45 protein-coding genes (2 of these 45 running past the window's edge) are annotated in these 57671 nt (G+C 69.6%); 21 read left to right on the top strand and 24 right to left on the bottom strand.

The window, feature by feature from the left end:
- The 3 genes from ACGFIK_RS10755 to ACGFIK_RS10745 all read right to left on the bottom strand — a co-directional run.
- Positions 1-212, bottom strand: the beginning of a protein-coding gene (locus ACGFIK_RS10755) for a MogA/MoaB family molybdenum cofactor biosynthesis protein (protein ID WP_327023546.1). The gene continues 271 nt to the left of window position 1, outside the view; 212 of the gene's 483 nt are visible here — the first part of the coding sequence; it begins with the start codon at positions 210-212; its stop codon lies off the left edge, out of view.
- Complete coding sequence (gene moaC, locus ACGFIK_RS10750) at positions 209-700, bottom strand: cyclic pyranopterin monophosphate synthase MoaC (RefSeq protein ID WP_327023545.1); 492 nt, start codon at positions 698-700, stop codon at positions 209-211. The genes ACGFIK_RS10755 and moaC overlap by 4 nt, the downstream gene beginning before the upstream one ends.
- A 143-nt stretch (positions 701-843) precedes the next feature.
- Positions 844-3708, bottom strand: a complete 2865-nt coding sequence (locus tag ACGFIK_RS10745) for a BTAD domain-containing putative transcriptional regulator (protein ID WP_393338894.1) — start codon at positions 3706-3708, stop codon at positions 844-846.
- Between the two features lie 1193 nt (positions 3709-4901).
- Between ACGFIK_RS10745 and ACGFIK_RS10740 the strand changes: the two genes are divergently transcribed.
- Genes ACGFIK_RS10740 through ACGFIK_RS10725 form a run of 4 tightly spaced genes read left to right on the top strand, consistent with a single transcriptional unit; the run spans position 4902 to position 9700 of the window.
- A complete protein-coding gene (locus ACGFIK_RS10740; protein WP_327023543.1) occupies positions 4902-7355 on the top strand; it encodes a bifunctional diguanylate cyclase/phosphodiesterase in 2454 nt (817 codons plus the stop codon).
- Between the two features lie 2 nt (positions 7356-7357).
- Positions 7358-8674 carry a glycosyltransferase 87 family protein gene (locus tag ACGFIK_RS10735; RefSeq protein ID WP_393339014.1) on the top strand — a complete coding sequence of 439 codons (1317 nt, stop codon included), beginning with the start codon at positions 7358-7360 and terminating at the stop codon, positions 8672-8674.
- Positions 8671-9303 carry a phosphoribosyltransferase gene (locus tag ACGFIK_RS10730; RefSeq protein WP_327023542.1) on the top strand — a complete coding sequence of 211 codons (633 nt, stop codon included), beginning with the start codon at positions 8671-8673 and terminating at the stop codon, positions 9301-9303. Before ACGFIK_RS10735 ends, ACGFIK_RS10730 begins: the two co-directional genes overlap by 4 nt.
- Positions 9304-9325: 22 nt before the next feature.
- Positions 9326-9700 carry a zf-TFIIB domain-containing protein gene (locus ACGFIK_RS10725; protein WP_327023541.1) on the top strand — a complete coding sequence of 125 codons (375 nt, stop codon included), beginning with the start codon at positions 9326-9328 and terminating at the stop codon, positions 9698-9700.
- A 94-nt stretch (positions 9701-9794) separates the two neighbouring features.
- Here the strand turns inward: ACGFIK_RS10725 and ACGFIK_RS10720 are convergent, their stop codons facing one another.
- A complete protein-coding gene (locus ACGFIK_RS10720; protein WP_393339012.1) occupies positions 9795-13634 on the bottom strand; it encodes a replicative DNA helicase in 3840 nt (1279 codons plus the stop codon).
- Positions 13635-14184: 550 nt separating this feature from the next.
- On the opposite strand from ACGFIK_RS10720, the gene ACGFIK_RS10715 reads away from it, so the two are divergent.
- Positions 14185-15846, top strand: a complete 1662-nt coding sequence (locus ACGFIK_RS10715; RefSeq protein ID WP_327023540.1) for a hypothetical protein — start codon at positions 14185-14187, stop codon at positions 15844-15846.
- Positions 15847-15958: 112 nt separating this feature from the next.
- Here the strand turns inward: ACGFIK_RS10715 and rplI are convergent, their stop codons facing one another.
- The 4 genes from rplI to rpsF all read right to left on the bottom strand — a co-directional run bounded on the left by rplI (position 15959) and on the right by rpsF (position 17602).
- Complete coding sequence (gene rplI, locus ACGFIK_RS10710) at positions 15959-16405, bottom strand: 50S ribosomal protein L9 (protein WP_013736574.1); 447 nt, start codon at positions 16403-16405, stop codon at positions 15959-15961.
- Between the two features lie 14 nt (positions 16406-16419).
- Complete coding sequence (rpsR, locus tag ACGFIK_RS10705) at positions 16420-16659, bottom strand: 30S ribosomal protein S18 (protein WP_007073789.1); 240 nt, start codon at positions 16657-16659, stop codon at positions 16420-16422.
- 41 nt (positions 16660-16700) lie between these two features.
- Positions 16701-17231 carry a single-stranded DNA-binding protein gene (locus tag ACGFIK_RS10700; RefSeq protein WP_327023539.1) on the bottom strand — a complete coding sequence of 177 codons (531 nt, stop codon included), beginning with the start codon at positions 17229-17231 and terminating at the stop codon, positions 16701-16703.
- 80 nt (positions 17232-17311) lie between these two features.
- Complete coding sequence (gene rpsF, locus ACGFIK_RS10695; protein ID WP_013736576.1) at positions 17312-17602, bottom strand: 30S ribosomal protein S6; 291 nt, start codon at positions 17600-17602, stop codon at positions 17312-17314.
- Positions 17603-18126: 524 nt separating this feature from the next.
- Here rpsF and ACGFIK_RS10690 point away from each other — a divergent pair.
- Together ACGFIK_RS10690 and ACGFIK_RS10685 are read left to right on the top strand one after the other, a co-directional pair.
- Complete coding sequence (locus ACGFIK_RS10690) at positions 18127-18918, top strand: deoxyribonuclease IV (RefSeq protein WP_327023538.1); 792 nt, start codon at positions 18127-18129, stop codon at positions 18916-18918.
- Positions 18915-21293, top strand: coding sequence for a hypothetical protein (locus ACGFIK_RS10685; RefSeq protein WP_393338889.1), 2379 nt, complete (start codon positions 18915-18917; stop codon positions 21291-21293). The genes ACGFIK_RS10690 and ACGFIK_RS10685 overlap by 4 nt, the downstream gene beginning before the upstream one ends.
- A 35-nt stretch (positions 21294-21328) precedes the next feature.
- Here ACGFIK_RS10685 and ACGFIK_RS10680 read toward each other — a convergent pair whose 3' ends face one another.
- The 3 genes from ACGFIK_RS10680 to ACGFIK_RS10670 form a co-directional block, all read right to left on the bottom strand.
- Positions 21329-22855 carry a glycosyltransferase 87 family protein gene (locus tag ACGFIK_RS10680; protein WP_327023536.1) on the bottom strand — a complete coding sequence of 509 codons (1527 nt, stop codon included), beginning with the start codon at positions 22853-22855 and terminating at the stop codon, positions 21329-21331.
- 147 nt (positions 22856-23002) lie between these two features.
- Complete coding sequence (locus ACGFIK_RS10675; RefSeq protein ID WP_327023535.1) at positions 23003-25870, bottom strand: transglycosylase domain-containing protein; 2868 nt, start codon at positions 25868-25870, stop codon at positions 23003-23005.
- Between the two features lie 196 nt (positions 25871-26066).
- Positions 26067-26525, bottom strand: coding sequence for a DUF5318 family protein (locus ACGFIK_RS10670; protein ID WP_327023534.1), 459 nt, complete (start codon positions 26523-26525; stop codon positions 26067-26069).
- 190 nt (positions 26526-26715) lie between these two features.
- Between ACGFIK_RS10670 and ACGFIK_RS10665 the strand changes: the two genes are divergently transcribed.
- The 3 genes from ACGFIK_RS10665 to ACGFIK_RS10655 all read left to right on the top strand — a co-directional run bounded on the left by ACGFIK_RS10665 (position 26716) and on the right by ACGFIK_RS10655 (position 29215).
- Entirely contained in the window at positions 26716-27354 is a 639-nt protein-coding gene (locus ACGFIK_RS10665) for a PadR family transcriptional regulator (protein WP_327023533.1), read from the top strand.
- Between the two features lie 23 nt (positions 27355-27377).
- A complete protein-coding gene (locus tag ACGFIK_RS10660; RefSeq protein WP_327027343.1) occupies positions 27378-28457 on the top strand; it encodes an inositol-3-phosphate synthase in 1080 nt (359 codons plus the stop codon).
- 110 nt (positions 28458-28567) lie between these two features.
- A complete protein-coding gene (locus ACGFIK_RS10655) occupies positions 28568-29215 on the top strand; it encodes a hypothetical protein (RefSeq protein ID WP_327023532.1) in 648 nt (215 codons plus the stop codon).
- Between the two features lie 217 nt (positions 29216-29432).
- On the opposite strand, the gene ACGFIK_RS10650 is transcribed toward ACGFIK_RS10655, so the two are convergent.
- From ACGFIK_RS10650 to ACGFIK_RS10640, 3 genes are all read right to left on the bottom strand, one after another.
- A complete protein-coding gene (locus ACGFIK_RS10650; RefSeq protein WP_327023531.1) occupies positions 29433-29912 on the bottom strand; it encodes a methylated-DNA--[protein]-cysteine S-methyltransferase in 480 nt (159 codons plus the stop codon).
- A gap of 355 nt (positions 29913-30267) precedes the next feature.
- A complete protein-coding gene (locus ACGFIK_RS10645; RefSeq protein WP_327023530.1) occupies positions 30268-32367 on the bottom strand; it encodes a S8 family serine peptidase in 2100 nt (699 codons plus the stop codon).
- 196 nt (positions 32368-32563) lie between these two features.
- Entirely contained in the window at positions 32564-34024 is a 1461-nt protein-coding gene (locus ACGFIK_RS10640; protein ID WP_393338883.1) for a CCA tRNA nucleotidyltransferase, read from the bottom strand.
- Between the two features lie 126 nt (positions 34025-34150).
- On the opposite strand from ACGFIK_RS10640, the gene murJ reads away from it, so the two are divergent.
- The 7 genes from murJ to ACGFIK_RS10605 all read left to right on the top strand — a co-directional run bounded on the left by murJ (position 34151) and on the right by ACGFIK_RS10605 (position 42561).
- Complete coding sequence (murJ, locus tag ACGFIK_RS10635) at positions 34151-35896, top strand: murein biosynthesis integral membrane protein MurJ (protein WP_327023528.1); 1746 nt, start codon at positions 34151-34153, stop codon at positions 35894-35896.
- 428 nt (positions 35897-36324) lie between these two features.
- Positions 36325-37926 (top strand): protein kinase family protein, encoded by a 1602-nt coding sequence (locus tag ACGFIK_RS10630; protein ID WP_393338879.1) that lies wholly within the window; start codon positions 36325-36327, stop codon positions 37924-37926.
- A 40-nt stretch (positions 37927-37966) separates the two neighbouring features.
- Positions 37967-38704, top strand: coding sequence for an RNA polymerase sigma factor SigM (gene sigM, locus ACGFIK_RS10625; RefSeq protein ID WP_327023526.1), 738 nt, complete (start codon positions 37967-37969; stop codon positions 38702-38704).
- Positions 38701-39714 carry a hypothetical protein gene (locus ACGFIK_RS10620; protein ID WP_357531268.1) on the top strand — a complete coding sequence of 338 codons (1014 nt, stop codon included), beginning with the start codon at positions 38701-38703 and terminating at the stop codon, positions 39712-39714. The genes sigM and ACGFIK_RS10620 overlap by 4 nt, the downstream gene beginning before the upstream one ends.
- A gap of 177 nt (positions 39715-39891) precedes the next feature.
- Positions 39892-40842: a thioredoxin-disulfide reductase gene (trxB, locus tag ACGFIK_RS10615; RefSeq protein ID WP_327023524.1), complete on the top strand. Its 951-nt coding sequence runs from the start codon at positions 39892-39894 to the stop codon at positions 40840-40842.
- A 31-nt stretch (positions 40843-40873) separates the two neighbouring features.
- The gene (gene trxA, locus ACGFIK_RS10610) at positions 40874-41197 is read left to right on the top strand and encodes a thioredoxin (RefSeq protein ID WP_327023523.1); all 324 of its coding nucleotides are present in this window, start codon (positions 40874-40876) and stop codon (positions 41195-41197) included.
- A gap of 197 nt (positions 41198-41394) precedes the next feature.
- Entirely contained in the window at positions 41395-42561 is a 1167-nt protein-coding gene (locus ACGFIK_RS10605) for an N-acetylmuramoyl-L-alanine amidase (protein ID WP_327023522.1), read from the top strand.
- 19 nt (positions 42562-42580) lie between these two features.
- Here ACGFIK_RS10605 and ACGFIK_RS10600 read toward each other — a convergent pair whose 3' ends face one another.
- A complete protein-coding gene (locus ACGFIK_RS10600; RefSeq protein WP_393338875.1) occupies positions 42581-43246 on the bottom strand; it encodes a GNAT family N-acetyltransferase in 666 nt (221 codons plus the stop codon).
- A 292-nt stretch (positions 43247-43538) separates the two neighbouring features.
- Here ACGFIK_RS10600 and ACGFIK_RS10595 point away from each other — a divergent pair, with 292 nt between their 5' ends.
- Positions 43539-44852: a PLP-dependent aminotransferase family protein gene (locus ACGFIK_RS10595; protein ID WP_393338873.1), complete on the top strand. Its 1314-nt coding sequence runs from the start codon at positions 43539-43541 to the stop codon at positions 44850-44852.
- 8 nt (positions 44853-44860) lie between these two features.
- The gene (locus ACGFIK_RS10590; protein ID WP_327023519.1) at positions 44861-45853 is read left to right on the top strand and encodes a D-alanine--D-alanine ligase; all 993 of its coding nucleotides are present in this window, start codon (positions 44861-44863) and stop codon (positions 45851-45853) included.
- Positions 45854-46135: 282 nt separating this feature from the next.
- Here ACGFIK_RS10590 and ACGFIK_RS10585 read toward each other — a convergent pair whose 3' ends face one another.
- The 9 genes from ACGFIK_RS10585 to rpmH all read right to left on the bottom strand — a co-directional run bounded on the left by ACGFIK_RS10585 (position 46136) and on the right by rpmH (position 54205).
- Positions 46136-47065 (bottom strand): hypothetical protein, encoded by a 930-nt coding sequence (locus ACGFIK_RS10585; RefSeq protein WP_393338870.1) that lies wholly within the window; start codon positions 47063-47065, stop codon positions 46136-46138.
- 1134 nt (positions 47066-48199) lie between these two features.
- Positions 48200-49210 (bottom strand): ParB/RepB/Spo0J family partition protein, encoded by a 1011-nt coding sequence (locus tag ACGFIK_RS10580; RefSeq protein ID WP_327023517.1) that lies wholly within the window; start codon positions 49208-49210, stop codon positions 48200-48202.
- Between the two features lie 27 nt (positions 49211-49237).
- Positions 49238-50215: a ParA family protein gene (locus tag ACGFIK_RS10575; RefSeq protein WP_393339009.1), complete on the bottom strand. Its 978-nt coding sequence runs from the start codon at positions 50213-50215 to the stop codon at positions 49238-49240.
- A 539-nt stretch (positions 50216-50754) separates the two neighbouring features.
- The gene (rsmG, locus tag ACGFIK_RS10570; RefSeq protein ID WP_393339007.1) at positions 50755-51462 is read right to left on the bottom strand and encodes a 16S rRNA (guanine(527)-N(7))-methyltransferase RsmG; all 708 of its coding nucleotides are present in this window, start codon (positions 51460-51462) and stop codon (positions 50755-50757) included.
- 106 nt (positions 51463-51568) lie between these two features.
- Positions 51569-52141 (bottom strand): R3H domain-containing nucleic acid-binding protein, encoded by a 573-nt coding sequence (locus ACGFIK_RS10565; RefSeq protein WP_327023515.1) that lies wholly within the window; start codon positions 52139-52141, stop codon positions 51569-51571.
- 212 nt (positions 52142-52353) lie between these two features.
- On the bottom strand, positions 52354-53334 hold the full coding sequence (yidC, locus tag ACGFIK_RS10560; protein ID WP_327023514.1) for a membrane protein insertase YidC: 981 nt from the start codon (positions 53332-53334) through the stop codon (positions 52354-52356).
- Positions 53335-53574 carry a membrane protein insertion efficiency factor YidD gene (gene yidD, locus ACGFIK_RS10555; RefSeq protein ID WP_327023512.1) on the bottom strand — a complete coding sequence of 80 codons (240 nt, stop codon included), beginning with the start codon at positions 53572-53574 and terminating at the stop codon, positions 53335-53337. It abuts the gene before it with no gap.
- A 44-nt stretch (positions 53575-53618) separates the two neighbouring features.
- Positions 53619-54032: a ribonuclease P protein component gene (gene rnpA / locus ACGFIK_RS10550; protein ID WP_327023511.1), complete on the bottom strand. Its 414-nt coding sequence runs from the start codon at positions 54030-54032 to the stop codon at positions 53619-53621.
- Between the two features lie 35 nt (positions 54033-54067).
- On the bottom strand, positions 54068-54205 hold the full coding sequence (rpmH, locus tag ACGFIK_RS10545) for a 50S ribosomal protein L34 (protein WP_007073824.1): 138 nt from the start codon (positions 54203-54205) through the stop codon (positions 54068-54070).
- Positions 54206-54853: 648 nt separating this feature from the next.
- On the opposite strand from rpmH, the gene dnaA reads away from it, so the two are divergent.
- Together dnaA and dnaN are read left to right on the top strand one after the other, a co-directional pair.
- The gene (gene dnaA, locus ACGFIK_RS10540; RefSeq protein ID WP_393338865.1) at positions 54854-56665 is read left to right on the top strand and encodes a chromosomal replication initiator protein DnaA; all 1812 of its coding nucleotides are present in this window, start codon (positions 54854-54856) and stop codon (positions 56663-56665) included.
- 765 nt (positions 56666-57430) lie between these two features.
- Positions 57431-57671, top strand: the 5' end (the start) of a protein-coding gene (gene dnaN / locus ACGFIK_RS10535) for a DNA polymerase III subunit beta (RefSeq protein WP_327023509.1). Its footprint extends 893 nt past the window's final position; 241 of the gene's 1134 nt are visible here — the first part of the coding sequence; it begins with the start codon at positions 57431-57433; its stop codon lies off the right edge, out of view.

Raw genomic sequence — 57671 nt, 5'->3', positions numbered from 1 at the left:
CCGGTGCCGCCGCTGGTCAGCACCACGTCGACGGCCTCCGCCACGGCAGCCCGCACCGCCTGGCCGACCGGCTCCCCGTCCGGGACCACCACGGGCTCGTCCACCGTGCAACCCCACTCCCGCAGGCCCGACACCAGCAGCGGACCGCTGGTGTCGGGGTAGACACCGGCGGCCGCCCGATTGGAGGCCACCACCACCCGGGCCCGGATCACGGCCGGTCCTGCGGACGCTGCCACAGGCCGGTCTTGCCGCCCTCCTTGCGCAGCACCCGTACCGCCTCCACGCTGGCCGCCGGATCCACCGCCTTGACCATGTCGACCAGGGCCAGCCCGGCGACCGCCACCGCGGTCAACGCCTCCATCTCCACACCCGTCCGGTCGGCCGTGCGGGCGGTGGCGGTGATCTCGACCGTGTCCGTCGTCAGATCCAGGTCGACCGTGACGCCGTGCAGGGCGATCGGGTGGCACAGCGGAATCAGATCGGGGGTACGTTTCGCGCCCATGATCCCGGCTAGCCGGCCGACCGCCAGGGCGTCGCCCTTGGGCAGCCCGTCGCGACGCAGCAGCTCGATGACCTCAGGGGTGGTCCGCAACCGGCCGGCGGCGATCGCCAGGCGGCCGGTGACCTCCTTGCCGGAGACATCGACCATGCGGGCGGCGCCGGCCTGGTCGACATGGGTGAGTTCGGCGGGCTGGGTCACGTCGGCGAGCCTATCCGTCACCGCAGGGCAACCACCAGGTGAGCGGAAAGGACGGCACGGAGGTGCCGCCCCTTCCACCCACAGCCCCGCTGGCAGATGGCTGGGGACACCCGACAGCGGTGGTCATCAGATGGTTTCCGTCGTCACGCCAAGTCCAGACCGCGCATGGGTCCTCCTCTCAGCAACTGTCCGCGCCCCGCGGCCGCCTCAATGGCCAGTTCTCGGGCGGTCTCGTGGTGCTGCACCGCCTCGACGGCCCGCCCCAACCCGCGCAGCGCGATGCCGAGGTCGTTGTGCACCTCCGCCTGCGCGAACCGGTGGCCGGTACGCTCCCGCAACGCCAGAGCGGCGCGCAACGCCCGCGCCGCCGCGTCATGGCGGCCCATCCGGCTTTTGATCGCACCGATATGGCCCAGCGCGTTGAGCAGGTGGAACTGGCTACCCAACTGGCGGCCCAGGTAGAGATGCAGGCGGTGCAGGCGCAGTGCCTCGTCGTACCGGCCGAGTTGGGCCAGGACGAGCCCCAGATTCGGCAGGCTGGCGTGCAGTTCCTTGTCGTCATGGCCGGTGCGCCACCGCAATCCTTCGAGTCCGACCCGCAGCGCCTCGTCTAGCTCGCCACGAATCCAGTGCACGGCGGCCAGATTGACCCGGCAACGCTCCCGGTTGACGAAATCGCCACGCTGCTCGGCGAGACTCACCGCCGCGCGGACGTGGCTCAGAGCATCGTCGTAGTTGCCCTTCCGCAGATAGGCGGAGGCGACATAGTTGTGCATGGTGACGACGGCGGCTCCGTTCTTCGCGGACCTGGCCGAATCCAGCCCGACGAGGTGCGTCCGGACGATGTCGTCGTAGTGCCCCCGCATGTAGAGGAATCGCCAGAGCACCCGAGCCAGCCGCCACGCATGTTCATGGTGGCCGCCTTCATTCGCTCGCACGACCAGCGCCACCAGGGTCGACCGCTCCTCCTCCAGCCATTCCGTCGTCCTTGGCGCCGTGGCGGCCAACAGATCCGGCAGGCGCGGCGGATCGAGGGTCACATACTTGCGCACGATTCCGGCTTCGAGGTCTTCGGCTATCGGATAGGACAGGTGCAACAGGACGTCGATCAGATCCACCAACGCCCGATCGCGGGTCTGCGCACAGTCACGCTCCACGGACAGCTCGTGGGAGAACTGCCGAATCAGGTCGTGCATCCGGTAGCGCCCGATTTTCACCTCGTCGATCAGGTGACAATCGACGAGTTCGTCGAGGGCGGCGCTGGCTTCGGCTGTCGACAGACCAGAGACCGCAGCCGAGGCCAGCCCGTCGAAGTAGCCGCCCGGATGCACGCTCAGCAGCCGAAACAACCGGCCCGCCCGACTGCCGAGCGACTCGTAGGATGCCGCGAAGGCTCCCGCCACGCTCCGGTCACCCGAGGCCAGGTGGACCAGCCGGCGGGCATTGCCGGCCAGCAGAGCAGCCAGGTCGGCCACCCGCCAGGTGGGACGATGCGCCAGCCGGGAGCCGGCGAGCCGGATCGCCAGCGGCAGGTACCCGCACTGCTGCACCACGGTCACCGCAGCCTCGGGCTCGGCCGCCACCCGTTGCGCGCCGACGGCCGAGGCGAGCAGCGCGACCCCCTCGTCCAGGCTCATCACGGGCAGCGAAACCGGCGGACCGCCGTCCAGCCAGGTGATCCTCCGCCGGGAGGTCACGATCACCACACTGCCGGGCCCGCTGGGAAGCAGTGGGAGAACCTGCTCGCTGCCGGCCGCGTTGTCCAACACGACGATCGCCCGCCGACCGGCCAGTTCCCGACGCCAGAGCGCGACCCGCTCGTCGAAGTCGGCCGGAATCCGGCTTCCCGGCACCCGGAGCTGGCGCAGCAACGCCGCCAGGGCGGCACCCGGCTCCACCACCTCGGCCAGGTCGTGCCCCTTCAGGTCGATGAACAACTGTGCGTCCGGGAAGCAGTCCATGAGCTTGGCGGCGACATGCATGGCCAGGGAGGTCTTGCCGCTGCCCGCCATGCCGTCGATGAAGTGCACGGCCGAGGCGAGGTCCGAGGCCCGTCGCGTCTCGGCCAGCAGATGCTCCACCGCTTCGGTACGGCCGACGAAGTCCGGCAACGCCCGGGGCAGGAACGACGGCGAGAAGGCCGGACTCGGCTGCCCGGTCGGCGCGGGTACGGCGGCGGGCTGTCCTGCCTGGTTCGGGTGTGCCGCCCGCTGCTGCGGTGCGGCGCGTTGTCGCGACGTGGGCCGCTGCTCGGGGGCGGTTATCCGTCGGTGGAAGTGCTGGAGTTCGTCGCCGGGTTCGATGTTGAGCTGCTCACGCAGGACTCTTCGCGCCGTGGCATAGGCGGCGACCGCCCCCGCATGGTCGCCGCGCAGGTGCAGCGCCCGCATGAGAAGCAGGTGGGCGGGTTCGCGGAGCGGCTGCGTGATCAGCAGGTTCCGTAGCACCGGCAGGGCGGCGTCGTAGTGGCCGAGCCGGATCTGCAACCTGGCGTACAACTCGGCCGCGAGCATCCGGTCCTCGGCCGCCGCCGCGGCCTGGGCGGAGAGCGACGGTCCGAGCGCGACCCCGGCCAGGGCCTCACCTCGCCACCGCGCCAACGCTTTGGACAGCAGCTCAACGGCGGTCGTCTCGTCGGAATGCACCAGGCGACGCGCCTCGGTGACCTGCGCCTGAAAGGCGAACAGGTCGATGGCCGGTCGCTCGACGTGCAGGCGATAACCGTCCTGGACGCGGGCCAGCACCTCACCCTCCGGCACCAGCGCCTCGAGACCTCGGCGCAGATTGGCGGCATAGGTACGGACATTGGGTATGGCTGACTGCGGCGGCCCGTCAGGCCACAGTTCGTCGACAAGTTGATCGACTGATACCAGTCGCCCCGGATTGCAGACGAGCATTGCCAGAACCGTCCGCTGTTTCGGTGTCCCGAGGGGCAGCACCACCGAATCGTGACGCACCGCGAGACCGCCGAGGATTTGAATCTGCACCGGCCCCTCAGCTGCACTCATAGCGTTACCGTGAGCAGTCTAGCCAGCTCAGAGCGGGCTCGTCGCCCTGGTTCTCGGCGATCGAGATCGAAGAAATGCTTTAATGGGTAAGCTTTTTGGGGATTCTTGCTCAATCAGAGTTCCCACCCGTGATCGAAGGCCAGGGAACAAGGAGGGATCACTCAGGGAATCGAACCCTCCAGCAACCAGCACGCGGCAGAACGTAACAGACGATTGCCAATCTGCCGCAATCTGTGTAATACGCCAATCAACCGGAGCAATTCACCGCAAGTCCCTCGGCCGCCCGGCAACGGCAAGAGCCGAATTCGGCTGAGGCAGAGAAATCAACCCAGCCTGGTCGCCGCTGCTCGACGAGGAGCAGCCGCAGCGCGCCTGCGGAGCGCAGCCCTTCGGTGATGAGTCAGCTCTGCCGCGCGCCGACAGATCCGGCCGACTCATTCCTGTTGGAAGGACCGCAGTTCGGCGTGATCCGAGCGGTCGACTTCCTGGAGATCCAATGCCGGTTCCAGGTGTCCCGCCCGGGTACGTATTTTCTCGCCGACTTCCACAAGTCGAACAACATCCCGTAGATAGCGGCGAACTTGATCGCAAACGGGCGCCCGGGCTGCTCCGGCGATGTCGATCTCGCATTCGCCCGCAGTGGATTCGGCCACCGGCCCACTGCCGGCCCGGCGGCGAGGCCTGCCTGGCGGGCGACCGCGATGAGCAGCCCTAGGATCACTGTGCGCGCTCGGCCGCCAGACTGACCGCCTGCCGGTTGCGGCGATCCCGACCGAAGCGATGATGTAGCCAGCAAACCAGCCTGGGGACACTAGGCCGACCAGGAATTCCCGCCAACGGAGAGGCCGGAAGTCGAAACGACCCAATGGGCGGAGTCGACCCTCCGTCAGGGCCCTGGGAACGGAACGTGACAGAGAATTGCCGTATTGGCCCATTCTGCGCAATACGACATCTTTTGGTACCAACCGGGCCCAAGTCGCTCTAGATTCGGCAGCAGCACAAGCCGAATAGAGCTGGGGGTCGAAATGAACTCGCACGAATGGGCGTGAGTCCTGCTTCTCGATGAGAAGCAGGCGCAGTACGCTTGCGGAGCGCAGCCCCTCGGTGACGAATGGGGATGACGGTTGACTTCGCAAGACCGACAGACCGGGACCGATCGGCGGCTACGGCCGCTAGTCGGTCTCGTCGTCGTTATGGCCGCAATCGCCGGCGCCGTCTCGGTCGCCCACCTGCCCAACTACGGCGCCCTGAGGGCCACCCTCCTCTGGCCCGTACTGATCACCCTGGTGGCGCTCGGCTTCATCTTCAAGGTCCGGATCCGGATCCGTTCCACCAACCACCACATCGCCTGGACCGAGACGGCGATCGTGATCGGCCTGGTGGTGGCACCCCCGTCCGTGGTCATCCTCGCCACCGGCTTCGGCGTGGCGATCGCCACCACCCTGATCCGGCTCCCGCCGATCAAACAGTTCTTCGGCATCGGCAAGAACATGCTGGTCGCCACCGCCGCCAGCCTGGTCCTCCAGCTGTTCCAGTGGCCCCCGACGAACTCCGACATCGCCAGCACCATCGTCCCGCTGACGGCCGCCTACCTCGCCGCCGTACTGCTCGACGAGTTCGTCACCCTGCCGGTCATCGCGATGGCCACCGGCACCTCGCTGGGAAAGTTGTTCCGCGAGGACTGGGGCCTGCGGCTGGCCGCCACCGTCACCCGCCTGGTCGTCATCATCGGCACCGTCCTGATGATCAAGACCGACATCCGGATGCTCCTCGCCGTACCCCCGCTGGTCCTCTGCCTGCACCTGCTCTACCTGGCCCGGGTCCGCACCCGCACCGAGCAGCAGGCCTGGCAGCGCCTCGCCCAGACCACGGACGCCCTCAATGTCGTCAAGCTGGACGAGGTCCTCACCACCGCGGTCACCCGGGCCGCCGAACTCTTCTCCGCCGACGAGGTGGAGGTGGAACTCCGCGACGACGCCCGGCTGGTCCGGGGCAACAGCGAGGGGATCAGCTACGACGGCCCCACCACCGAGGCCCCCGCCACACCCGGCACGGTCGTGCCCGCACCCCTGGAGGGACACGACCGATCCATCGACGTGGGTGAGCTGCGGCTGCGCTTCCGGGGCACCGTGCAGCTCAACGAACGGGAACGCTACACCCTGCGTACCTTCGCCTCGGCGCTGTGCACCGCGGTGCGCAACGCCCAGGCGTACGCCGAACTCGCCCGGGTGGCGCAGGCCCACGCCCACGCCGCCGCCCACGACGCGCTGACCGGGCTGGCCAATCGGCGGCAGCTGCTCGACGAAGGCAACAAACAACTGCACCAGCGGCACGCCGACGGGGTCACCGCCCTGGTCCTCATCGACCTCAACCACTTCAAGGAGGTCAACGACACCCTGGGGCACGCCGCCGGTGACCAGATGCTGATCCAGGTGGCCGAACGACTCCGCGCCGCAGCCAGCACAGGCGACCTGGTCGCCCGGCTCGGTGGCGACGAATTCGCCGTACTGCTGCGCACCCTGCCCGCCCCGGCGGTGGCCGCACCCCGGGCCGAGACCCTGCTGGCGGCGCTGCACGAACCCTTCCACATCGAAGGCCTCCAGATCAGTGTCGAGGCCAGCGGCGGTATCGCCGTCGCCCCGGCCGCCGGCGGGATGGTCGAATTGCTGCGCCGCGCCGATGTGGCGATGTACCAGGCCAAACGGGCCGGGCAACGGGTCGCCACCTACGCATCCGCCCGGGACACCGCCGACCTGGGTCGACTGGCCCTGGGCGGAGAACTGCCCCGCGCCGTCGCCGACCAGGAATTCATCGTCAACTTCCAGCCCATCGTCGACCTCGGCACCGGTGAGGTGATCGCCGCCGAGGCATTGGCCCGCTGGCGGCACCCCGCCCACGGCATGATCGACCCACTGCGGTTCCTGGAGACGGTCGAACGATCCGGGCTGCTCCCCGCCTTCGCCGAGGCGATCCTCGACCAGGCACTCATCGCCGCCGGCACCTGGCGCGACGCCGGCTTCGACGTACCGGTGGCGGTGAACGTCTCCCCCCGCAGCCTGCTGGACGCCCGATTCCCCGGAGCCGTGCTGGCCCGGCTGCGCGCCCACGACCTGCCCCCGGACCGGCTGATGCTGGAACTCACCGAAACCCTCACCCTCAGCCAACTCGACGTGGTCGACCAGGTCCTCACCCGGCTACGCGACTCCGGCGTACGCCTGGCGCTGGACGACTTCGGGACCGGCTACTCCTCCCTGTCCCTGCTCTCCCGGATCCCGGTACACGAACTGAAGATCGACCGCAGCTTCGTCACCGCCATGGAATCCTCCACCGAAGCCGCAGCCATCGTCCGCTCCACTCTCGACCTGGGCCGAAGCCTCAATCTCGCCGTGGTCGCCGAAGGGGTGGAACGGGAGCCGCAGCGCCGCGCCCTCTGGGAACTCGGCTGCGTCGCCGGTCAGGGACACCTCTTCGCCCGCCCACTGGCCGCCGGGGCCCTGCTGGCCACCCTGCAACGCGGCACCGCCGGCCGTCCGGGTCACCTGGCGACCGCACTGCACGACGCCGGTGCGGTGGTCCGGCTGGCACCCGGACGCCGTCAGGGTGGTCGAGGGCGGCCACCAGCCGGCCTGACACACTCACCCGGGTGAGTATCGCCACCGCCATCCCCTCCCGCCCGAAATGGTGGCACCGTCTCGACTCCACCGGCGGAGGCCTCGGCCTGGACCTCGGCCTCTACGCCGTCTCCGCCGCCTTCGCGGCAATCACCGCGGCAACCTCCACCCTGGTCACGCACCGACACTGGGGCGGCCTGGCCGCCCTCGGCTACCTGACCGCCGCCCTCCTGGCCACCGGCCAACTCCTGGTCCGTCGCCGGCGCCCCGACTCCGCCCTTGCCGGAGGGTCGGCCCGCTGGCTGGTCACCGGACTGGCCTGGGCCACCACCGCACTGCTGCCGCTGACCTGGCAGAGCGTCCAGCGGGCAGCCGGGCGCACCGACCGGGCGCAGGAGGAGGTGCTGGTCGTCGAGGACTCCGGTCGTCGCCTGCTGGAGACCGGCACCCCGTACCTGGGCCCCGACTCGATCGCCGCCCTGCCGCCGGGCGAACAACTGCTCGGCTACACCCCGTACCAGCCGGGCATGGCCCTGTTCGGGCTGCCCCGCGCGCTGCACGAAGCCTGGTGGACCGACGCCCGGGTCTGGTTCGCCCTCGGCACCGCCCTGGCCCTGATCCTGGCCCTGCGTCTGCTGCTGCGGCCCACCCCCACCGGGCCGACGGGCGATCCGGCCACCCTGCTGCGTGCCGTGCAGGCCGCCACCGTACTCCCGGTCTGTGCCCTGACCCTGGCCACCGGCGGGGACGACCTGCCCGTCCTCGCCCTCTGCCTGCTGGCCCTGGCCTTCGCCGCCACCGCCCGACCCGGCTGGGCCGGCATCGCGGTCGGGGCGGCCGGCGCCCTCAAGCTGTTCGCCTGGCCGGTCGCCGCAGTGCTGGTCATCTGGGGCCTCACCCGACGTGCCGGCCTGCGAGTCGCTGCCGGCGCGTTCGGGCTGCCCGCCCTGGCCCTGCTACCCACCCTGCTGGTCGACCACGGAGCCCTCGTGGAGAACGTGCTGCGTTTCCCCCTCGGACACGGCCTGGTGGCCAGCCCCGCACAGTCACCCTTCCCCGGATACCTGATCGCGGCCAACGTACCGGCCGGTCGCCTCGTCGCCGCCGCGCTGCTGGTCGCGGCCGGCCTGGCCATCGCCGTCCGACTCGCCCGCCGCCCACCCCGCACCGCCCGCACCACCAGCCTGATCTGCGGGTACGGGCTACTCACGGCGATCCTGCTGATGCCCACCACCCGATTCGGCTACCTGCTGTACCCGATCGCATTCCTGGTCTGGGCCCTGGCACTGGACCCTCCCCGGATCCGGCAACCGGCGGACGAAGAGGCCCCACGAGGCGTACACCTGAGAACATGAGCACCTACCGCGACCGCAGCGACGCCGGTCGGGCACTCGCCGAGCGGCTCACCGCACTGACCGGCCGACCGGACGTCACCGTGCTCGGCCTGGTACGCGGCGGAGTGCCGGTCGCCCGGGTCGTCGCCGAACGCCTCGGCGCCCCGCTGGACGTGCTCGTGGTCCGCAAGCTCGGAATGCCCTGGGCACCCGAGGTGGCCTTCGGCGCCCTCGGCCCAGGTGGGGTACGAGTGCTCAACGACCCGGTCGCCCGCCAACTGAACGCCGACGACATCGCCGAGGTCCAACAACGGGAGCAGGCGGAACTCGACCGCCGGGAACAGCTCTACCGCGCCGGCCGCCCACCACTGGACCTGACCGGTCGTACGGCTCTGATCGTCGACGACGGCCTGGCCACCGGGGCGACCGCCCGAGCCGCCGTCCAGGTCGCCCGGCAACTCGGCGCCCGCCGGGTCGTCCTCGCCGTGCCGGTCGGCGCCCAGGAAGCCTGCGAGCTCCTCAACGCCGAGGCCGACGAGGCGATCTGCGCCCGGCGACCAGCCGACTTCGGTGCGGTCGGGGCCTACTACGACGACTTCCACGAGATTTCCGACGAGGAAGTCACCGAGGCGCTGACCGCCACCGCATGAGCCGACCAGGTACCTTCGATTCATGAGCCTGACCTGTCCCAAGTGCCGCGGAGACATGCGCCAGTACGAGCGCAGCGGCGTCGTCATCGACCAGTGCGGCGAGTGTCGGGGCATCTTCCTCGACCGCGGTGAGCTGGAGAAGCTGTTCGAGGCCGAGGCCAACTGGAACGCCCAGCAGACCCCGCCCGCGCCGCAGCCCACCCAGCGGGTCACCCCGCCGGGCGGTTACCCGCCGCCCCCGCCCGCCCCGCACCAGCCGGGCTACGGCGCGGTGCCCCCGCCCCCCGGCTATCCCGCGCCCGCCCCCATGTACGGCCAGGGGCAGCAGCACTACGGCTACCACGGGCACTACCGGCGTAAGAAGCGCAAGAGCTTCCTCGACGACATGTTCGGCTGAGCCAGCCCACGTCCTCCGCTCCGGTGCCGATCAGACGGCGCCGGAGCGGGGGCGCTGTAGGTAGGAAGTCCTGGCCGCCTCGACGGCCCGCAGGTCAGACGATGGCCATGTCCACAAAACGCGACAGGTGCAACTGAGCCGCCACCGTCACCGTGTCGGTCGGGCCATTTCTGTGCTTGGCAACAATGAAATCCGCCTCCCCCGCCCGTGGCGACTCCTTGTCGTAGTAGTCGTCACGATGCAAAAGGATGACAACGTCGGCATCCTGTTCGATCGAGTTGTGAACGGCAATTCCGTTGGCGACGAAATTGTGCGTACCCAGCACGGTCGCGTCAAAGACGTCCTGCTCGCCGATCGGTTCGATGGATACGATCTCGTCCCAGAAAATGTCGTTGGTGGCGTGCAGGTCGAGATCGACTGCGTCGAGCACCTGGGCGATGCTCGCCAGCCGTGAGCGGCTCGGTGATCTCTTCCACATCGCACTACCGCAAAACTGTGTGCCAACCGCCCTGGCAAACTCGCGATGGGTCATGCCCCGGTCAACGAGGATCTCGCGGACTCGTTCCCAGACCTCGCGGGGCACGGTGTCGACGTTCGTGTTGCTGTTCGTCAACTCCAAGGCAGCGAGCAACCGCCCACAGTTGATCGATCGATTTCCGTGCACACCAATCTCACGCAGGAACCGCAGTTGATCGTCCCGCCCAGAGACATCGAGCGTGTACTGAGTGCGGTAACGTGCCACCGGTACGGCCTTCAAACGCGCGGTAATGCCATACCGAAGCAACAGTCGAGAGACATCCTCAAGCAGTCGTCGACTCGTTGACGAGTAGTAGATTCGGCCACCGCGCCCGGACTTATTGACGTGAACGCACCCATCGGTGGCCCACAAATGCCGGACAAACAGCGTCACCTGTTCCTTGGGCAGGCTGAATACCTGCTGCGGCACGAACTTCTCGTGCGACCTGAGCCCGAAGAGACCGAAACCGTCAAGCCATTCAGCAATCGGATTGCGTCGGCCCCGGGCAAGCCGATAGGGAGCAGGTAGCCGCAGGGTGGTGACCCGAGCCGCCGGATAGTCATCCCGGACAGCCGTGACGCCGAAGTGCTTGGCCGCCTCGGCGACCGCCTGCAAGTTGGCTTCGTCAACGCTGGCATATCGCACCGGCTGACGCCGGACGAACGACCCGTCACCGAGCAGGTGAGCAAGCAGGATCACCTCCGGTTCAGCCATAGGTCGAACGCTCAACGGTGGCGGTAGGTGCCGAGGCGTGGCGAGACGCGTACCCGCGGTCAACTCAGCGAGCGGCATCCAGCCGGCGAAGGTGAGAAACGGGTGGTTGGCCGTCGCGTCGATCTCTTTGCCCGACGCCAGCTTCATCCGGAACACCGGTCGGCGTCCACTCGGGAAAACGTGCGTCATCGTGCGTGGGGTGTATCGCAGGCTTTCGTCCAGCGCCCAGACGGGCACATCTCTGGCCCCCTGCGCCAGAAGCTGACCGAGAGTGACTTCGGAGTTGTCGTCGGCGCGGATGAGTCGGGTCTCGGCCGTCAGGCAGCCCGATTCACGCAGGTCGGACAGCTGTGGCCGCTTGTCGGTGCGTTGCTCCGGGCCACGGTTCAGCTGGCTGACCGCGATGACCGGGCACTCGACCTCCTTGGCCAGCAGCTTCAGTCCCCGGGACAGGTCCGCGACCTCCTGCTGCCGGCTCTCGGTGCGCTTCGGTGAGGTCATCAGCTGGAGGTAGTCGACCACGATCAGCTTGAGGTCGTGTCGCTGCTTGAGGCGGCGGGCCTTGGCCCGGATCTCCATGAGGTTCATGCTGGGGGTGTCGTCCACGAACAGCGGAGCCTCGCTGATCTCGCCCATGCAACGGGCCAGCTTGGTCCAGTCGTCGTCGGAGAGCTGCCCGCTGCGCAGCACATGCAGAGGCACCCGGGCCTCGGCCGAGAGCAGTCGCATGACGATCTCGACCTTGCTCATTTCCAGCGAGAAGATGGCCGCTGCCTGATTCGCCCTGATGGCAGCATTCCGGGCGAAGTCCATGCTCGCGGTGCTGTTGTGAGTGGGAATCATCGACCGACCGGCCAGGTACAGATGGTCCTCGTTGTCGACCGTCACGCACCGCACCGGGACGCTCGGCACCGGGCGCACGTCCACGATGTAGCGGGACCGGGTACCCGCGCGACCGACCGCAGATCGGCGCGTCGCGTGCGACTCGCGCTTCCGGGTCAGCCGGAACACCTCGTCCGAGGTCGAGAAGTTCAGCGTGAAAGCCGTCGAGCTCTCGGGAGTGCGACCGCTGACTCGCCTACGGTTGATCGAGCATCGATAGCCCAGGCTGACGACGAGCTCGTACACGTCCGCGGCCATCCGCTCCGAGGTGGTGGTGTATTGGACGTGTCCGGCCGGCGCGACGGTACCGTCGGTGTCGAGCAGTCCGGCCAGCAACTGCCGTCGCTGCTCCTCCGATGCTCGGAGGTAGGGCTGCGGAATGTGCTTGTCGTTCAGGACACCGGCGGCTCGAAGCAGTCCGGTGATCGCGGTTCCGCTTCCCGGGGTGACCAGGAAGCCATCGGCTTCGACGTACTGGGCGATCTCCGGGTCCGCCGACGTGAACCGGGCACCTGCGGAGTGCCCGTCACCCAGCCACACCCCAAGGGTGTACGGGGGGATCGGCAGATCCTCGCGGGCCGGCAGGGACAGCGGCCGAGCATTGTCCACCGCGTGGTTCGCGCGCCCGTCAGCCGGATGCCGCAGGGTCGCGGCGATGTGCTCGGTGGTGACGGCCCGAGGGTGTGCCACCGTCGTCTCGCTGTTCATGAGCCGATTCACCCGGCTCAGGTGCGCGTCGAACAACGCGTGGGCGTTGTAGGCGTCAACCGTCCGACGCCAGGGCCTGCCGTTGCGGGAGTACTGACGTTCGACCGTGCCGGCGACCCCGACCTTGGCAGCCACGACGTGCAGGATGTTCCGGAACTCGGAGCCGGCGATCTCCACGGCCTCCCGGTAGGTGACGAGTCGGTCCGGGGCGGCGACGACGGCCCGGTGTACGGCTACCGCCTTGGCACGTGACGGAGCGTCCCACTGGTGACGCGGCCGGAGCTCGTTCTGTTGGCGGCGCGAGGCCCTGGTGGTCGTCGTCCACAGGTGCTCGGCATCGGCGACGATGACCGAACCGTCGGAGAACTCGACCTCGTAGCAGGGGCGACCGTGGCGGACCTCGAAGGCGTGCGTGACGGTGGTGGGTCGGCCGTCCGCACCGATCAGCTGATCGCCGACCTGCACCTCGCCCATCGTCGTCCAACCGGTCGGAGTCGGCAGGGGTGTGTCGAGGGCGAGTGCCTTTCCGAGACCAGGTCGGCCCGCCACGATGATCAATTGGCCGGCGTGCAGGCCGTTGAGCAGCCGGTCCAGGTCGGTGAAGCCGGTGGGTACCCCGGTCATCACCCCGCCCTGGGCGCCGACGGCCTCGATCTCGTCGAGGGTCGGCTGGAGCATGTCGGCGAGTACGGCGAAGTCCTCGCTCACCCGCCGCTCGGTGACGTCGTAGACGGCCTGCTGGGCCAGGTCGACGACGTCGTCGACATCTCGGCTACCGCCACTGGCGGTGCCGTAGCCGAGCTGGACGATGCGGGTACCCGCCTCCACGAGTCGCCGCAGCACGGCGCGCTCGCTGACGATCCGCGCGTAGTAGGCCGCGTTCGCGGCCGTGGGCACGCTGGCGATCAGGGTGTGCAGGTAGGGCGCACCACCGACGCGGGCCAGGTCACCGGAGTCCGCCAGGGCCGCCGCCACGGTGATCGCGTCGGCGGGCTCACCGCGGCCGTAGATCTCCAGAATGATGTCGAAGATGGTGGCGTGCACCGGCCGGTAGAAGTCGTTGGTCTTGAGAATCTCGACGACGTCGGCGATGGCGTCCTTGGACAGCAACATGCCGCCCAGAACGCATTGTTCAGCGGCGATGTCCTGTGGCGGGGTCTTGTCGAAGTGGCCGTCTGATTGCGGCGGGCCGGATGATGGACCGCCCCTGAACGGCTCTGTCCGCATGTCGTCGGTGACCGACACTGGCCCCCCCTCCACTGCGTCGGTGCGGCTCCGGGCAGGCTCGCCCGGGTACCACCAAGGTTGACGTCCGCGTCGATCGGGGGCCATCGGGCGGGCGGCTGGGGCCACCATACGGAACCCGAGGTCAGGCACTCAACCGCAGCGGTGGACGAGCCTCGGGACAACCTGTGGACACCGGTGGGCAGAGCTGTGCGCAGGTTGTGCACAGGGTGTGGATAACTGCTGAAGATCCCTCCACACTCCGCTTCTGACCTGCACAGACTTCATCCACAGCCTGTGGATACAAATTTCCGGGTAGGGCTTTGTCCCGATACTCCCGTAGGATCGGTGCCTACGGCTACACCTGGACAATCGGTGGCCTACGGCTACACCTGGACAGCGGATTGCACTTTCGGTTGAGAAGGGTCACGCTCCGGCCGTGAGTTACCGGGACTGGGCACGCGGGGAGGATGGCCCGCGTGAGCGACGGCCGACCGCGTCGTGGGCCGATCCCGTCGGTAGCGGTCCGGAGGACCCCTACGACTCCGCCGTCGAGCGTTACCGCACCCCTAGCCGCCGCCGGGCGATCGAGCGTGGACAGGACGAGCCGGCCGAGCCGTACCTGCCGCGATGGGCGCTGGAGTCGGGCGTACGCAGCGTGGACGGCGGCGGCCGGCACGCCGCCCCGGACGACGACGCCGACGACGAGGCCGGTCCCCGCGATGCGGGCAGTCGTCGTACCCCGGAGACCACCGGCCGTGGCCGGCGGGCCGCTCGTTCGGCGGAGCGTGACTTCCCGTTCGCCGCTCCGGAGTCCTCCTCGGATCACATCCGGGAGTGGCGGTTCGACCGACCCCAGGACGACGGGTACGTCGGCAGTCGGCGGGCGGCCGACGATGACCCGGTGTCCGGTGTGGCGCCGCGGAGCCGGCCCCGTCGGGCCCAGTCCCGGCACCGCCAGGTGACCTGGTCGGACCTGCCTGAGGAGAGTGAGCAGCCGGCCGGCTCAGAGCCGACCGCCACGGAGCCGGCGCGGCGTCGTCGTCGCGCCCCGGAGTCCGCTTCCGCCCCGGCGGTGGATCCGTGGGAGCGGGCGGCGGAGCCGTGGGAGCGCCGGGCCAGATCGGAAGGCGTACGGCCTGCGGTCGATCCCTGGGACGCTTCCGGTCTGCATGCCTGGCACCAGTCTGCCGAGGCCGGTATCCGGGGGGAGCCGACTTCCGCCGACCCATGGGACGCCGACAGCACCAATCAGTGGCTGCGGACCTCCGGCTCGGATCAGTGGCTTGAGCCGGACCAGACGGGTCAGTGGCTTCAGCCGGACCAGACAGGTCAGTGGGAGGGTGCGGCGGCCGAGACCGACCAGTGGGATCGGCGGCGTGGCGGGACCCGGTGGGAAGGGTATTCCGGGCCGGATCAGTGGGACCGTACGCAGCCTCCGGGTTCGCGAGCCACCTCGGGTGCCGGGCAGTGGTCCTGGGCTGAGCCAGAGCCGGAGCCGGCGCAGGAGGGTTTCTGGCCGGGCACCCGGTTGGCCGGTGACGATCCGCGTTGGGTGGAGGCTAGTGCTTCGGCACCGAGATCGCCGGTCGTCGGGTACACCGCGCCTCGTCCGCGTACGGCTGCCCGGCGGCGCCCGGTCGCGGCGCCTGCGCCTCGGCAGACAGGTATGGCCTCGGTACGGCGGCGCATCGAGGCGGTCGGTGCCGGCGGGTGGAGCCGGCGGCTGGAAGACGACCTGCTGGACCCGGATCCCGGGGCGCCCTGGTTGCCGCTGCTCTACACCGCGGGCTGCTATCTGCTACCCGCAGTGGTGATCTTCATCTGGCTGCTGACCTTGGATGGTGCGCCGCCCACGGGCTGTGTGACCGACATCAGCGGCGGGGGTTGCGAGTCGCCACGGGCCCGGGCCTTCGGAGCGATGGTGGCGGGAACCCCCCGCTTCGGACTGGCGTTGGTGAGCAGTCTGGTGGTCGCCATGTTGTTGCGGCGGGTCGGTACCACCTGGAAGCCGACGACGGTGGCGCTAGCGGCGGCGGTGGTCGGTGGCGGCCTCTCCACGGTGTTGATCAGCGCGGTGACCGGCCAGCCCATCGGCTGAGGGGCCGCCGCACCGGCGGACCCGGGCTTGCCTCGCGCCGCCGATGGTGCGCTCAACGTGACCGGGCCTGCACCATGCTGGTGCAGGCCCGGTCAGTTGCCGTCTTGCGGGGTCAGCCCTGCACGACGTTGAGGTTGAACGTGGCGGTCACCTCGGGGTGCAGCTTGATCCGCACCGGGTGCGACCCGATCGACTTGATGTGACCGGACACCTCCAGCCGACGACGGTCGAGCGACGGGCCGCCGGCCGCCTTGACGGCGTCGACGATCTCGGCCGGGGTGACCGAGCCGAACAGCCGACCGCCCTCGCCGGCGCGGGCCTTGAGGTTGACCTTGAGTGCCTCGAGCTGGCCCTTGACCTCGTTGGCGTGGCCGAGGTCGCGGATCTCCCGGGCCGAGCGGGCCCGCTTGATCAGGGTGACCTGCTTCTCGGCGCCCTTGGTCCAGGCGATCGCGAAGCCCTGCGGGAGGAGGTAGTTACGGCCGTAGCCGTTCTTGACCTCCACGATGTCGCCCGGGGCGCCGAGCCCGGACACTTCCTGAGTCAGGATGATCTTCATGTCGGCACCTCCTCTCAGCGGGCCGTCGCCGTGTACGGCAGCAACGCCATCTCACGGGCGTTCTTGACCGCGCGGGCGATCTGCCGCTGCTGCTGCGAGGTGACGCCGGTCACCCGCCGAGCGCGGATCTTGCCGCGGTCGGAGATGAACTTGCGCAGCAGCGCGGTGTCCTTGTAATCGATGTAGGTGATCCCGTCCTTGTCGAGCGGGTTCACCTTCTTCTTCGGCTTGCGCAGTGCCGCAGCCTTCGCCATTGCTCTTGCTCCTGGTTTACGATCACGGGCGCTCGGCGCCATTAGAACGGTGGCTCCTCATCGAAGTTGCCGCCACCCGAACGTGAGGGTGCCGGTGCGGCCGAAGCCCAGGGGTCGTCGAAGTTGCCTCCGCCGCCGCCCTGGCCACCACCACCGCCGCCGCCGAAGCCGCCGCCACCGCCACCGGAGCGGGACATCTTCTGCACCTTCGCCGTGGCGTAGCGCAGGGATGGGCCGATCTCGTCGACCTCCAGCTCGATGACGGTGCGCTTCTCGCCCTCGCGGGTCTCGTAGGACCGCTGACGCAGCCGGCCCGACACGATCACGCGGGCGCCGCGCTGAAGCGACTCCGCCACGTGCTCCGCGGCCTGACGCCAGACGGTGCACGAGAGGAACAGCGGCTCGCCGTCCTTCCACTCGCCGGAGGCCTTGTCCATGAACCGGGGCGTCGAAGCGACCCGGAACTTGGCGACCGCGGCCCCGGAGGGGGTGAACCGCAACTCGGGGTCATCGGTCAGGTTGCCGATGACCGTGATGGTGGTGTCTCCTGCCATGACCATCTCCTCGCGCACTCATACGTATGCCGTACAGGTTCTCAGAACCCTCCGACAGCACGGATGAGGCTGATCCGGGTGGGGGCTGGGTGGATTGCTTAGCGCATCTCCGGCCGGATGACCTTGGTGCGCAGCACGGACTCGTTGAGCCGGAGCTGACGGTCCAGCTCCGCCACGGCCTCCGGCGTCGCCTGAAGATCGACGACGGCGTAGATGCCTTCGGCCTTCTTGTTGATCTCGTACGCGAGGCGCCGGCGGCCCCACACGTCGGTCTTCTCCACCGAGCCACCCGCGGTCCGGATCACGTTCAGGTACGTGTCGAGCGACGGGGCGACGGTGCGCTCCTCGAGGCTGGGGTCGAGGATCACCATGATCTCGTAATGACGCAAGACTTACTCACCTCCTGTGGGCTATGCGGCCACGGTCCTTCCGTGGCAGGAGGTCGTGCGTCGTGGCCCGCCCCGACCAGGGGAACCCGATGCGGGAGCGGACAACCTGACCAGAATACCCGGCCCAGACGATCACCAGCCGCGAGGTGACCGTGCACAGCGAGCCGGGGGTCCGGGTCGACGTCGCTGTCGACCCGGACCCCCGGTTCAGATGACCGCGAGGCGCCTCGTCCGCATTCCTTGGGTGGGACCTGGGGAGGAACGACCACACCGATGAGGTTGGACCGGAGACGCCCCGCGGAGCTTTATCATGTTGTTATCTGACGTTATCGCTGAAGTCAGTGCTTCGCGGGCGAAATCCCAGAATTACCGACAAATTCCTCTACCGCCGGTCGTCGATGCTCGCCACCGACCAGATTGCAGTTGTCGACATCCACCGGGATCAACGACTCCGGTCAGCCACGGTGACGCGATCCGGTGGTGGGTCACCATGCCTGTCAGGTACGCGACGTAGGCTCCCCTGCATGCGTATCGGAGCCCACGTCGATCCGACCGACCCGCTGGCGGAGGCGACTGCCCGAGCGGCCGACGCCGTGCAGTTCTTCCTCGCCGACCCCCAGGGTTGGAAGGCGCCACAGCCGCGTGACGATGCGGAGCGGCTGCGCACCGCCGAGGTCGAGGTCTATGTGCACGCGCCGTACGTCATCAACGTCGCCACCGGCAACAACCGCATCCGGATTCCCAGCCGCAAGCTGCTGCTCGCCCACGCCAAGGCGGCGACGGCCATCGGCGCCAAGGGCCTGGTGGTGCACGGTGGGCATGTCAACGCCGGTGACGACCCGCAGACCGGCTTCGACAACTGGCGCAAGGCCCTGGCCTACGCCCAGGAGGCGGGCGGCTTCGGGCTGCCGGTGCTGATCGAGAACACCGCCGGCGGCGAGAACGCCTGCGCTCGACGGCTCGATGCCCTGGCCCGGTTGTGGGACGCCGTCGGTGACCACGAGGTCGGCTTCTGCCTCGACACCTGCCACGCCCACGCCGGTGGCGAGGAACTCCTCGACCTGGTGGATCGGGTCAAGGCCATCACCGGGCGGATCGACCTGGTGCACGCCAACAACTCCAAGGACGGCTTCGGGTCCGGTCGGGACCGTCACGACAACCTGCGCGGCGGGACGATCGATCCGCAACTGCTGGTGGCCGTGATCCGGGCCGCCGGAGCCCCGGTCATCGTGGAGACCCCGGGCGGCACCACCGGGCAGAGCGAGGACATCGCCTTCCTGCGCACCCAGCTCGACCCGGAGACGGCGGTGCGATGACGACGGACCAGTCCCCCTCCGGCAGCCCACGGCCGACCGCCGGTGACGATCCGCTCCGCAGAGATCCCGCCGAGGGGCGGCCCGACACCGAGTCGGTAGCGGATACGTCGACCTCCGGCGGCGAGAAGCCGGCCCAGGTCGCCCCGGACCCGAAGCAGCCGAAGTCCGATCGCACCGCAGCGCAGCCCGCCAACGGCAACGGCCGCAAGCCTGCCGACAAGTCGGGCGAGGCGAAGACGGGCAAGGGCGCCAGCCCCACGGCTTCCTCCGACGCCGGTGCGAAGAAGGCCTCGGGGCAGCCGGCCGGCAGCACGGACCAGGCCGGCACGAGCAACGAGTCGACCCCCGGTGCGGCCAGGAAACCAGGACCCGGTGACAGCACGGAGCCGCCGACCGGCAGGGGCAAGAAGCCGACCGACGACGGCAGGAAGCCGGCAACCGGCAAGGGCAAGAAGCCGACCGACGACGGCGAGAAGCCCGCAACCGGCAAGGACAAGCCCGAAGACGACGCGGCCAGCAAGGACAAGAAGCCCGAGGACGATGCGGGCAGGAAGCCGGGGACCGACGAGGGTAAGAGCGACGGCAAGGACAAGGCCGAGGACGAGGATCCGTGGGCCGCGTTCGGGCCCGCCCCCGAACCGAGGCCGAGATGGTACGGGCGGCTGGCCCGCCGGTCCGGTCGGCTCCTGATCCACGAGTGGACCCTGGCCGTACTCGGCTCTCTGGCGTTGGCCGTGCTGATGACCTGGCCGACCCTGCGCTATCCCCGTCACACCCTGCCCCACGACTACTGGGACCCGAGCCTGCAGGCCTGGCAGATGGCCTGGTCGGGGCAGGCCCTACGCACCGACCCGGCCCAACTGTGGCACTCCAACGCCTTCTTCCCGGAGCGGTGGAGTTTCGCCTTCTCCGACACCCTGCTCGGCTACGCGCCGGCTGGGCTGATCGGTAGCGGGCCCGAGGACGCCCTCCTCCGGTACAACATCATGTTCGTGCTGGCCCACGCGCTGGCCACCTTCGGTGCGTACGTGCTGGCGCGTCAGCTCGGTGCGGGCCGGATCGGTTCCGCGGTGGCCGGGGTCAGCTACGCCTACGCCCCCTGGCTGTTGTCCCAGGCGGGACACCTGCACGTCATCTCCAACGGAGGCATTCCGTTGGCCCTGGCCATGCTGGCCCGGGGGCACGGTTGGTCACTGCGGCACGGCTACCGACCCGAACACCGGCATGAGGGCTGGGTCTACACCGGCTGGTTGGTCGCCGCCTGGCAGTTGAGCCTGGGCTTCGGCATCGGCCTGCCGTTCGCGTACGTCCTCGCGGGCACGGTCCTCGTGGCCCTGCTGATCTGGTTCGCCAAGCGGATCTTCTGGCGGGTCAAGCGACCCTTCGGTCAGCGGCTGTTCGCGGCCGACCTGATCGGCGGGCTGATCTTCGCCGGGGTCGGTGTGCTGCTGGCCATGCCCTACTTCACGGTGGCGCAACTGCATCCCAACGCCGAGCGCAGCATCGACGACATCGCCGCCTTCTCGCCGCCGGCCAGCAGCTTCGTCACCGCCCCGGGGGAGTCCCGCATCTGGGGTGGGCTGCACGAGGGGGCCCGGGCCATCCTGCCGTGGCATCCGGAGATGACCCTGCTGCCCGGCTTCGCGCTCTACGCGCTGGCCCTCGGTGGCCTGTTCTTCTCGATCTGGACCATCCGGCAACGGCTGTTCCTGCTGGCCGGGGTCCTGGTGGCGATGATCCTGTCGATGGGCACCCGGTTCTTCGGCGGCGACTTCACCTACGGACCCCTGTTCGAGTACCTGCCCGGCTGGAACGGCATCCGTACCCCCGGTCGGCTGATGCTCTGGGCCACCCTGCTGCTCGGGTTGCTGGCGGCGGGCGCGGTGAGCGCCTTCTCGCAGCGGGTGCGGGAGGTCTACGCCGAGCGGATCCCGTCCTGGCCCAGCCCGTGGCTGCGGCTGGCCACCCTGCTTCCGTTGCTGCTGGTCATAGTCGAGGGCACGAACACCACCCCGCATCCGGTGGTGCCGAAGCAGCCGGCCGCCATGCGGACCGTCGACGGCCCGTTGCTGGTGCTGCCCAGCAGCCAGAACCACGACCAGCCGGTGATGCTGTGGTCCACCACCCGGTTCCAGGACGTCGTCAACGGCGGCAGCGGGTTCACCCCTCGCCAGCTCAACGACGTCCGCCAGGTGACCATGACCTTCCCTGACCAGACCAGCGTCGACTACCTGCGCACCCTAGGCGTACAGAATGTGCTGGTGCTGCGCGAGGAGATCGCCGGTACGCCGTGGGAGGTCAGTGTCGACGCGCCCCTGGACGGGTTGGACATCACCCGCGAGGAGATGGGCTCGGTCGTCCTGTTCCGGCTCTGAGGCTCCGGGGCACCCCGGCGGGGTGCCCCGGACGCTCAGGTCGTCGGGACCGGGGTGGGCGTCACGGCCGCCGGGGCCTCTCGACGCTGGCGAAAGCGGTCGAGCCAGGGCGCGTCCGGGGTGCCGTCGAGGAGACCTCCGTCGGGGTCGTCGGCGTAGTTGCGGCGTACGGCGTCCTGCTCGGGGTGCAGGATCTCCCGGACCACGAGTACGCAGAGGGCCACCACGGTGCCCAGGCGCAGGCTGGCGGCCAGCACGAACACCCCTTCCGGGATGACCGGGGTGCTGGTCGCGGAGCCGAGCAGTTGGCCGTAGAAGGCGACGAAGTAGCCGACCTCGGCGATCTGCCAGGCGATGAAGGCTCCCCACTTGGGTCGGGCCAGCACCAGCAGCGGCAGCAGCCAGAGCACGAACTGCTGCGACCAGACCTTGCTGAAGATGAGGAAGGCGGCTACCACCAGGAAGGCGAGTTGGGCCAGGCGGGGCCGGCGCGGTGCGAGCAGGCCCAGGGCGCCGATGGCCAGACAGGCCAGCCCGAACAGCGCGTACGACAGGTAGTTCAGGGTGGGGATGTTCGCGTCCAGCCACTGGAAGGGGCCGATGGCGGCCGGGTCGCCGAACTTGCCGTCCAGGTAGCGGGCGATGTACCAGAGGGTTCCCCAGTCGATCGGGCGCTCGGTGTTCAGTTCGAAGAACCGGTTCCAGTTCTCCCGGTACGGAATCGCCGCCGGGAGGTTGACCAGCACCACCGTCACCGCCGCAGTGATGATGGGCACCACGGCGGCCCACACCCGGTTGGCGCGGATGGCCAGCACCAGAATCGGCCCCAGGATGAACAGCGGCCACATCTTCGCCGCACCACCCAGCCCTATCAGCACTCCGGACAGGGCCGCGAGTATCAGCCCGGAGCGGCCGTCGCGGGTACGCGCCCAGACCAGCAATCCCAGGGCGGCCAGGCCGATGGCCAGGAAGTCCCAGTTGACGGTGGCGGTGAGCAGCAGCGCGGGGGAGAGCGCGAACAGCGCCGCGTCCCAGGGTCGTCGGCGGCGCAGCGACAGCAGCACCATGACGGTGGCCAGCGCCAGGGCACCGAGCACGAGTGCGTTGAGGTTGTAGAACCACTGCCCCTGGTTGATCTCCGGGTTGCCTTCACCGGCGGCGTGCACCGGCAGCCCCAGGGCACCCATGAAGTACCCGGTCAGCACGGGGTACTCGACGGGGTGGTCCCGGTAGGGCACGGCGCCTTCGTTGAGTCGTTCGGCGTAGTAGAGCGCCAGCACGTCGGTGTAGCAGAACCGGGTGTACTGCTCGTTGTCCGTCCAGGCACCGTCCTGGCAGGGTGACTTCTGCACCCAGTGCAGGACGAGGGTCAGGCAGGTCAGCGCCAGGACGATCCGTACCGCGTTCCAGAACCGCCCGCCGCGTTGGCGGTCGCGGCTGACGGCGTGGTCACCCAGCGGACCGCCGATCAGGCCGGACAGCCCGCGAACGAAGCCGTCGGAGCGGGACGGGTGGTCGATGGCATCAGGTTCATCGATGCCCGGCGTCGACTTCGTGCTCATGACCGTGCATCCTGCCGTATCAGTTGCCCGGGTAGAAGCCGAAACCGCCCCGACATCACAGATCGCCGTCCGGCCGCCGGTATGACCCTTGCCGGAAACCGCCGTGGGCGGCCGGACAGGTGTCCGGCCGCCCACGGGTCGAGATGCCTAATCCCGATCTGTCGATCTCGTTGGTGGCAGCAGCCCGCCACCCCCACCACCCGGTCGGGTGTCGCCAGGGCCCCCGGGCAGGGGGTTGGTCGGGGTGCCACCGTTGTTGTCCCGGCCGCCGCCCCGGTTGTCGCCGCCGCCGTTGTTGCCCCCGCCCAGCCGGCAGAGGAAGTCCGTCGGCTCGCAGTCGGGCTCCTCGTTCTCCGGAGGGGCGGGCCGGATGCCGTTGCCGGCCTCCTCGTCTCCGATGCCGGTGATGCTGGGCAGGTCGGAGGGTTCGTACCCCTTGAGGGCCTGCTCCATGTACCGCTTCCACAGCTGGGCGGGCAGGCTGCCACCGCTGATGTTGCGGCCGTTCCCGTCGACGATGGCCCGCTTCTTGGTGTCGCGGCTACCGATCCACACCGCCGTGGCGACGTTCTTGTCGTAGCCGACCATCCAGGCGTCCTGGTTCTTGCCGGTGTCGCCGAGCTGCCAGGTACCGGTCTTGCCGGCCAGGGGACGGTTCTGCACGCTGGCGTTGTTCTTGCCCGGGATCTCCTTGAGCACGGCGGTCACCTCATCGGCGACCTCCGGACGGATCACCTGCTGCGGCTTGAGCTTTTCGCCGGTGCCCGGCACCTTGTCCCACTTACCGGTTGCCTTGTTCAGCTTCTCCACCGTCCGCACGAAGTGCGCCTTGTTGTACTTGCCGCCGTTGGCGAGGGTGGCTAGACCGTTGGCGTGGTCCAGCACGGTGATCCCGTACTGGCCGTAGGCGACCACCCGGTCGAAGTGCTTCGGCGCGAGGTCCTCCGGCTTGTTCTTCATCAGGTCGAAGGGCTTCGACTTGTCGTCCCACATCGTGCGGACGCCGGCCCGTCGGGCCATGTCGACGATCTTGTCCGCACCGATCTTGTCCGCGATGTGGAAGAACGGCACGTTGTACGACTGGATCGTCGACTGCTCCAACGAGCACCACTTGTCACACTGCCCGCGCAGGTCACGGTTGGCGTTGCCGATCTGATCCTTGTAGCCCTCCGGCTTGAACGGCGTGGCGTCCCAGTGCGACTTGACCGAGATGCCGGCGTCGACGGCCGCCGCCAGGGTGTAGACCTTGAACGTCGAGCCCGGCGGGTGGCCGCCGACCAGGTTGCCGTTCTGGTCGGTGTTCATGCCCGCGTAGTCATAGTCCGCGCCGCTGTTGCCGCCGTAGTAGGCCAGCACCCGGCCGGTCTTCGGGTCGACGGAGACCACCGCCGGCATGAGGTTCTCCGGCTGGTCGGCCAGGAAGGTGCCCTTACGGCCGACCTGGGCGACTTCCTCCAGTGCCTTCTGCATCTTCGGGTCGATGGTGGTGGTGATCCGGTAACCGCCTTCGCGCAGCTCGTTCACGCAGGTCGGCTTGCCCTCTTCACCGCTCTCGGTGCAGATGCCCCACTCGGCCATCTCCTTGCGGACGTAGTTGATGACGTTGCCGCGCGGGGAGGCCACACCGAAGCCGTTGTCCTTCTTGACCTTCTGAACCTTCGGGTACTCGGTCGGGCGCTCGGGCTTGCCCGGCACACCCAGCCAGCCCTCGTCGACCATGCCGTTGATCACGTACTCCCAACGGATCTTGGCTTCGGTCGGGTTGACCTCCGGGTCGAACCCCTTGTGGCCGGCGCTGGCCACGGGCTGCTTGATCAGGGCGGCGAGCACCGCTGCCTGCGCCACGTTCAGCTTCTTGGCGGTGGTGTTGAAGTAGGTCTGCGCCGCCGCCTCGATGCCGTACGCCCCGCGACCGAAGTAGATCACGTTGAGGTAGTTCTCCATGATCTCGTCTTTGGTGAACTGGTCGTTCAGCTTTGAGGCGAGGATCGCCTCCTTGACCTTCCGGGAGTAGCTGACGTCCTGGAGGTTCTCGTAGGCGTTGCGGGCGTACTGCTGGGTGATCGTCGAGGCACCCTGCTTCTCGCCGCCGGAGAGGTTGTTCCAGGCGGCCCGGGCGATGCCCTTGTAGTCCACACCCGAGTGCCGGTAGAAGTTCCGGTCCTCGGCGGCGGCGACAGCGTCGCGTACGTGCTGGGGGATGTTCTCGATGGTGACGAAGGTGCGGTTCTCGTTGCCGAGCTTGGCCACCAGGGTCTTGCCGTCCTTGGCATAGACCGTGGTGGACAGCGGCAGCGGGATCTCCTTGGGCAGCACCACGTTCGTCGAGTAGTAGGTGAACCCGACGACACCGATGCCGGCCAGCATGATGAAGACCGCGAAGCTGGCGATCAGCAGATTCATCCGCTTGCGCCGACGGGCTCGGGCACCCGCCTTCGGGTCGCGCCCACCCCGTCCGGGACCGCCGGGTCCGCCCGGACCACCGGGACCGCCTGGCCCACCCGGGCCGCCCGGTCCACCGGGGCCACCGACGCTGGCCCGCGCCACCGCGGCCCGACCGCCCACCGAGGCCGAACCGACACTCGCCCGCCCGGCCGGGGCCGCGCCCACGGCGGCGGCTCCTACCGAGGCCCGGCCCGCCGGCCCGCCGTGCGCCGGCGAGACCGGCACGGAGGCCCGACCGGCCCTACCCGGCGCCGGTGAGACCGGCACGGAGGCCCGACCACCGGGAGCGGGTGAGACCGGCACGGAGGCCCGACCCGATCCAGCACGACCGACCGAGGCCGAACCGGTGGGTCGACCCGGCGGCGGTACGCTCGCCGAGCCGCCGACCGAGGCTCGCCCACCGACCGAGGCACGAGCCGACGGGGCCGCGCCCTCAGGTCCGGTCGACCAGTTGACTCCACGCGGGTCACCACTCGGGCCCCGGTACGCGTCGTCCGCCTGCCCCGGGTCGTCCTGGCCCGGTATCCGGGCCCGGCCACGCGAGGAGCTGGGATCACCGTACGAGTTCATTCCTCACACCCTGCCGTCGCAGTGGGGCGCTGTCGCGCCGCCACCGGTTTGCCGTGAGATGCGACACCCGCGCGCACGGCACGGGGGTGCCGTGGAGTGGGTATCAGATCCGAATCATTCGGACCATTCGCACTTATGAGCTGTCGGTGACCCCGGCCAGTTATCTCACGGCCGGGGCCGGCCGATCGCGCTCGAATCACCGTTGGGCCTCTCGCCTTCGCCGAGCATTCGCGCCAGCAGCAGCGGCGGCTACCCCACCGGCCGCTTCCTGCTCCGCCTCGCTGTCGGTCAGTCCGTCCCGCCCGAGCAGGTACTGCTCCACCAGATGGTTCCAGTCACAGCCGAGGCACACCTCCACCACGAACACCTGGAACTCACGCAGCGTCATCGCCAACATCGACAACTCGGCCACCGTCCGGGCCTGGCCGGCGGACTGCTTGAGTTCGTCGCCGTAAATGTAGTGGACGAGGGTGAGGTTCTCGCTTCGGCAGATCGGACACCGCTGGTCGGTGGGCTCGCCGTGGAACCGAGCCGCGTTCTTCAGGTACGGAGAGGCGTCGCACAGGTCGTAGGTGCCGACCCGACCGGCGACGAGTTCACGCAGCAGCGCTCGCCTCCGGAGCGAGTAGTCGACCACCTGCCGCTGCGTACGCATGCGGCAAAGGGTACGCGGTCTCGTCAGACGAGGCGACCACCGTCACGATCTGTGATCAGCACACCTCGGATACGAGGGTTTACCGGAGGGGGTTTGCCCCAGTCGAACCGAGACGCTACGGTGCGATGTATCGGTCCGATACATCGTGTGGTTAGCGATCCACGCACAGGGTAATGGGGAGGGTGGTCCGATGCTCGAGCTGGCCATCCTCGGCCTCCTCCAGGAGGCACCCATGCACGGCTACGAGCTGCGCAAGGAGCTCACCGCCAAGCTTGGGGCGATCCGGGCAGCTATCAGTTACGGCTCGCTCTACCCCACCCTGCGCCGTCTGCAGGCGGCAGGCTGGATCACCGAGGCCGCCGAGACACCCGCCACCGCCGAGGAGGTTCCCGCGCTGACCAGCCGACGAGGTCGGGTGGTCTACACCATCACCGCGGAGGGCAAGGAACGCTTCGCCCAGCTCATCGCGCAGACCGGACCGGAAACGTACGGCGACACCGGATTCGGCGTGCATTTCGCGTTCTTTTCCCGAACCGACCAGGCGACCCGACTGCGCATCCTGGAAGGTCGCCGCCGCACGATCGAGGAACGTCGTGAAGGACTTCGCGACATGCTGGGCCGAGCGGCCGAGCGCCTCGACGCATACACGCTGGAGCTGCAACGCCACGGCCTGGAGGCCTGTGAGCGTGAGGTCCGCTGGCTGGAGGAGCTCATCGCCAACGAGCGCTCCGGCCGTGCCCCGACGGTCCCGAACGACGGGACGGCCGGCGGCCGACGAGAAGACAACAGCCCGCCTCCGCCTGGAGAGTCCAGGAAAGAGCGGCCGTGACAGAAAAGAAGGAGGCACACGCGATGGGCTCCGTCCGCGTCGCCATCGTCGGTGTGGGTAACTGCGCCTCGTCCCTCGTGCAGGGCGTCGAGTACTACCGGAACGCCGACCCGAACGACCGCGTCCCGGGTCTCATGCACGTCACCTTCGGCGACTACCACGTCTCGGACGTGCAGTTCGTCGCGGCGTTCGATGTCGACGCCAAGAAGGTGGGCATGGATCTCGCGGAGGCGATCGTCGCCAGCGAGAACAACACCATCAAGCTCTGCGACGTGCCGCCGACCGGCGTCACCGTCCAGCGCGGCCCGACCTTCGACGGTCTCGGCCAGTACTACCGCGAGATCGTCGAGGAGTCGGACGCCGAGCCGGTCGACGTGGCCAAGGCGCTGCGTGACGCCCAGGTCGACGTGGTCGTCGCCTACCTGCCGGTGGGCTCCGAGGACGCCGCCAAGTACTACGCCCAAGCCGCGATCGACGCCGGCTGCGCCTTCGTCAACGCGCTGCCAGTCTTCATCGCCTCCGACCCGGCGTGGGCGCAGAAGTTCACCGACGCGGGCCTGCCGATCGTCGGCGACGACATCAAGAGCCAGGTCGGCGCGACCATCGTGCACCGGGCCCTCGCGAAGCTCTTCGAGGACCGCGGGGTCGAGCTGCTGCGCACGTACCAGCTCAACTTCGGCGGCAACATGGACTTCATGAACATGCTGGAGCGCAACCGCCTGATCTCGAAGAAGATCTCGAAGACCCAGTCGGTGACCTCCCAGGTGCCGCACGAGATGGCCAAGAGCGACGTGCACATCGGCCCGTCCGACCACGTGCCGTGGCTGGACGACCGCAAGTGGGCCTACATCCGCCTGGAGGGCCGCTCCTTCGGTGACACCCCCCTCAACGCCGAGCTCAAGCTCGAGGTGTGGGACTCGCCGAACTCGGCCGGTGTCATCATCGACGCCGTCCGCGCCGCCAAGATCGCCCTGGACCGGAAGATCGGCGGCCCGATCCTGTCGGCCTCGTCGTACTTCATGAAGTCCCCCCCGGTGCAGTACGCCGACCACGACGCGCACGCCGCCGTCGAGGCGTTCATCGCCGGCGAGATCGAGCGCTGACACAGCAACACTGTGAGGGCCGGGTCCGTCTGGACCCGGCCCTTCGCCGTTCGGTACGGAAGGGGCATCCTCGTACCAGGACCCGGGCTAGGCTGAGCCCCGTGCCGCCCATGGACGACTTTCGTGACGCCAGGGTGGGGTGGCGGACGGTCGTCGGCGTCCTGCTCGTGTCCACCCTCGCCGCCTGCGCCCTGCCCGGCACCGACCCGTCGGCCGGACCGGACGAATCGGCGCCACCGGCCGTACCGGCGAGCCCGGTCGTCGAGGCCCGCTGTGCGGTCGGGGCCGGCACCCCGCCGGAGGTGCAGGCCGAGCCCGAAGAGACGGTCACCTCCCCGGCCGCCCCGACCGCGGCCGGCAGCGGACATCCGATGACCGATGAGCAACTGCGCGGGGAGGAGTTCCTGCGCCAGCAGGCAGCCAACAAGGCCTTCCGGCAGCGCGGCACCCTGGACCCGACGGCGGCCGGCGGCGCCAACACCTGCGCGGTACAGGTGCAGTACGTCCTCGACCTGCTGACCGTCGACGATCAGGAGACGCACGACGAGGAGACGGTCCGACAGGCGGTGGCCGGCACCGGGCTGATGGACGTGACCGTCCGCCCGCCGGGCCGACTCGACCTCGGCCCCGGCGACGGGCTGCTCTTCTCCGGTTGGACCGGCCGGGCCTGCGTCTTCGGCAGCGTCCGTGCTGAGAAGGTCACGGTGGAGTACGGCACCCGCGTCGCCGACGGCGGCTGCCTCCCCGCCCCAGGCTGACCCACCCGCCGTCGCTGCCTCGCCCCTGCTGGCCGACCGTCGCACTCGCCCGCCGTGTCGCCGTCACGGTGTCGCCGTCATGGTAGTTTCCCGCCGCGTCGAACCCCGCCGTTACGGCGATACGGAGTCGATCACCGCGTTGCGGGCGAAGAAACTCGCCCGTCGAGGGGCCCGAAGGTAGCCCAGGCGGCCGGGGCAAGGTCTCCCTAGGCCGCAGTCAGGACCAGGCTTTTTGCAGGGCGACCCCGGCCTCCAACTCCAGGAGCTTGACCTTGAGGTCCAGGCCGCCGCCGAAGCCGACCAGCTTGCCGCCCGCGCCGATGATGCGATGGCAGGGCACGATGATCGGGATGGGGTTGCGGTTGCAGGCCACCCCGACCGCCCGGGCCGCACCGGGGTCACCCACCAGCCGGGCCACCTGCCCGTAGGTCAGCGTCTCTCCGTACGGGATACGGGTCATCTCCCGCCACACCGCCCGCTCGAAGTCGGAGCCGCGCGGCACCCGCACCGGAATCCTGAACTCGGTCAACTCTCCCGCGAAGTAGGCCCGTAGCTCCGCCACCGCCCGCGCCGCGATCGGGTCGGCCGGCATCTCGGTCGCGGACTCGACCGGCCCGAAGTGCACCCCGCACACGCTGTCGCCGTCGGTGGCCACGCAGAAGATCCCGATCGGCAGGTCCAGCAGCGTCCAACGCATCCCGCCATTCTCCCCGACGCCCCACTCCGCGACCACGCCCCCGCCGCGCACTCATCCGCGTTACCTCCGCCCCGCTCGACTGGCACTCGATCTGGGTTCGAGTGGTCTTCCGAACCGGGTAAGCCACTCGATCCCAGATCGAGCGTGATCTTCATCGGGCGATGGTGGAGGCCACAGGCCCACGCCCAAGGCGAGCCGCCCCCAGCTGAAGCGGCCCGAGTGAGCGGGTGCGGCAGGATGCAAAGGCCCCAACCGGCAACACCCACCAACGTGCGGAGGGCTCAACGGGCGGCGCCCGCCGGAGCGGCCCCGGGGATCGGGGTGCTCCGGCGGGCGCCGGGTGGTGCGGGTGGTGCTACGCGGCCGAGACGGTGAACTTCTCGCCCTTGCCCAGCCCCAGTTCGTACTCGAACCACTTGATGTTCTTATTCGAGATCAGCTGCTTGGTGCCGGCCGATCCGGCGGAGACCGCCTGGTCGTCGCTGGCCCGGAAGAAGACCGTGCCGTCGCTGTTGTAGTCGAGGAAGTCGAAGACCTCCCAGGTTCCCAGCGACTTGGCGCTGGCGATCAGCGGCTTGGTGCCCCGGCTGGCGGCGGTCACGTACCTGCCGTTGGCCTGGGCCTTGAGGCCGAAGAAGCCGTTACCGACGTTGACGATCTGGAACTTCGCCGCCTTGGTGACCTTGCTGCTGCTGGCGATCAGCGGCTTGGTGCCGGCCACGACGTACTTGCCGCTGGCCTTCGACTTGATGCTGATCACCGGAGCCGGCCGGTCGATGGTGAACTTCTCCGACGTACCGATGCTGGTCTTGCTCGCCTTCAACGACGAGGTGCCGGATTTCGGCGCCGTGACGTACTTGCCGTTGATCTTGGACTTGAGGCTGACCGTACCGTCGGTGTGGTTGATGATCTGGAACTTCGCCGAGGTGACGATCGTCTTGTGGCTGGCGATCAGCGGCTTGGTGCCCTTGCTCGGCGCCACCACGTACCGGCCGGTGGTCTTGGAGCGCAATGCGATCAGACCACTGCCGGCGTTGACGAAGTCGTACTGCTGCGAGGTGCCCAGGCTCTTGCCGTTGTTGACCAGCGCCTTCTTGGTGCTGGCAGCGGTGACGAACTTCCCGTTGGACTTGGCCTTGAAGCCGAAGCCGCTGCGGGTGGGGGTGATCGAACCGACCGTCAACATCCGGTCGATCGAGCCCTTCGTGTCGTAGACCGCCCCGGCGACGCCGGTGGTGACGATGCGGTCGCGGACCTGCTTCGGCTTCCAGGTCGGGTTGGAGTGCAGCAGCAGCGCCGCGGCGCCCGCCACGTGCGGAGCGGCCATGGAGGTGCCGCTGAAGCCCACACTGCCGGTGTTGCTGTCGTGCCGGGCCGAGACGATGCTGACGCCCGGCGCGAACACGTCGAGGCACTTGCCGTAGTTCGAGAACCAGGCTCGCATGTCGACCCGGTCCGTCGCCCCGACGGTGATCGCGTCCGGCACCCGGGCGGGGGACGTCTTGCAGGCGTCCATCATCGAGTTACCGGCGGCGAGGGAGTAGGTGATGCCGGAGGCGATCGAGCGCTTCACGGCCTCGTCGAGCGAGGGGATGGCGACGACGTCGCCGAGGCTCATGTTGGCCACGGCCGGCTTCTGCGCGTTCGCGGTCACCCAGTCGACACCGGCGATGACCTGCTCGGTCGTGCCGTAGCCGTCACAGTCGAGCACCCGGACGCCGACCAGCTTGACGCCCTTGGCGACACCGTACTTGGTGCCACCGACGGTGCCCGCCACGTGGGTGCCGTGACCGTTGCAGTCGCCGTTCCCGTTGGCCTGCACGCCGCCCGGCGGGTCGGTCGGCTCAGGGTCGGGAGTGGGAGTCGGAGTGGGCGGTGGTGGGGGCGGCGGGTCGATCGCGTCGAACCCCATGGTGGCCCGGCCGCCGAAGTCCTGGTGCTTGACGTTGATGCCGGTGTCCAGGATGTACGCCGTGACCTTGCTACCCGTGTTCGGGTACTTGTAGGTCTTGTTCAGCTTCGCCGTGTACTGGTCGAGCCGGTCTAGGCCCCAGGGCGGGCTGCTCTGGGTACCGTTCGCCGACAGTCGGCGTACCGGCTCCACGTAGGCCACGGCGGGATCCGCGGCGACCTTGTCCGCCTGCCCCTGGTTCATCGCGGCCGAGTAGCCGACGAGAGCCTTCTCGTACACCTGCCGAACGCTGCCGCCGTGCTGCTGGGCGAGCTTCGAGGCGAGCGCGCGGGCCGCGCTGTAGCCGGCCTTCCTGTCCTTGAGGACGACGATGTAGCGGCCCGGCACGACACCGGTGCCCTCGCTGCCGCGTACCTCGGCGCGAGCCGGGTCGGCGGGAGCAGCCATCCCCACGCCGCCGGTGGCGACGGTCAGGATGGAGGAGGCGGTGGCGAGGGCAAGCCCCGCAGCCGCCGAGCGGCGCAGTACGCCACGTCGTTTCACTAGGCGGTCTCCCCGTTTGTCGTCGACCGTCATCGGCGGTCGAACGGGCAATGGAATGTCCACTACGCGAGTAGGGACGCTCCAACATCATGGATGAACCGCGCAAGCTCCGGTTCCACCGTTTGGTCGGAACGTGGGCGTTTCGTCGTAGCGACCGTCGATCCAGGACAGCCCAGCCGGTGCGGCCGACCGATCTTCAGCTATCGATGCCCTGCTCGCGGGCCCAGCGCAGGAGTTCGGCCTCGGCCGTGTCGCGGTCCAGGGGCCCGCGTTCCAGGCGCAGGTCCTTCAGGTGCTTCCAGGCCCGCCCGACGATCGGCCCCGGCGGTACGCCGAGCAACTCCATGATCGCGTTGCCGTCCAGGTCGGGGCGGACCCGGGCCAGGTCCTCCTCGGCGGCGATCCGGGTGATCCGCTCCTCCAGGGCGTCGTAGTCCGCCGCCAACTGGGCCGCCTTGCGCCGGTTGCGGGTGGTGCAGTCCGACCGGGTCAGCTTGTGCAGCCGGGACAGCAGATCACCGGCGTCGGTGACGTACCGGCGGACCGCCGAGTCGGTCCACTCGCCCCGGCCGTACCCGTAGAAGCGCAGGTGCAGGGCGACCAGGGCGGTGACCTTGGCGGTGATGTCCTTCGGGTAGCGCAGGGCCTTCATCCGGGCTTTGGTCAGCCGGGCCCCGACCACCTCGTGGTGATGGAAGCTGACCCGGCCGTCCGACCCGACCGCCTTGGTGGCCGGCTTGCCGACGTCGTGCATCAGGGCCGCCATCCGCAGGATGAAGTCCGGCCCGTCCTGCTCGTACGAGATGGCGTTGCGCACCACCGTGAGGGTGTGCTCGTAGACGTCCTTGTGCTGGGCGTGCTCGTCGATCTCCAGCTTGAGGCCGGTCAACTCGGGCAGGAAGCGCTCGGCCAGCCCGGTGTCGACCAGCAGCCGCAGGCCGGTGATCGGGTCGGCGGCACAGAGCAGCTTGGTGAACTCGTCCCGGATCCGCTCGGCGGTGATCCGGTCCAGGTCGGCCGCCATCCGGGTCATCGCCGCGTACACGTCCGGGTGGACCGCGAAACGCAGCTGGGCGGCGAAGCGGGCGGCCCGCAGCATCCGCAGCGGGTCGTCGCCGAAGGACTCGGCCGGGGTGCCCGGGGTACGGACCACCTTCGCGGCCAGGTCCGCCAGGCCGCCGTGCGGGTCGGTGAACCGGTGATCCGGCAGGCTCACCGCCATCGCGTTGATGGTGAAGTCCCGCCGCCGCAGGTCCTCGGTCAGGCTGGTGCCGTACTCGACCACCGGGTTCCGGCTCACCTGGTCGTACGACTCGGCGCGGAAGGTGGTGATCTCCAGCCGCAGGCCGTCGCGCTGGCAGCCGATGGTGCCGAACTCGCGGCCGGTCTCCCAGATGGCCTCGGCCCAGCCGCGCAGGATGCCCAGGGTCTGATCCGGGTGCGCGTCCGTGCAGAAGTCGAGATCCTCGCCGAGGCGGCCGAGCAGGGCGTCGCGTACCGAGCCGCCCACGAGATGCAGTTCGTGACCGGCGGCGGCGAACCGGCGGCCCAACTCGTCGGCGACCGGGGAGACCCGGAGCAGTTCGGCGACGGCGTTGCGCTGAGCGGCGCTGAGTTCGCGGCGGTCGGTGGCGTGGGATGCGGCGGCGTCGGACATCGGATCAGCAGCCTATCGGTCCTGAGGGGCATCTCCTCCGCCGGGCGCGGGTAACGGGCCGAGGTTGACTAAGGTCTGTGGCGTGCGGGCCGGTGCCGGCTCCGGCCTATCCCCTTGGAGGCACAGATGAGCGGCGGGCTCTACCGCAGCGCCAACGCCCAGCAGGGCGGTGCGCCCGGCGGCCGGCCGGGTGACGGCGCGACGTTCATCTCCGCCGATCCCCTCAACCAGCCCGCCGCCGAGTCGGTCGCCCCACCCCCGGAGCAGGTGGCCGAGAGCAGCGCCGCGACCAACAGCGCGGTCATGGCCATCGGCAGCCTGGTCAGCCGGGGTACGGGTTTCCTGCGTACCTTGGCGATCACCGCCGCGCTCGGTTCGGCGATCGGTGACGCGTACACCACCGCTCAGATCCTGCCCGGGATGGTGTACGAGTTCCTGCTCGGCGGCATCCTCACCAGCGTGCTGATCCCGGTGCTGGTGCGTCGGCGCAAGTTCGACCCGGACGGCGGCCAGGCGTACACCCAGCGGTTGCTCACCCTGGCGGTGGTCGCCCTCGGCGCGGCGGCCCTGCTGGCGGTCGCCATGGCACCGGTGCTCACCTGGTTGTACGCCAGCGACGAGGCACCGGCCGACTACCAGGCGCTGGTCACCTCCCTGGCCCGGTTGATGCTGCCGATGATCTTCTTCACCGGCCTGAGTGCGCTGATCAGCGCGGTACTCAACACCCGGGGGCACTTCGCCGCCCCGATGTGGGCACCGATCCTGAACAACATCGTGGTGATCGCCACCGCCGGCCTCTACATCGCGATCTTCAGCACGGACATCCTCGCCCCGGACGAGATGACCACCGGGCGGATCCTGCTGATCGGCGGCGGCACCCTGCTGGGGGTGGCCGTCCAGGCCGCCGGGTTGCTGCCCGCCCTGCGCAAGGTCGGCTTCCGGTGGCGGTTCCGGTTCGACTTCCGGGCCCTGGGGCTGGGCGAGCTGGGCCGGCTGGGCGCCTGGATGTTCTGTTACGTGGCGGTCAGCCAGATCGGGCTGATCGTGGTGTTCAACCTGCTGAGCCGCACCAGCGGGCAGGCCGCCGGGGCACTGATCTACAACAACGTGTTCCTGTTGCTGATGATGGCGCACGGCATCATCGCCGTCTCGATCATCACCGCCCTGATGCCCCGGATGAGCGCCGCCGCCGCAGACGGCCGGTTCGCCGACCTGGCGGCCGACCTGTCCCGGGGCACCCGCACGGTCTCCGCGGTACTGGCCCCGATCGCGATCTGCTACGCCGTGCTGGCCACCCCGATCGCCTTCACCCTGTTCCGGTGGGGGGCCTTCACCGACGAGAACGCCCGGGCGACCGCCCCGGTGCTGTTGTTCGCCGCCTTGGCGCTGGTGCCCTTCGCGGTGAGTCAGCTGTTCACCTTCGCCTTCTACGCGCTGCCGGACACCCGCACCCCGGCTCTGATCAACATCCCGGTGGTGGCGCTGCGGGCGCTGGTGCAGATCGGACTGTTCGCGGCCTTCTCGGCCAGCTTCGCGGCCTCCGGGATGATGATCGGCAACACGATCTCGTACCTGGCCGCCGCGATCGCCTCCGCCTGGCTGCTGCGGCCGAAGGTGGGTCGGATCGGGCTGGGCGGCATCGTGCGCACCCTGGGGAGGGTGGCGGTGGCCGCCCTCGGTGCCGCCCTGGTCGGCCTGCTGGTGGTAGCTCTGCTGCCCGGTGGCGACACGCCGACCCGCCTGGAGGCCCTCGTCCAACTGGTGGTGGGCGGCGCGGTGATCGGTGGTACCTATCTAGGTCTGGCGATGGTCCTGCGGATCTCCGAGATCACCGATGTGGTCGCCATGGTCCGGCGCCGACTCGGACGCTGATCGCCGGATATTCACCGAGCGTGATCGAGGATCACCAGGCTGGGGATGGGCCTGTGGATAACTCCGCGCGTCGCCGCTCAACTACCGGATCGGCCTGTGGATAACCAACCGGAAGTCGGAGTGTGGTCGGCCGATCGACGGGAACCCCGCGGAGACCTGACCCACCGCCTACTGCCTGTCCCGCCCCGGCGACGGCTGGTTGTCGGCGGCCTCTAGATTGGCTGGTACATGTACCAGCAACGTGGCTGACATCGGTCGCAACCGGACGAGTACGCCCTACTGGGGACTCCCCTGTTGGTCACGGCGGGAAGATGACATGTCGGGGAGACGGCCAACCCAGGTAAGGTCGCTCTCGACGGGTACGGCAGGCACCGGCTCGCGTCGGAACCGGTCGCCCCGTGCCAGACGAATGCGGAGCGGGAAGTCACATGCCCAGCAGCGCGGGTCCATCGATCGACAAGATCACCGAGGGAGGACGGGTGACCCAGGTCGGCGAGGGTCAGGACGCGGACGAGACCACTCCGCCCGTCATGACCTTCGGTGCTCCGACGGCCGGTGAGGTCCTCGCCGAGCGTTACGAACTGGTCGAGCACATCAACAACGACAGCGCCGGCCGGTTGGTGTGGCGTGGGGTCGATGTCGTGCTGCGCCGTCCCGTAGCGGTCGTGATGCGCTACCCGGGTGGCGATTCCGCCACCGAGATGCTCCAGGCCGCGGTCGCGGCCAGTCGGGTCATCCACCCCAATCTCGTCGGGGTCTACGACGCGATCGACGAGGCCGAGCGGGCCTACGTGGTACGCGAGTGGGTCGATGGCCAGTCGCTGCGGGAGCTGGTCTCCGACGGCCCCCTGGACGCCGCGCGGGCCACCGCGGTCGGCAACGCCGTCGCCAGCGCTCTGGCGGCCGTGCACGCCACCGGCATGGTGCACGGCAACGTGCACCCGGGCACCGTGATGATCAGCGATGACGGCCGGGTGGTGCTGGCGGACGCCCGTACCGACGGCGCCGACAGCCAGGAGAACGACGTCCGAGCGGTCGGCGGCCTCCTCTACTTCGCCCTGACCGGCTACTGGCCGCACACCGAGGCTCCGCTGCGGGGCGCCACCGCCGGGCACGGCCGGGCGGGGATCCCCGACGCGGTGCGGGACGCCAACGGTACGGCGGCGGCTCCCCGTCAGGTCCGGGCCGGGGTGCCGGCCTACCTGGACGACCTCACGATGGACCTGCTCGACGCCGACATCGCCCCGCCCTCCTCGGACGTCCTGGCGGCCGAACTGGCCCGGCTCGACGTGCCCGAGGACGACTACCTGGACACCCACGGTCCGCTGCGCTTCGCCGCCGAGACCGGCGAGGAGCCCTCGCCCCTGGCCGCCGCCGGGGGCCGAAAGGTCGCCCTCGGCATCGCGGGTCTGTTGGCGGTAGCCCTGGTGGGACTGCTCATCGGCATCAGCACCCTCGGCGGCGACGAGGACGAGCCGCAGACCAGTCCGGTCGCCGCCCCCAGTTCCAGCGCCCCGCTGAGCGAGGAACCGGCGCCGCCGCCGGTCCGGGATTTGAAGATCAGTGCGGCCCGGATCATCGATCCGGACAGCCGGGACCGGGCCGAGGTCCGCGACGCCGAGAAGGTGTTCGACGGCGACAAGGACGAGGGCTGGTCCACCCAGACCTACCGTGGGGCCAGCAACTTCGGCAACTACAAGCGCGGCATGGGGGTCTGGATCGACCTGGGTGGCGAGCACACCATCAAGTCGGTCCAGGTGAACCTCTCCGACACCGGGGCCTCCGCGGAGCTGCTCACCGGCACCATCGACCAGCCCTCGACCAACAAGGGCGACGACGAGATCCTCAAGGCGTACAAGAAGAACCCGATCGGTCAGCCCTTCGAGGCGCACGACGGCACGACGATGACCTTCAACGGCTTCGACGCCGACAAGAAGTACCGCTACCTGCTGTTCTGGATCACCGACCTGCCCCCGAACGGCAGTGGCTACAAGGTCGGGGTCAACGAGATCACGGTCCAGGGGTCATGAGCCGGGTCCGACCGGACCGGTGCCCCGACCGGGCCTGACGATGGCGACGGCGAGGGGCGGTGCCGGTTCCGGCCGGACGGGTGCAGCGGCGGTGGACGCGACGGTCAACGACCTCGACCTGCTGCGCGCCCATGTGGCCGGTGATCGCCATGCCTTCGGTGTGCTGTTCCAACGGCACCGGGACCGGCTCTGGGCGGTCGCCCTGCGTACCCTGGGCGACCGCGAGGAGGCCGCCGACGCCCTCCAGGACGCCATGCTGTCGGCGCACCGGGCGGCCGACCGGTTCCGCGCCGACGCGGCCGTCACCACCTGGCTGCACCGGATCGTGGTGAACGCCTGCCTGGACCGGATCCGTCGGCGTCAGGCCCATCCGACCGTGCCGCTGCCCGACGGCACCCGGGAGCCGCGTGAGGGGCACGGCACCGGCGGGGTCGAGCCGGCCGCACCCGTACGCGACCACGACACCGCCCTGACCGTCCGGGCGGCCCTGGCCACCCTGCCGGTCGAGCAGCGGGCCGCGCTGATCCTGGTGGACGTGCAGGGCTACCCGGTGGCCGAGGTGGCCCTGATCCTCGGCGTGGCCGAGGGGACGGTCAAAAGTCGGTGCGCCCGCGGTCGGGCCCGGCTGGCGGTGCTCCTCGGCAACCTGCGAACCGGGAGTGACGAGCCGGCCCCGGAAGTGCCGGCGGTCACCGGAGGGAACCCGGGAGCCCGGCGGGGCGTCCGATCGGGGTCAGGACGGTCCTGGGGGCCGGATGTCGACCAGGAGGAAGCGTGACTGCCGAGGAGTTCAGCGAGGTCGACCACGACCTGCTCGCCGACTACCTCGGCGGTGCCCTGGAGGGCACTCCGGAACAGGACGAGGTGGCCCGGCTGATCGCCCAGGATCCGTCCTGGGCTCAGGCGTACGCCCTGCTCGCACCGGCCGTCGCCGAAGTCCGCGCCGATCTGCTGGGCTGGGGCGAACCCACCCTGACCATGCCGGTCGACGTCGCCGACCGGATCCTCGCCGCGCTGGACGCCGCTGAGCTGCCGGCCGGCCCTGATTCACCGGCCCCGGACCTGCCGGGCACGGAGGTGGACCACGCCGGAGGTGGGCTGCCGCCTCTGGTGCCGGCCCAGCCGCTCGGTGGCCGCCGTCCGGAGGGTGCACCGCGACCTGGTCGAGACCGCACGGCCACCCGGCCGGGTCGGCGAAGCCGCCGCTGGGCCCGGATCGCCGGGCCGGTGGCCCTGGCTGCCGCGGCGGTCGTCGGCCTGGGGGCCCTGCAACTGGCCCGGCCGGACTCCGGCGGAGACACGACGGCGGACACCGCGCTGAACGAGCCGGTCACCAGCCCGTACGTCCACGAGGGCCAGGAGGGTCCCGAGCAGGCCGCAGCCGGTGCCGAACCACACCGCGCCCCGGTCACCCAGGGCACCCCGCAGCGGTACACCGCCCGGGACTACACCCCCCAGGAACTGACCCAGGAGCCGGAGGCGAGGATCAGCGCCTTCGCCGGTACCGCAGCGCCGGACGCCGGTGACGAGCGGATGGCCGGTCCGGCCGACCTGGCCCGGCTCGACGACCAGTCGGCGCTGGCCGCCTGCCTGGCGGACATCGGCACCGAACACGGTGCCCGGCCGTTGGTCTTCGAGGACATCGAGTACGCCCGCTTCCAAGGGCTCCCGGCGCTGGTGGTCCGGTTCGTCGACGCCTCCGGTGCCCGCTGGGCGTGGGTCAGCGGTCCCGAGTGTGGTATCGCCGGGTCCGGCTCGGACAGCCGCTATCGGACGCGGGTAGGGTGAGTCCGCGGCCGCCGAGAACTTTGGTCGCCCCCGTGACGCGACCCACCGGATGACCGGCTCGGGAATCTCCGGTTCCTACGATGACGTTCTGCAAGTCAGTTGCCGCCGCGTCGGCACTCGGCTCGACATCGGCACAACCGCCGGTGCCGACTAAGTCAACACGATTGGGAGACGGCAGTGGACGAGGTCCGCAACCTCATCATCATCGGCTCCGGGCCGGCCGGCTACACCGCGGCGGTCTACGCCGCCCGGGCCAACCTCAAGCCTTTGATCATCGAGGGCGTCCAGTCCGGCGGCGCGCTGATGACCACCACCGAGGTGGAGAACTTCCCCGGCTTCGCGGACGGCATTCTCGGCCCCGAGCTGATGGACAACATGCGCAAGCAGGCCGAGCGGTTCGGCGCGGAGTTCCTCACCGATGACGTCACCCGGGTCGAGTTGACCGACACCGGCCACCCGGGCGCGGTGAGCACGGTCTGGGTCGGCGAGAGCGCCTACCGGGCCCGGGCGGTCATCCTCGCCACCGGCTCCGCCTGGCGTCCGCTGGGCGTACCGGGTGAGCAGGAGTACCTGGGCCACGGCGTCTCCTCCTGCGCCACCTGCGACGGCTTCTTCTTCCGTAACCAGCACATCGTGGTGGTCGGCGGCGGTGACTCCGCGATGGAGGAGGCCGACTTCCTCACCCGTTTCGCCGAGTCGGTGACCATCATCCACCGCCGGGACTCCTTCCGGGCCAGCAAGATCATGGCCGAGCGGGCGCTGAGCAACGACAAGATCAAGGTCGAGTGGAACACCGTGGTGGAGGAGATCCTCGGCGCGGACGGCAAGGTCACCGGAGCCCGGGTCCGCAATGTGCACACCGGCGAGACCAAGGTGCTCGACGTCACCGGCGTCTTCGTGGCGATCGGCCACGACCCCCGCAGCGAACTGTTCCGCGGGCAGGTGGAGATGGACGACGAGGGGTACGTGAAGGTCGAGGCACCGAGCACCCGGACCAACATCCCGGGTGTCTTCGCCGCCGGTGACCTGGTCGACCACACCTACCGGCAGGCCATCACCGCAGCCGGCACCGGTTGCGCCGCCGCACTCGACGCAGAACGCTTCATCGCCACGCTGCCCCAGGGCTGAACGAGACACACCGAAGCAGGAGGAGCCAAAAGTGGGAGCAACCAAGTCGGTCACCGACGCTAGTTTCGTTGTCGACGTACTCCAGTCCGACAAGCCGGTCTTGGTGGACTTCTGGGCCGAATGGTGCGGACCGTGCCGCAAGGTGTCGCCGCTGCTGGAGGAGATCGCCGGCGAGATGGGCGACCAGGTCAGCATCGTCAAGCTCAACATCGACGAGAACCCGGAGACGGCCCGCGCCTACCGGGTGATGTCGGTGCCGACCCTCACCGTGTTCAAGAACGGCCAGCCGGTGCAGTCGATCGCCGGCGCCAAGCCCAAGGGCGAGCTGGTCAAGCTCATCCAGTCGGCCCTCTGAGCTTCGCAAGCCCCGTCGTCTCGACCCCGTGTCCGGTCCGCCGGAACGGGGTCGAGGCGTTTTGCATCCCTGCGGATCGCCAGCGCATAACCTCGAACCGGGAGGCCGCCGGAGGCCGGTGACCACCTGGTCCTCGTCGCGGTGCAGCCACCGCCGTCAGGCCTGGCCAGCCACCGACCGTACAGAGGGGGTCGTGCGTGCGTCCGATCCGTCCCGGTGACCGGGGACCCGCGGTGATCGAGATCCGTGCGGTACTCACCGGCCTGGACCTCCTCTCCAAGACCACCGGCCCGTACGACGACGAGTTCGACGCCGCCACCGAGCGGGCGGTACGGGCCTTCCAGCAGTCCCGAGGGCTCAGCGTCGACGGTCGGGTCGGTGCCGAGACCTGGCGGGCCCTGGACGCCGCCCGCTGGCGCCTAGGGGCCCGCACCCTCTACCACGCGGTGCCGGTGCCCCTCACCGGTGAGGATGTCCGGTCGCTGCAGGAACGACTCCTGGAGATGGGGTACGACGCCGGCCGAGCCGACGCCATCTACGGCATCCGTACCTCCCGGGCGGTGGCCCAGTTCCAGCGGGAGGTGGGGTTGACCCCGGACGGCACCTGCGGCCCGCACACCATGGGGGCGCTACGCCGACTCGGCCGCAAGGTGGTCGGCGGTCGACCCCAGTGGCTGCGCGAATCCGACGCCATCCGGCAGTCCGGTCCCACCCTGGTCGGCCGGACGGTGGTCATCGACCCGGGCCACGGCGGCACCGACTGCGGGGTGGTCGTACCCGACGGGCCCCTGCGGTGGACCGAGGCGGACCTGATGCACGACCTGGCCAGCCGGCTCGAGGGTCGGCTCGCCGCCTCCGGGGTCCGGGTGCAGCTCACCCGAGGGCCGGCGCCGGAGACCTGCCTGCCCGACATCGACCGGGCGCATCTGGCCAACTCCCTCGGCGCGGACGTGTTCGTCTCCCTGCACACCGACGAGCACCCCAATCCGGCTGCCGAGGGGGTCGCCACCTACCACTACGGCACCGACAACGGGGTCACCTCGGCCACCGGGGAACGGCTGGCCGGGCTGGTGCAGCGGGAGATCGTGGCCCGCACCGGGCTACGGGACTGCCGTACCCACGCCAAGGCGTGGGACCTGCTGCGACTCACCCGGATGCCGGCGGTACGCATCGAGGTCGGCTACCTGACCTCACCGACGGATCGCGCCCGGCTGATCGAACCCCGGTTCCGGGACACCCTGGTCGAGGCGATCGTGGCGGGGGTGCAACGGATGTACCTACCGGACGAACGGGACGTACCGACCGGATCCCTCGATGTCAGTGAACTGCGGGCCGCCGTGGCCGCCGGAAACGTGGTCGACTGACCGCCGCCGTCCGTGGCCCTCAGACGGTGGTCGAGCGGGTGGCCGGGGTGGGGCGTACCGGGCGCAGCAGGGACTCCGGGCTCATCGAGCCGAGCAACTTCTCCAGCGCGTACTCCACGTCTGACTTCCAGCTCAACGCCGTCCGCAGTTCCAGACGCAGACGGGGATAGCGGGGGTGCGGCCGGACGGTCTTGAAGCCGACCGAGAGGAAGAAGTCCGCAGGGGCGACGCAGGCACCCGCCGGGTCGGCCGCGTCACCGAACTTGGCATCGCCGAAGGCCTCGATCGCCTTGATCCCCCGCTTGGTCAGATCACGGGCGACCCCCTGCACCAGCATCCGGCCCAGCCCGCCGCCGGCGAAGGCGGGAACCACGTTCGCGGTCATCAGCAACACGGCGTCGGCGGAGACCGGTGAGGTCGGAAACGCCATCGAACGGGGCACGTACGCCGGTGGGGCGTACATGACGAACCCGGCCGGCATCCCGTCGACGTAGATCAGCTTGCCGCAGGAACCCCACTCCAGCAGGGTCTGCGAGACCCAGGCCTCCTTCTCCAGGCCAGGGTCACCAGCCGCACAGGCACGGTCGGCGGAAACCGGATCCAGCTCCCAGTAGACACATTGCCGGCACGGACGGGGCAGGTCCTCCAGGGTGTCCAGGGTCAGGCTGACCAGACGTCGCGACATTGAGTGCTTCCCCACACTAGGCTCGGCAATGGGACCGGCTCGGACGCCACCCGCCGCATCCCCGCCCCGACGAGCGATCGTACGCCGCCGATCGGCGACGCGGGAGAGGACAGCTGAACGCCCACCTCAGGGCGGTTGCAGGCCGGTCCGGTATGTGGACGGGCGAAGAATCACACGAGCCGTCGGCGCTGTCCGGCGGCTAGGATCGGCACTCGGCGCGCCGTGCCGCCATGGTCGCCGCAGTCCCGGGTATCCGGGGCGGGAGCCGTCTGCGCAGCATCGAGGTGATGTCATGACCGGCACGACACTCGACGATTACACCGACCGGTACGCCCGCCGGGTGCGGGGGATGACCGCCTCGGAGATCCGGGCCCTGTTCGCGGTCGCCAGCCGACCGGAGGTCGTCTCCCTGGCCGGTGGTGCCCCGTACATCGCCGCGCTGCCGCTGGACGCGGTGGGTGAGATGCTCGGCCGGCTCAGCAGCGAGCACGGGGCCACCACCCTCCAGTACGGCATCGGCCAGGGCACCCTGGAGCTGCGCGAGCGGATCTGCGAGGTGATGTCCCTCTCCGGCATCGACGCGGCCTGCGGGGCTTCACCGGACGACGTGGTGGTGACCGTCGGAGGGCAGCAGGCCCTCGACCTGGTGGCCCGACTCTTCCTCGACCCGGGTGACGTGGTACTCGCCGAGGGACCGACCTACGTCGGCGCTCTCGGGGTCTTCCAGGCCGCCCAGGCGCAGGTCGTGCACGTACCGATGGACGAGGACGGGCTGATCCCGGAGGCCCTGGAGACGGCCATCGCGGAGCAGGCCCGGGCCGGTCGGCGGGTCAAGTTCCTCTACACGATCCCGACCTACCAGAACCCGGCCGGAGTGACGCTGACCGAGGAGCGCCGGGAGCGGGTGCTGGACATCTGCGAACGGGCCGGTCTGCTGGTGGTCGAGGACGACCCGTACGGTCAGCTGGGTTTCGAGGGGTCGGCCCCCGCACCCCTGCGGGCCCGGCGCCGCCACGGGGTCTTCTACCTCAGCACCTTCTCCAAGACCTTCGCCCCGGGGCTGCGGGTGGGCTGGATCCTGGCCCCACACGCCGTACGCGACAAGCTGGTCATCGCCAGCGAGGCCCAGATCCTCTGCCCCAGCGCGTACGCGCAGGCGGCCGTCAGCACCTACCTGAGCACCATGCCCTGGCGTGAGCAGCTCAAGGTCTACCAGGAGGTCTACCGGGAACGGCGGGACGCGATGCTGGCCGCCCTGGCCGACCTGATGCCGGCCGGGACCAGGTGGACCAAACCGGCCGGTGGCCTCTTCGTCTGGGCCACCCTGCCGGACGGGCTGGACTCGAAGGCGATGATGCCGCGGGCCATCGCCGCCCGGGTCGCCTACGTGCCGGGCACCGGTTTCTACGCCGACGGCAACGGGGCCAGCAACATCCGGCTGAACTTCTCCTTCCCACCCCCGGAGCGGATCCGGGAGGGGGTGCGCCGGCTGGCCGGCGTGATGGAGCAGGACATCGCCATGCGGCGGGTGTTCGGCACGGTTGGCGGGCCGGGCACCCGGCGTGGCCAGGCCGGCTCGGACACCCCGGGACCCGACTTGGCATGATGCCCGACATGGGTGCTGCCGCTGCCGAAGGAACTGACGTGTCCGGTCCCACCGCCGAAGACCTGCACGTGGTCGTCCTGGCCGGTGGCCTGTCGTACGAACGGGACGTGTCGCTGCGCTCGGGCCGCCGGGTGCTGGACGCCCTGCGGTCGGTCGGGGTACCGGCCGAGTTGCGCGACGCCGACGTGGCCCTGCTGCCGGCGCTGGCCGCCGATCCGCCGGACGCCGTGGTGATCGCCCTGCACGGGGCCACCGGGGAGGACGGCTCGCTGCGCGGGGTGCTCGACCTCTGCGGGATCCCGTACGTCGGGTGTGACGCCCGTGCCTCCCGCCTGGCCTGGGACAAGCCCTCGGCCAAGGCCGTGCTCCGGGAAGCCGGCATCGCCACCCCCGACTGGGTGGCCCTGCCTCACGACCGGTTCAGCGAGTTGGGCGCGGTGGCGGTGCTGGATCGCATCGTCGACCGGCTGGGGCTGCCGCTGATGGTCAAGCCCGCCCAGGGCGGTTCCGGCCTCGGCGCCGCCGTGGTCCGGGACGCGGGGTCCCTGCCGGCCGCCATGGTCGGTTGTTTCGCGTACGACCCCACCGCCCTCGTGGAGCGCTACGTGCCCGGCATGGACGTAGCGGTCTCCGTCATCGACCTGGGCGACGGGCCCCAGGCTCTGCCGCCGGTCGAGATCGTGCCGCGCAACGGCGTCTACGACTACGCGGCGCGCTACACCGCCGGCCGGACCACCTGGCACACCCCCGCGCGACTGGAACCGGCCGTCGCCGAGGCGGTGGGCGAGGTGGCGCTGGCCGCCCACGCGGCCCTCGGGCTACGCGACCTCAGCCGGGTGGACCTGATCGTCGACGCGGCCGGACAGCCGCACGTCCTGGAGGTCAACGTCTCCCCGGGGATGACGGAGACCTCGCTGCTGCCACTGGCGGTGCAGGCGGCCGGGCTGGACTTCGGCCGGGTGATCGGTTCCCTGGTCGCCCGCGCCGCAGCTCGCCGCTGACCCCTCCACAGCACCTGGCCACGGGCGCCAGCTACAGCGTGGGCTCTTGGGCCAGCTCGACGGCCCCCTAGCCCTCCGGAGTACCCGGTTGCGTGCCCGCTCGGTCTGGGCGGTTCCTGGCACCGCTAGCGCACGCTTGCTGGGCGTTCGCGCACGCCTAGGGGCGCCGTTGCCTCACGCCTGCGGGTGCCGTTGACTTCACGCCGTTCGTTCACGGCCTGCGGGCCGGAGGTTACTCACGCCTGCGGGCCGGGGTCGCTAAAGGCGGCCGGCCGGGTTTGCTCACGCCTGCGGGCCTGAAGTCGCTTTCTTACTCCCAGCGGTAGGCCCGGTCGGGGTCGCCGCATCGGCCTCCTCGGTCGGCAGTTCTTCCGGCTCGGCCGGGACTTCCTCAGCGTCGGACCCAGCCTCCTGTTCCGGGATGCTGCGCTGCGGTGGCAACGCCTCGGCCGCCTCGGCCGCCTCGGCCGCCTCGGCCGAGGGGGTGGTGGCCGGCGCCTCGGTAGCGGGCTCGACCACTCCGCCCGGCGCATCGGGAGGCTCCGCGGTCTCCCCGATGGCGTCCAGCAGCGACCCGCCCTCGGTCGGTTCACCCTTGGCCGGGGCGGACTGCGCGGCGAGGCTGGACGGGGCCTGCCACTGAATTCGGGGCGGCTCGGCCAGCGGACGTCCACCGAACTCCGCCAGCCAGGCGGCCACCAGGGCCAGGTTCTCTCGCCACTTCTCCTCCGAGATGGGCGGCAGGATCGAGTCCCAGAGGGAGAGGAAGGTTCCCCGCAACTGGAGCCGCCCGTACGGACGGGCGAGGAACCACATGTGCAGGTGAGCCGAGCCGTCTCCCCAGCGGTTGACATGGACCCGAGCCACCCCGTCCAGGGACCGGATGGCGCGTTCCAGTCGGACGGTCATCACCCCCAGCTCGGCGGCGAGGAGGTTGGGCAGGTCCCCCAGGTCCAGGTGGGATCGGGATTCCAGGATGAGAACCATCGGCAGGCCGGTAGGGCGGTCCATCGCACGCACGCGCCACCGCTCACCGACCCAGATGTAGGCGTCGTCCGGCGCCTGGCAGGCGGTGCATTCCCGGTGCGCCTCGCCCTTGCGGGGCGGCTCTACCGGAACGGGATCGTCGAGGCGTTTGACCCGCAGGTCACCCTCGAAGGGGAAGGACGGCCACTGGGTGAAGTCCGGAACTGAGGGAGGGGTGTCGGGCACGAGGCTGACCCTAACCGAGTCCGGCACCCCTGTCCCCACCCGAATCGAGTTCGCCTCAGCCGGTGGTCTCGGTGTCGACTCGGGCCGCCCCTGGCCGTTGTCCCCAGGGATATCCACAGGCTGTCCGATGGTCTCGGCAGACCGGCAAGCCCTGCCTCAACAAGGGCTTTCGGTAGTTGTTCCACGTGAAACGGCGCCGGGCTGTGGATAACGGGTGTGGATAACATTTCCGGGTCTGGACGACCTGTAGGGGCGACATCCGCCCGGATCCGGAGGCCCGTTTCACGTGAAACCGAACACCGGCTCGATGCGATTCTTGGGCGCCGGGGAGACCGATCGTCGTCCCTCCTGCGACGCCCGCTGACGGAGTGCCGACCTTCTAGGTAACGCGGGTGTCTGGCTTAAGGTGACGACCCGCCTGGGACGGCGGACGTGAGAGAGGCCGATCAGCCTCCGGTCCCGGCCACTCCACGAGAGCTAGGCCGTTCTGCGGGCAAGCAGTTCGACAGGGATCGTGGCCGACAGGTCACCTGCGCGCGACGGCGGGCTGCCCTGCGGTCTCGCGGTGGTCCCGGCGGTGACCGCCGGATCGTCGCCGCTGGTCGCCCTGGGGCCACCCGAACGATAGTCCGGCATTCGAACCCCACCCCACTGCCTTCACTCAGCCTGGCTCCCGCTCAGGCCGCCAAAGTCAGCTTCATGTCCTGGGTGGGCACATGCCCGTCGTCGATAGGGCCTGACTCCCGTTCACCCCTGGCTCTTACACCCCTGGCCCCACTCTCGGCCTGCCGGCGGTCTCCGCCCATGTCCAGCCCGGCACACCACTCGACTGTCCGCCCCGCACCTACGCACCCGCCGTTGGTGGCTTGGCCCGGCACGCCCCTCAGTGAGACGCCCGATCGGCAACTCCGAGACTGATCAGGTTCGGCACGGTCCGCATGCGGTGCTCCGGTGGCCTCCGCCGCGAACCTGCTGGCCCGCCCTCGGCTGAGGAAGGAGCCTTCCGGCGCCCAGGCGACGACCTCTGCGGCGTTTCACGGGAAACGGGCCCGGAACGGTTTCACGTGAAACTGGCCCAGCAGAACGGCCGCACCTTCCGAAGAAGATGCGGCCGTTGTCGGGGGTCGTCGCCCCTCAGCCCTCCGGCTGATTCCGGTCCACCCCGATGAGGTCGACGATCCGCTCCAGGTCGTCGACCGTGGCGAACTCGATAGTGATCTTGCCCTTGCTCCGGCCGATGTCGACCTTGACCCGGGTGTCGAAGCGATCGGAGAGCCGGTCGGCCAGATCATCCAGCCCGGGGGCGTGCGGCTTGGCCCGACGCTTGGCCGGCTCCTTCTTCCCGGTGCCCTCGCTCAGCGAGAGCGCGACGATCTCTTCCGTCGCTCGTACCGACAGGCCCTCGGCCACGATCCGCAGCGCCAACTGCTCCTGGGCCTCGGAGTCCTCCAGACTCAGCAGCGCCCGAGCGTGCCCCGCCGAGAGCACCCCGGCGGCTACCCGGCGCTGCACCGGTGCCGGCAGGTTCAGCAGTCTGATGGTGTTGGAGATCTGCGGTCGGCTGCGGCCGATCCGGCGGGCCAGCTCCTCGTGGGTGGCCCCGAACTCCTCCAGCAGCTGCTGATAGGCCGCGGCCTCTTCCAGCGGGTTCAGATTGGCCCGGTGGATGTTCTCCAGCAGTGCGTCCCGGAGCATCGCATCGTCGCGGGTGTCCCGGACGATCGCCGGGATGGTCTCCCGCCCGACCGCCTGGGCTGCTCGCCAGCGCCGCTCGCCCATGACGAGTTCGAACTTCTCGTCGTCGAGTTGCCGGACCACGATCGGTTGGAGGAAGCCGACCTCCCGGATCGAGGTCTTCAGCTCCTCCAGGGCCTCCTCGTCAAAGACCTGCCGGGGCTGTTTCGGGTTGGGCACGATCGAGTCGACCGGGATCTCGGCGAAGCGTGCGCCGGGCACCGGGCTCAGGATCGGATCAGGGGCGATCGCCGGAGCCGGCGACGGCACCACAGGTGCCATCTCGACGGCCTGCGCCGCGCTCGCTTCGGCCGGGATCACGGCAGAACCAGCACCGGCATCCGGTGCCGGTCCGGTCGGAATCAGGGCCCCCAGGCCCCGTCCCAGACCGCCCCGAGGACGGTTCTTCATGCCACGCCTCCCAGCGCCTCATCCGCACTACGCATTCCGGCTCACCGGCTCCTTGACGCCCCGCTCGGCGATCTCCTGGGCAGCTTCGAAGTAACTCGTCGCCCCCCGCGATCCGGGATCGTAGGTCATCACCGACTGGCCGTAGCTGGGCGCCTCGGAGACCCGGACGTTACGGGGGATGACCGCCTGCAGCACCTTGTCACCGAAGTGGTTCCGCACATCCTGCTCGACGGCGTCGGCGAGCCGGGTACGCCGGTCGTACATGGTGAGCAGGATGGTGGACACCTCAAGCCGCGGGTTGAGGTGTTGGCGTACCAGATTGATGTTGTTGATCAGTTGGTTCAGCCCTTCCAGCGCGTAGTACTCGCACTGAATGGGAATGAGAACCTCCTGGGCGGCCACCAAGGCGTTCACCGTCAACAGGCCCAGCGACGGCGGGCAGTCGATGAAGACGTAGTCGAAGTGCCCGGGGTAAGCGTCGATCGCCCGGGCCAGCCGGGACTCGCGGGCCACCACGGAGACCAGTTCGATCTCCGCGCCGGCCAGGTCGATCGTGGCCGGTACGCACCAGAGGTTCGGGATGCCCTCAACCCCCTGTGCCACCTCCTCCAGGGGCACGCTGTTGATCAGGCAGTCGTACACGTCCGGCACCCCGGTGTGGTGCGGAACGTTCAGCCCGGTGGAGGCGTTGCCCTGCGGGTCGAGGTCCACCACCAGTACCCGGTTGCCATGCAGGGCCAGCGCCACTGCCAGGTTGACCGTGGTCGTGGTCTTCCCCACGCCGCCCTTCTGGTTGGCGACGCACATCACCCGGGTCCGTTCCGGCCGAGGCATTGTCACCTCGCCACTGGGATTCAGGATCTGCACGGCGCGCATCGCCTCCATAGCCAACGGTGGGTCATCCTCTTCGCGCGTCGGGGTTTCACGTGAAACGTACGCGGCCTCGGGTGCTGCCGGCTCGTAGGGGCCGGCGGGCGTGTCGGACGCAGGCCGAGGGTCCGGCACGGGCTGGTACGAGGGTGCCGCCTCGAAACGTGCCGAGGCCGAGGTGTTTCGACGGATCGGAATCACCCGCGCCTCCGGGGTGGCATTGCCCGGGCGAGCCGCTGAATCCGGCCCCTCCCGACCCGCCTCTCCGCTGCGCGGCCACGGCGCATCCGCTGGGGACTCCTCCGCGTGAGGGTCTGACGGGTTCGACCCGGCCCCGGAGGACCGCCAACCCGGGTATTCGGTTTCACGTGAAACAGGGTCACCAGCGGACCCGGTCACGCGCGGATCGTCATACCTGCCGTCGTCATGCACCTGTCATCCCTGCCCGCTTCGGATGGTCGGTCCGCAGCCGTCAGCCGGGCCACTCGCGTTGTCTCGCAGAGGTGTCGCCCGGCAGGAGGGGCAGGCCAAGAGAAGATCCATCGCCGCCCGCTCCAACACTATCGACGCGCGGCCAGCCTACGGCCCATGGGCGTGGCCGGTCCATGTTGGGTTCGCAACCCGCCGGATTACACCCACATTGACCGCCGCCCGGAGGGGAATATGAGCCCCGCTCACCGCTGCGGGCGGGACCTCTTTCCCCGGGCCTTCTTGACCGCGGCACGGGCCGCAGCACCCACCAGACGGTCTCGCGCGATCTCGACCACCACGGTGGGCGGGTCGATGATGCCCTCGCCGCACCGGTGCAGCACGGGCTCCGCCCCGCCCAGGCGTTGCACCGCCGGAGCATGTTCGACGATCTCCTCTGCCGCCGAGGCGCCCTTGAGGGCCACCAGCCGGCCACCCAGCACCGCCAGCGGCAGGCACCAGGCGGCCAGTCGGTCCAGGGGCGCCACCGCACGGGCGGTCACCACGTCGGCCTGCAACGGGTCGGGTCCCGTCGCGGCCTCCTCGGCCCGACCTCGCCGCACCTCAACGTCCAGCCCCAACTCCTCCACCGCCTCGGTGAGGAAGGCGGTGCGACGGGCCAGTGGTTCCAGCAAGGTCACCCGCAGGTCGGGACGGGCGATGGCGAGCACCAGCCCGGGCAGTCCCGCCCCGGACCCCACGTCGATCACGGTGGCGCCGTTTGGAATCAACTCACCCACCACCGCGCAGTTCAGCAGATGCCGGTCCCAGATCCGAGGTGCCTCGCGGGGCCCGATGAGGCCGCGTACGACACCGTCGGTGGCCAGCAGTTCGGCGTACGCGGCAGCCAGGTCAAGCCGATCACCGAAGAGCCGCCCGGCCGCCCCGGCCAACTCCGGTGGCAACACCGCCACGGTCGGGTCGGGCGAGGCAGGGTGTCCGGGCCGGACAGCCGGCGGCCCGGGCGGCGCGCCACCCGGGCCGGTCGGGACACCCTGGAGGTCGTCTCGGTTCACCCGCTCAGTCCGCGGGGCGGACGACGATCCGCCGGTTGGGCTCGACACCTTCAGACTCGCTCTCCACCCCGTCGATCGCGTTCACCACGTCGTGCACGCACTTACGCTCGAAGGCGGACATCGGCTCCAGCCGCACCGCCTCGCCGTGCTCCTTGACCTTCTCGACGGCGTTACGCGCCACCGCGGCCAGTTCCTTGCGCCGGCCGGCCCGGTAGCCACCCACGTCGAGCAGCAGTCGGCTGGGTGACCCGGTCTGCCGGAAGACGGCCAGTCGGGCCAACTCCTGGAGGGCTTCGAGGGTGGCACCCCGCTGGCCGACGAGATTCTGCAGGCGGCCGCCGACCACCTCGACCACCGGTCGACCACCGGACACCAACTCGTCGATGTCGCCGTCGTAGTCGAGGATGTCGAGGAGCCCCTCGACATAGTCGGCTGCGATCTCACTCTGCCGGAACAGGTCGCCCTCACTCTTGGACGGCGCCGCCTCGGTCGCCTCAGGCTCGCCGTCTACCGGAGCCGCCGCAGTCGGCTCCTCGTCCGTGGGCTGGTCGGCGCGGGGGATGCTGGTGTCGGTCACGGTTCATCTCCGTACTCGCTCGGCCGGACCTGCGGTCCGCTGGTTCCCCGGGGCCGGCGGGACCTCGCCGGTGCCCACGGGCACGTCTGTAGGGGCAGTCTCGCCCCTCCACCGCGACCTGCGCGGCGCTTCCCGCCTGCGGCGCCGGCCTCTCGGCGGCAGCACGTCACGCGACGGGCCGTCACCGGCTTCCCGGCGACGGCCCGGAGGGTTCAGCCCTGCCGCTTGGCGGGGCGGCCCTTCTTCGGGTTGGCCGGCTTGGCCCCCGGCTTCGGGCCGGCGACCTTCGGCGCGGCCGGCTTGGTCGGCTCCGGGGCGGGCTTGCTGCGGCCGAACAGGCCGGTGGTCTTCGCCGGCTGCTGCTTGCCGGTGCCCGGCTTGCTGGTAGCGGTCACCGGCGGGGGGAACTTCCGCAGCACCCACTGCTGCTGGCCGAGGGTGAAGAGGTTGTTGGTGACCCAGTAGATGATCACACCGATCGGGAAGATCGCGCCGGAGACCAACAGGGACAGCGGGATGCCGTAGAGCATCAGGCGCTGGATCATCCGCTGCTGGGGGTCCTCCGCCCAGCCGGTCTTGAGGATCATCTGACGGCTGGTGAGGTAGGTGGTGCCCATCATCACCAGCACCAGCACACCGGCCATGATCTTGACGGTGGTGCCGTTGGCCCCGAGCTGGGCCAGCTCCGCCGCCGTGGAGCCGAACTTGCTGGCGATCGGGGCGGTGAACAGGGTGGCGTCCGAGGCGCTGTTGAACTGCTCGACCGTCCAGCCGTAGATGTCCTTGTTGGTCTTCCCCGGATCCGGGTTCAGCCGGCGCAGCACGTGGAAGAGGCCGAGGAAGACCGGGATCTGGAGGAACATCGGAAGGCAGCCCATCAACGGGTTGGCCTTTTCCTTCCGATAGAGCTCCATCATCTCTTTCTGGAGCGTCTCCCGGTCACCCTTGTGCTTCTCCTGCAGGGCCTTCACCTGCGGCTGAAGCGCCTGCATCGCCCGCTGCGACTTGATCTGCTTGACGAAGATCGGGAAGAGGATCACCCGGACGGTGACCACCAGGAAGATGATGGCCAGGATCCAGGACCAGTTGGTGCCGATGACCGTGGTGTCCGGAACCCCGATGGCGTCCCAGGCCGAATGCCAGGCCAGCAGGATCCACGAGATCGCGTAGTAGATCCAGTCGAGACTAAACACTCAGGCTCCAGTCACGTCGGCAGCTCGGCGGTCGCCCGGCTCCGGTACCGGGTCGTATCCACCAGGATTGAATGGATGGCAGCGCGACAGTCGCCGGACCGTCAGCCCGGCTCCCCGAAAGGCGCCGTGTCGGGTGACCGCCTCCAGGGCGTACGCGCTACAGGACGGGTAGAACCGACAGCGGGCCGGCAGTGCCGGACTTATCCACCGACGGTACGCGATGATGGGCAGGGTCAGCATCCGGGCACCGAGGCTGGTCGGCGGGCCCACCGGCGGCTGGGTGCTCACCGTCGCCGCCCCCGGCTGGTCCGGGCGGCGCTCAGAGCGTCGTCCAGGTCGGCACCGAGGCGCTGGTAGGTGGCCTCCGCAGCGGCCGGCAGGGCCCGTACGACGAGGGTGCTCCCGGGCGGTAGGTCCGCCAGCCGCTCCCGGACCAGATGCCGCAACCGGCGACGGACCTTGTTCCGGACCACCGCCGGCCCCACGGCCTTGGAAACCACGAAACCGGCACGGGACACCGGCGCGGAGTTCTCCTCCGTGCCACCCCGTGCCGGTTCCGGTGTTACGTCTGGTGTGCCTCCGGTAACCGCCGGTAGTGTCAGATGCACCACCAGGGTGCCTCGACCAGCCCGACGGCCACCGCGAACCGCTGCGGCGAAGTCGCTGCTGCGCCGCAGTCGATGCGCGGCTGTCAGCACGACTGCCAGTTCCCCGGGAGCGGGCCCGGTCGGCCTCAGGCCGACAGGCGGGCGCGACCCTTGGCGCGACGGGTCGAAAGGATGGCGCGGCCGGCCCGGGTGCGCATACGCAGCCGGAAGCCGTGGGTCTTCGCGCGCCGGCGGTTGTTCGGCTGGTAGGTGCGCTTGCTCACGTCAGGCTCTCCGTTGTCGGACGGCCACGGCATCAGTCGCCGAGGTCATGGTGGGCCAGGCCGCCGCGTGGCGGCCTCGATCGGTGCTGCCCGGACGGGTGCGACGAGCGCACACTCCGCGACATCTCAGGAACGTCGGGAGCCCTCACAGGCAGCGAGCACCCATCACCCTAGCAGAGGGCGTGAGAGCAGCCCCTCCAGCGTAGGTCGGGGTGCAATGACCGTCAAACCAGCGGGACCCGTACGGTCACCTGGGACGAAGGAGGACCGAAGGGGCTGTTTTCACTGATGCCGACAAGGTGCCAGGCGCGTCGACGGTTGATGATGCGGCGACATCGCTGTTACCGTGCCCGATTGCGGTCAGCGTCTCCAGGTCCGGGATGTCGCCGGCAGGGCAAGACCGGACACGGTGGTGAATCGTTCGGCACGGTGAACCCCGCTTCAGCACCCGGCCATGGCAGGGGGTAGGTCCGACCCACGCCCGGCAGGCGGCCACAATCGGTCGGTACACAGGCTGTGGATAACTTGTGGAGAACGACCGGGTGGGACGACGGGTGGGCTACCGGTCACACCTGCCCGGCACTGGGCCTCCCGGATGGCCGGGGGGACAGCGGCATCCGGGAGCAGAGGCGAGGGGGTGGCACGACGGTGGCCGGTACGACCGACCTTGCCGCGGTGTGGACGGCGACCACGGATGAACTCGCCGACGAGATCATCTCCGCGCAGCAGCGGGCGTACCTGCGACTGACCCGGTTGCGGGCCATCGTCGAGGACACCGTGCTGCTGTCCGTGCCCGACGCCTTCACCCGAGATGTGATCGAGTCGCGGTTGCGGCCGGCCATCACCGAGGCTCTCACCCGCCGGCTCGGCCGACCGATACAGGTGGCGGTCACCGTTCGGCTGCCCGAGGACGGCCGTACCGAAGGCACGGTCTACCGCAGCGCTCCGGAGCCGGGCGCGGGGGCGCACGACGGCGGCCCGGTCGACTTCGACGGCCCCGCCGCGCCGGACGCGCCGACCGAGGACCGCCAGCAGCTGCCGCTCATCCCCGAGCAGCACCACCCCCACCGGTTCGATCGCCCGGCACCGGAGGCCCCCCACCCCGCCGACGCCACCGCCGGCCCGCGTACCGGTCCGCCCGTGGCCGAGGGTCAGGAGACCCTCTTCGGTACGGCCTTCGTAGAGCCGAGCCGGCCGGGTGACGCTCGGCGGCCGGCCCAGCGACTCGGTTACACGGAACAGGCCGGCCGGGTGGATCCGCCGCCCAGCGGCCCGCACGGATTCGGCGGCCGGTACGGCGAGCCTCCCCGCGACCAGCACCTGATGCGCCCGATGCCGGGCGACGGCGGCACGGACAGCGGTCCCGGTCGTAGTGGCCAGGATCACCGCTCCCGCGACGACCGGCGGCTGCCGGCCGGTGCGGACAGCGGCGGTAACCGGCTCAACCCGAAGTACATGTTCGAGACCTTCGTCATCGGCTCGTCCAACCGCTTCGCCCACGCCGCCTCGGTCGCGGTGGCCGAGTCACCGGCGAAGGCGTACAACCCGTTGTTCATCTACGGCAGCTCCGGGCTGGGCAAGACCCACCTGCTGCACGCCATCGGGCACTACGCCACCACCCTGGGCAACGCCCGCTCGGTCCGGTACGTCTCGACCGAGGAGTTCACCAACGACTTCATCAACTCCCTGCGGGACGACAAGACCAGCGCCTTCCAGCGCCGCTACCGCGATGTCGACATCCTGCTGATCGACGACATTCAGTTCCTGGAGAACCGCGAGCGGACCCAGGAGGAGTTCTTCCACACCTTCAACACCCTGCACAACGCCAACAAGCAGATCGTGATCACCTCGGACCGCTCGCCGAAGCAGCTGGCGACCCTGGAGGACCGGTTGCGGACCCGCTTCGAGTGGGGCCTGCTGGCCGACATCCAGCCGCCGGACCTGGAGACCCGGATCGCGATCCTGCAGAAGAAGGCGGCGCAGGAGCGGCTGTACGCCCCGCCGGACGTGCTGGAGTTCATCGCCTCCCGGGTGTCCAACTCGATCCGGGAGTTGGAGGGGGCCCTGATCAGGGTCACCGCCTTCGCCAGCCTGACCCGCTCCAGTGTCGAGCTGTCCCTGGCCGAGGAGGTGCTGCGGGACTTCATCCCGGACGGCGCCGGCCCGGAGATCACCGCCGACCAGATCATGGTCTCCACCGCCGACTACTTCGGTGTCAGCCTGGAGGACCTGCGGGGCCACTCCCGCTCCCGGGTGCTCGTCAACGCCCGCCAGGTGGCCATGTACCTGTGTCGCGAGCTGACCGACCTGTCGCTGCCCCGCATCGGCCAGGCCTTCGGTGGCCGGGACCACACCACCGTCATGCACGCCGACCGGAAGATCCGCCAGCAGATGGCCGAACGGCGCTCGCTCTACAACCAGATCGCCGAGCTGACCAACCGGATCAAGCAGAACACCTGAGAGACGTACGTCTCCACAGCAGCCCGGCCGGGACCACCCGGCCGGGCTTTCTGGTGCCGCAGAGTTGACTCTCGACGAGGTGTAGACCACAGCATCGAGGCCGTGACCCCACAGGCGCCCACTCGTTGTCCACAACTCCTCACCCACAGGCTGTGGATAACCACGCGCTGCATATGGCCGGTTACCCACAGGCTGTGGAGAAAAGCTGGGGACAGGGTTGTGGACGCCTGTGGACGCCTGTGGACAACCGCTCGCTCTGTCCACCGCCCAGGACCCCCCTGTGGGCAACCTGTTGAAGGTTCTGGGGAAAACGAGCCTGATCCGGTCCACCCCGATCCACAGGGCTGGGGAGAAAGTCGGTGGATAACCGGTGGATAACCAGTGGACGACGGTGGACAACTGGGGACGCGGAGACCACCTGTGGACGAAGCAGCAGGTTGTACCCCGGGTTGTCCACAAGAAACCCACCGGCCCGCAACGCTCTGACCAGGGCAGACGAGAGTTCTCCACAGTTTGCACAGGTGCGATGAAGACGATGGGTTATCTCTTCTAAAAGAACGAAAACCAATCATCACCGTTGGACTTCCTGTGGATCGTCTCGATTGCTGCCGCAGACCGCGTCAGCATCGACACGATCCGCGGGGTCGGACACACAGCCGATACCCTCGCGCCCTAAGGTGCGAGGGGTACCGCACGCCAGGCGGGTCAGTGGGCAGCGGCCGGCATGAGAGAGTTGACGACGTCGACGTCGACGCGGAGGCATTGATGAAGTTCCGAGTGGAGCGCGACGCGCTCGCCGAGGCCGTGGCCTGGACCGCCAAGAGCCTGCCCAACCGGCCGTCCGTGCCGGTGCTGGCCGGCGTGATGCTCCGTGTCACCGACGGCACCCTGCAGGTTTCCGGCTTCGACTACGAGGTCTCCAGCCAGGTGACCGTGGAGGTGCAGGGCGACGCCGACGGCGCCGCGCTGGTCTCCGGCCGCCTGCTGGCCGAGATCACCAAGGCCC

This window comes from Micromonospora sp. NPDC048871 (genome assembly GCF_043198155.1).
Classification (GTDB): domain Bacteria; phylum Actinomycetota; class Actinomycetes; order Mycobacteriales; family Micromonosporaceae; genus Micromonospora.
Note: the sequence above shows the minus strand (reverse complement) of the source record. Positions and strands in the feature narration are given on the sequence as shown.

What these genes read in the sequence shown, in the direction of transcription:
- ACGFIK_RS10745 (WP_393338894.1), bottom strand. Translation starts at nt 3,708, where the DNA reads ATGAGTGCAGCTGAGGGGCCGGTGCAGATTCAAATCCTCGGCGGTCTC.
- ACGFIK_RS10740 (WP_327023543.1), top strand. Translation starts at nt 4,902, where the DNA reads ATGGCCGCAATCGCCGGCGCCGTCTCGGTCGCCCACCTGCCCAACTAC.
- ACGFIK_RS10730 (WP_327023542.1), top strand. Translation starts at nt 8,671, where the DNA reads ATGAGCACCTACCGCGACCGCAGCGACGCCGGTCGGGCACTCGCCGAG.
- ACGFIK_RS10725 (WP_327023541.1), top strand. Translation starts at nt 9,326, where the DNA reads ATGAGCCTGACCTGTCCCAAGTGCCGCGGAGACATGCGCCAGTACGAG.
- ACGFIK_RS10720 (WP_393339012.1), bottom strand. Translation starts at nt 13,634, where the DNA reads ATGTTGCTGTCCAAGGACGCCATCGCCGACGTCGTCGAGATTCTCAAG.
- rplI (WP_013736574.1), bottom strand. Translation starts at nt 16,405, where the DNA reads ATGAAGATCATCCTGACTCAGGAAGTGTCCGGGCTCGGCGCCCCGGGC.
- rpsR (WP_007073789.1), bottom strand. Translation starts at nt 16,659, where the DNA reads ATGGCGAAGGCTGCGGCACTGCGCAAGCCGAAGAAGAAGGTGAACCCG.
- ACGFIK_RS10690 (WP_327023538.1), top strand. Translation starts at nt 18,127, where the DNA reads ATGCGTATCGGAGCCCACGTCGATCCGACCGACCCGCTGGCGGAGGCG.
- ACGFIK_RS10685 (WP_393338889.1), top strand. Translation starts at nt 18,915, where the DNA reads ATGACGACGGACCAGTCCCCCTCCGGCAGCCCACGGCCGACCGCCGGT.
- ACGFIK_RS10680 (WP_327023536.1), bottom strand. Translation starts at nt 22,855, where the DNA reads ATGAGCACGAAGTCGACGCCGGGCATCGATGAACCTGATGCCATCGAC.
- ACGFIK_RS10675 (WP_327023535.1), bottom strand. Translation starts at nt 25,870, where the DNA reads ATGAACTCGTACGGTGATCCCAGCTCCTCGCGTGGCCGGGCCCGGATA.
- ACGFIK_RS10670 (WP_327023534.1), bottom strand. Translation starts at nt 26,525, where the DNA reads ATGCGTACGCAGCGGCAGGTGGTCGACTACTCGCTCCGGAGGCGAGCG.
- ACGFIK_RS10665 (WP_327023533.1), top strand. Translation starts at nt 26,716, where the DNA reads ATGCTCGAGCTGGCCATCCTCGGCCTCCTCCAGGAGGCACCCATGCAC.
- ACGFIK_RS10660 (WP_327027343.1), top strand. Translation starts at nt 27,378, where the DNA reads ATGGGCTCCGTCCGCGTCGCCATCGTCGGTGTGGGTAACTGCGCCTCG.
- ACGFIK_RS10655 (WP_327023532.1), top strand. Translation starts at nt 28,568, where the DNA reads ATGGACGACTTTCGTGACGCCAGGGTGGGGTGGCGGACGGTCGTCGGC.
- ACGFIK_RS10650 (WP_327023531.1), bottom strand. Translation starts at nt 29,912, where the DNA reads ATGCGTTGGACGCTGCTGGACCTGCCGATCGGGATCTTCTGCGTGGCC.
- ACGFIK_RS10640 (WP_393338883.1), bottom strand. Translation starts at nt 34,024, where the DNA reads ATGTCCGACGCCGCCGCATCCCACGCCACCGACCGCCGCGAACTCAGC.
- murJ (WP_327023528.1), top strand. Translation starts at nt 34,151, where the DNA reads ATGAGCGGCGGGCTCTACCGCAGCGCCAACGCCCAGCAGGGCGGTGCG.
- ACGFIK_RS10630 (WP_393338879.1), top strand. Translation starts at nt 36,325, where the DNA reads ATGCCCAGCAGCGCGGGTCCATCGATCGACAAGATCACCGAGGGAGGA.
- sigM (WP_327023526.1), top strand. Translation starts at nt 37,967, where the DNA reads ATGGCGACGGCGAGGGGCGGTGCCGGTTCCGGCCGGACGGGTGCAGCG.
- ACGFIK_RS10600 (WP_393338875.1), bottom strand. Translation starts at nt 43,246, where the DNA reads ATGTCGCGACGTCTGGTCAGCCTGACCCTGGACACCCTGGAGGACCTG.
- ACGFIK_RS10595 (WP_393338873.1), top strand. Translation starts at nt 43,539, where the DNA reads ATGACCGGCACGACACTCGACGATTACACCGACCGGTACGCCCGCCGG.
- ACGFIK_RS10590 (WP_327023519.1), top strand. Translation starts at nt 44,861, where the DNA reads ATGGGTGCTGCCGCTGCCGAAGGAACTGACGTGTCCGGTCCCACCGCC.
- ACGFIK_RS10580 (WP_327023517.1), bottom strand. Translation starts at nt 49,210, where the DNA reads ATGAAGAACCGTCCTCGGGGCGGTCTGGGACGGGGCCTGGGGGCCCTG.
- yidD (WP_327023512.1), bottom strand. Translation starts at nt 53,574, where the DNA reads ATGCTGACCCTGCCCATCATCGCGTACCGTCGGTGGATAAGTCCGGCA.